The organism is Mangrovimonas sp. ST2L15 (assembly GCF_001280515.1).
GTDB lineage: Bacteria > Bacteroidota > Bacteroidia > Flavobacteriales > Flavobacteriaceae > Mangrovimonas > Mangrovimonas futianensis.
The window spans coordinates 979253-1036923 of the sequence record NZ_LBIQ01000030.1; the positions used below are offsets into that span (position 1 = coordinate 979253).

Sequence of the window (57671 nt, forward strand, 5' to 3'; positions counted from 1 at the left end):
CTTAATATTGACCTTGCCTAAAGTTGTATTGGCAATGGGCGTGGTGATGAAAGTTCCCCATTGGTTAATGCTTGTTCTGTTTTTAACAATGATTTTTACATTTCTATAGAGTCCGGCACCTGGGTACCATCTTGAGGAAAGTCCTTTGTTGTTTAACTTAACGGCAAGCGTATTGTTTTCAGAAGAGACATATTCGGAAATATCAAAATAGAAATAAGCGTATCCATATTTCCATTCGCCTACCTTCTTGCCATTAATATATACTTCAGGTTCACTCATGGCTCCTTCAAATAGGATGAGTACTTTTTTATTTGGGTCATAATTTGGGATCTTAAAGTGATTTCGATACCAAGCTTCACCAATATAAGGTAAGGCACCGGTTCGACCTGTTTTTTCAGTAGCCACTTGTTCGCCGTTTTGCTCTATCGCTACATTCTGTTTGTCTATTTCCTTGTCAAAAGGACCATAAATAGCCCAATCATGAGGAACGGTTACATGTTCCCATTTTCGATCATCAAAATCTGGATTTACTGCTTGCGGATGATGTCCTTTTTGAAACGTCCATCCTTGTTTTAAAGTGAGAATTTCTCGAGTTTGGGATTGTATGGACAATCCATAAAACAAGCATATGATGAATAAGAACTTTATTTTGTTTGAATTTTTCATTAGTTATTTGTTTGTGAGCCGTTATAAAACTGCATGCCTAAATTAGCTTTGTTGTTATGATCAAATAGGGTGGCGTTATCCCAATGGGAGCCTTGTCCCCAGAGCGTGGAACAATCGGTAGAAACCCAAGCGGGTTCCCAATAAATAATACCTTCTCCACCAGCCTCCTTGACCACGGTTTCAAGTTGTAGGAGATAATTTAATTGTCCTTCCTGGGTCGCTGGGAAGCCATTAATTAAGGCATCTGAACCCAAAATATTGTTAGCTGCATCAGCATTGTCTAATGTAAATGGATAGGCGGTTTCCACAATCATTAATTTTTTATCGTAGGTAGAAATTAAGGAAGAAAGGGCTGAGCCTACATTGTTGAGGTCATATGAAGACCATATTGGGTAATATGACAACCCAATCCAATCATAATCCGTGACTCCGTTTGCTGTTGCTTGTTCAAACCACCATATGCCATTTTCAGGTTGTGCAATATGGAGCATGATTTCAATGTCTATTGAATGTTGTTGAGAGAAATCACGAATAGCTTGGATACCTTTGTTTAGTAAAAAGGAATTGCGATTCCAGTCAATGGGCCAAACCAAATCACCTTGTTGTAAGATCATGCCATTGATTTCGTTTCCAACTTGAACCATGTCCGGATTTAACCCTGAATTATTTAAGTCATTTAGGGTTACTAAAGTATAATCATATAATAAGGAGCCTAAATCTGTTGTGTTGTTAATTTCTGGAATCCAAGCTGCAGGGATTTCTTGGGTTTCAGGGTCTGCCCAAGTATCAGAATAATGGAAATCCAGTAGTACTTTTATCCCCAGATATTTGGCTCTTTGAATGGTTTGTTTGACGTCTTCTATATTGGAGTAATTGGTCCAAGTGGGGTTGTGCCATAAACGAACGCGTACCAAGTTGGTTCCTGCATTTGTAAAAATCTGAAATGGGTCTTGAACCTCGTTGTTTGTGTTTTTATAAGTCGCTCCACAATCTTCCATTTCGTTTACATATGAGAGGTCTGCGCCGTAGTAAAAGAAATCTTCAGAAGGGGTAGGATTATTTGGCTGTTCTTCCAAGTTATCTTCACTGCTAGAGCATCCTATAAGACTAAATACGGTAAACATTATAAATATGGGTGTTTTGAAATATTGTATCATATTCTTATTTAATTATCTCAAATAACAAGGATTTGATAATTTGAACATTGTTTGTTTACAAATTTAAAAATAATTATTAAAAAACCCTACCAGTACCTACCAGTTTTTTGTATCTTTGTGAAATGAATTTAATTTCAATCAAGGACAATATCGGTATTCCTAAATACAAGCAGATTGTAGCTTCAATTGAGGATGCTCTTTTGGCTGGGTTATTGAAAAAGGGAGATAAATTACCGTCTATTAATAAAGTGAGAAATCAATTTGATTTATCGCGAGATACTGTCTTGATGGCTTTTAATGAGCTCAAGATGAGAGGTATTGTGGAGTCTGTATCAGGAAAGGGATATTATATAAAAAGTGAAGACGTTACGGTGAAGCAAAAGGTCTTTCTATTTTTTGATGAGTTAAATGCTTTTAAGGAAGATATTTACAATGCCTTTTTAGAAGAATTGAGTCCTCAATTTCAGGTAGACATCTTTTTTCATCATTTCAGTTATGACGTTTTTAAAAAACAAATTTCAGATAATGTAGGGAGCTACAACTATTATGTGATCATGCCAGCCAATCTTGAGAATGTTGCTGATGTGTTGGCCTTATTGCCTGAAGAGAAAGTCTTTTTATTAGATCAAACCAATGCCTCTTTAATAGATTATTCGGCTATTTATCAAAATTTTGAAAAGGACATGTCAGATAAACTGACTTTGGCAATGTCTCAAATCAGTAAATATGAAAGAATCGTATTGGTTTATTCGCCAGCCAAACAACCTCACGGCATGTTAAAGGGGTTTCAAAATTTTATCAACTCAAATCAGATACAAGGAGAGGTTATTTCCAGTTTGAAAGAACGTCCTTTGGCTAAAGGAGAGGTTTATGTGACTTTAGACGATAGGGATTTGATTGTTTTGATAAAAAAAATGAACGAACAGCAACTGGAATTAGGCTCCGATATTGGGGTTATTTCTTATAATGACACCCTATTGAAAGAGGTTGTCGGTAATGGAATTACTACCATTTCTACAGATTTCAAATTAATGGGAACAACCTTGGCCAATATGATAAAAAATGGAGAACAAGGTCAAGTTGAAAATCCTAGTCAACTAATCATAAGAAAATCTTTATAAAATGAATGCAATTATAAAAGATGACATTGTAAAGAAATTTAAACAACGCTTCCCTAATGACCCCATTGTGGTTAAATCTCCGGGAAGGATTAATTTAATTGGGGAGCATACCGATTATAATGAGGGCTATGTGTTTCCTGCAGCTATAGATAAAGGCATAACAGCAGCTTTTTCAAAATCAAAAAATGCTTTTTGTACCATTGTTTCATTGGATTTTGAAGAGGTTATGGAGCTGCATTTAGATGATGTAAAGGCTATTCCTAAAGGTAATTGGAGAAATTACATCATTGGAGTAGTGGGGGAGATACAGAAAAAAGGAATTCAATTGGAACCTTTTGATATGGTATTTACGGGCGACATTCCTAAAGGTGCTGGGTTGTCATCATCGGCGGCATTAGAAAATGCAGTTGCTTATGGACTTAATGACTTGTTCGATTTGGGCTTGTCCAAGCATGAACTCATTTTTATTTCGCAAAAAGCAGAACATCATTATGTGGGTGTACGGTGTGGAATCATGGATCAGTTTGCGAGCATGTTTGGTGAAGAAGACAGGGCTTTATTGTTGGATTGCAGAAACTTGGAATTCAAAACCTATCCATTGGAATTTGAAGATTATCAGGTGATGCTAATTAATACCAATGTAAGTCACAGTTTGGTAGATGCTGAGTATAATGATAGGAGAGCTGTTTGTGAAAAAGTAGCCAATTTGTTGGATGTGCCTTTTCTTCGTGATGCCAACGAAGCTTCTCTTTATCAAATAAAGGATCAATTGACTGAAGTGGAATATCAAAAAGCACTTTATGTCATTCAGGAAAATGACCGTGTTTTAAGAGCTGGGAAAATGTTGGAAGATGGAGATTTGCAAGGTTTTGGAGAATTGCTTTTTGAAGCGCATGGTGGGATTCAGCATCAATTTAAAGTGAGCTGTCCCGAACTTGATTTTTTGGTTGAAAAAGGTAAAGCGCATCCCGATGTCATTGGATCTAGAATGATGGGAGGAGGCTTTGGAGGCTGCACCATCAATATATTAAAGAAGGATGCAGTCGCATCTTATTCCGAAGAAATTTCAAAACAGTATAAAGATACATTTGGTAAAGATTGTTCCATATATTTTGTGAAGTTATCACAAGGAACACATAAAATTTAATTGTCATGGAAAACGATATTCAAGATTATTCCCATAAAAGATACAACCCATTGACAGGAGAATGGGTGCTAGTTTCACCGCATCGTGCCAAAAGACCTTGGCAAGGGCAACAAGAAGAGCCTTCAAAGGAGGTTAGGCCAAAACATGATTCCAGTTGTTATTTGTGCTCTGGAAACACAAGGGCCAATGGAGAGGTAAATCCTTCTTATGAAGATGTGTTTGTGTTTGTGAACGATTTTTCCGCATTACAAAAGGATTCCAAAAAGTTTTCAGTGAACAACGGACTTATTCGTGCTGAAGCAGAACAGGGTATTTGTAAGGTGATTTGTTTCAGTCCAGATCATTCCAAAAGTCTAGCTGATATGGCTGTTGAAGACATTCAAAAAGTCGTTTTTACTTGGCAAAAGGAGTTTCAAAGCTTACGTGAGAATACCAATATCAATTATGTACAGATTTTTGAAAATAAAGGAGCTGTCATGGGATGTAGCAATCCACACCCACACGGACAGATTTGGAGTCAATCGACCCTTCCTAATGAAGTGGTTAAAAAGGATAACCAACAAAGCGCTTATTTTCAAGAGAATGGGAGAACGCTTTTAGCCGATTATCTAAAGCAAGAACTGGAACTCAGGGAACGCGTTATTTTTGAAAATGAAGCTTTCGTGGTTTTGGTTCCGTTTTGGGCGATTTGGCCTTACGAAGCTATGATTGTTCCTAAAAAGCATCAAAAAGATATTTTGGAAATGAGTCAAGAGGAGACTTTGATGTATGCCGAAGCTATTTCAGTGCTTACCAAAGTTTACGATAGGTTGTTTCAAACCTCATTCCCTTATTCCAGCGGTATTCATCAAGCACCATGTAATGGGCAAGATAATGCACATTGGCATTGGCATATGAGTTTTTATCCGCCTTTATTACGCAGTGCTACCGTTAAGAAATTTATGGTGGGTTATGAAATGTTTGGGATGGCCCAAAGGGATATAACTCCAGAAACGGCAGCGCAAACTTTAAGACAGTTATCAGAAAAAATGTAATCCAAAAAGATGGTTATGCGTTTGTTTAAATTCCTTTTCGCTTTTTTATTTGTGCACTTAACTTTCGGTCAAAACAATGATGTGTTTATTGATCAAAACGGTGTTATGAGATGGGAAATAACTAAGGAAGAGGTTCACGGCTTTGGGGTGAATTATACGGTGCCTTTTGCCCATGCTTATAGGTCGGCAAAAAAAATGGGTGTGAATCCCAAAGAGGCAATTTTAAATGATGTGTACCATTTTAAAAGATTGGGTTTTGATTTGTATCGCGTTCATGTTTGGGATACCCAAATTAGTGATGAAATGGGGAATTTGATAGAAAATGAATACCTAGAAACTTTTGATTTTTTATTGAAGACTTTAAAAGATCACGGAATGAACTACGTGATTACACCCATTGCTTTTTGGGGTGATGGTTGGCCAGAACCAGATTCTAATACGCCAGGGTTTTCAAATAAATATGGGAAAGGTGATTGCTTAACAAATCCGGAAGCCATTAAAGCTCAGGAAACCTATCTCTTTCAATTTTTGAACCATGTGAATCCTTATACAGGTGTAGCTTATAAAGACGAACCCAACTTAATAGCTTTTGAAGTTAGTAACGAACCTCACCACAGGGGTAGTGAACAAGAGGTCACTGCTTTTGTCTCAAAGATGGTTAAAGCTATACGGAATACGGGTACTAAGAAGCCCATATTTTATAATATGAGTCACGCCGTACATTTTATGGATGGCTATTTTGAAGGAGGTGCTCAAGGAGGAACTTTTCAATGGTATCCTACTGGTTTAGGTTATGGCAAGGAATTAGGTGGAAATCTATTACCCAATGTCAATGAATATAACATGCCATTTGATTCTGTTATCAAGAAGCGTCACGGAGCTAAATTAGTTTATGAGTTTGATGCGGCTGACGTGGGACGATCATACATTTACCCAGCGATGGCACGAAGTTTTAGGGAAGCAGGTATACAAATAGCGACTCATTTTTCCTATGACCCCACATTTTTGGCCTATGCCAATACCGAATATAATACGCATTACATGAACCTTAATTATACGCCTCAAAAGGCTTTGGCGCTAAAGATTTGTTCTGAAGTGTTTCACGAGGTCCCAATGTATGCCAATTTCGGAATGTATCCAGGGAATAAGACCTTTAGCGATTTTATGGTGAGTTATGAAATGGATCTCGCGGAATATAATACAAACGAAAAATTCTTTTATACCAATTCAACAAGCTCTCAACCTAAGAAGCTGAAAAAGCTTAAAGAAATTGCAGGTTTTGGAAATTCAGAAGTAGTAAAATATGAGGGATTGGGGGCCTATTTTTTAGATAAATTAGATGATGGAGTTTGGCGATTAGAAGTGCAGCCTGATGCTGTTTGGGTAGCAAATCCTTTTGGAAGAAATAGTTTAGATAAAACTGTGGGCGTTATTCAATGGGAGACAAGAGCCATGTCCTTGTTTTTACCTGATTTGGGCTCTGAGTTTTCGATTGAGGCTATTAATGATGGAAATTCATATTCTGCAAGTGCTGTAGAGCAGTCTTTCAGTATACAACCTGGAACTTATATTGTAAGTAAGAAAGGAGTCGAAGAATCATGGGAGCATTCAACGGATTTTAAATCTTATCCAATCAATCATTTTTATGCACCACAGTCAAACGTCGAGAGGGCTTATTTGAAACATGACCCTTTGGAAGAGGTTTCTGATTCTGGTGATTTAAATTTAAAGGTTCAGTATATAGCTCCTAAGAAACCTAAACAGATCAAATTGATAGGATTTACTCCTAAAGGGCGATTGAATTTGGATTTTAATGAGGTGGTGCCTTATCAGTACGAAGTCGTTATTCCAAAAGGTCAATTGGCACATGGTTATTTAAATTATTACTTAATGGTTGATTCAGGAACGGAAACCATGACTTATCCTGCCGAAAGTAAGAAACAGCCAACCGCTTGGGATTTTTATCAAAGCAAATCCTATAAAACCAAAATAGTTTCTTCATCATTTCCGGTTCATTTGTTTGATGCAAATCGGGATTCTGAAGAACTTGTTATCCCTTGGCGTAAAGGCTTACAGTTAGTTCCAACCGAGAATTTCAATGAAAGTGCCTACCAAATTCGTTTGGAACATATTTTTGTGCCAGATGAAGAAAATAGGAATGCTGCGCCCATCTATGATTACTCTTTTAAACAGGTAGTAATAAAATCGCTTGAAGAAAGAAAAGCCAATTTAGACTGTAAGAAAACCTTGGTTTTTAGAGGGCAATCGCTAGATGGAAAGACGGGAAAATTACAGATTGCATTAGTGATGAAAGATGGTTCGGCGTTTGGAGGGCTTATAGATTTGGAACCAGAGGTAAAGGATTACGAGTTGCCATTGGCCAGTTTGAAACCAGTAAAAACTGTGACTTTACCGCGTCCTTATCCCAGCTTTTTACCCTATTATTTTGAACATCAAAATCAAACTAGTTTTAATATCCATTCAGTTGAAAGTGTTCAATTTTCTATTGGTCCAGGAATGGAAGAAAGCGAGTTGCAGAAGCCTCAAGGTATTTCAGTTATCGGAGTCTTTTTAAAATAGCTAATTCTTTACAAGTTTTCCTTTAGCAATAGCACCTTGTGTATCCATAGCTTCTAAAAACAAAATCATGACGTGCTACATAACTATAATCGTCATCATATTCTTCCCAGGTTTGTGATTGTAGCTCATGAAAAGGGAATATGCATAGGGCAAGCAAGCAAAGGGTGTGGATAGCTGTCTGAGTGAGGGACTTGGTTGACATAACTTGATATTTAGTAAAAAGGTATGATAAATTTGGGCATTTCAGAATTAAAATCGATAAATATTTTTAATATTCGGTTAGTTGTCAAAACATTAAAAAAGGCTTCCAGAATTCTCTGGAAGCCTTGGTGCTTAAAGAAGGAGTTTTCAAATAAATCAGTTCTTTATAAGTTTAGTGGTGAAAAGCTGTCCTGAGTTGTTTGAAACTTTAACAATGTACATTCCTTTCGATAAGCTTGAAATATCGAATTGTTGCCCCTTTGTTAGAGCGCCATTTTGAGTCAATACTATTTTTCCTTGAAGGTCATAGATTTGAATTTCATTAATATCTATAGACAATTGAAAACTCTCACTAGTAGGATTCGGGAATAATTGAACCTGTTGCGTGAAGAATTCATCTGTGCTTAGATTTTCTGTTTGAGTATACAATCTATATTCACCTGCTTCTAAGGTTAAAGATGCCGTTGGATTTGAAACGCTTAAATTGTTTCCGGTGAAAAATTCATACCAAACTCCTGTACTAGGGAAATTAGGATTCACAGTTTGTGTGGTCACATCAAAATTAGCAACTACTACCACGTCTAGGGAGCCTTCTGAGTCATATAGATTTATTCTTTTAACCAATCCTGAGACATCCAAAACGTAATTATCAGTGTTAAATGTAGTAGGGAATTCTTTCTTTAGATTGATCATTTGTGCAGTCACATTATAAAGGTCTAATCGGTTACTTTCCGTATTATATCCTAAAGTCCAAATATCTGGTTTGGGTTCTAATCTACATGAATTGTCAACGGTTCCGTTGCCTGGGCAATAGTTAATGGAATAATCATATCCCATTTCACCAAATTGCCAAACCATTTTTGGTCCTGGTATACTATAAAATATAGCGGTTGCAGCTTCTTGTCTATTTAAGGCAGTGTTTAAATCAGTGACATCATAGCTTCCATTGGAATTTCCATATTCCAAGTTTTTATACATCAAGCGCTCCTCATCATGACTTTCCATGTAAACTACTAGATTTGGATTGTCCCAACCTCGATTTTCATAAGATGCCCAAGAAATATCGGTGTTTCCACTCCAACCCATGGTGTTCTCATTAAAGCTATAATTCATATTTCCCCATAGCATTATTCCATAGTTTGCTAATTCGGTTTCTTCAGAATTGTCAGAAAGATGCTCGAAAATAACATAGGCTTCATTCTCAGGATCATTCGCCCAAACATGATCTGCGTAAGCTTTTAGATTAGCAATTCTACTTGCATCATAGGCACTTGCCCAATTGTCTGCTCCATAGTATAGGGTGTTAGAAAAACCTTTTGTAAAGTCGAATCTGAAACCGTCTACTTGGTATTCGTTCATCCAAAAACTAAGAACATCATTGAAAAAGTTAACCGTAAAGTCAGACTCGTGATCGAAATCATAACCCCAATGCGCACTTGTGTTGTCCACAAGGTTATGGTATTGATTGTAATAAGGGTTGTCGGTTGCTGGAATTCCGTTGGCATTATCCCAATACATTTGAACCAAAGGTGATTGTCCATAAGAATGGTTGAAAACCACATCTACGATGACAGCAATACCTCTTTCGTGGCATTCATCAACAAATTCCTTGAAACTGTTTTTTGTGCCATAGGCTTTGTCTAAAGCCATATAAAAGGAAGGATTGTAGCCCCAGCTTATATTTCCTTCAAACTCATTAATAGGCATTAATTCTACTGCATTAACCCCTAGGTTTTCTAAATAATCTAATTGCGAAATAGCGCCTGAATAGGAAGCAGCGTCTGTAAAGTCTCTAATTAATAATTCATAAATGATTAAATTTTCTTGATCTGGTTTGCTGAAGTTGGTAACCTGCCATGAATAGTCGGGTTCTTGTGAGTTTAGAAGGCTCACAATACCTTCAGCTCCAGATGGGTAACTGGGTAAGTTTGGGTAGATCTCACTTGGAATATAAATGTCATTATTCGGATCTAAAATGGTGGTTGAATAAGGATCTGCAATGGTGACAACTGGAGAAGAATTGGTTGGAACATCAGTATAATCTCCTACCAAATATTGATATGTATAATTTTCTCCCGGCGTTAGTCCTGTTAATTCAATCCAAAATTTAGAAGAAGAATCGTCCTTTTTCATGGCATAAGGATTACTAACCTCCCAATTGTTAAAACTACCTACGACATAAACAAAATCTTTGTTTGGAGCCTCTAATACTAAAATAGCAGAGGTCGCATCTTCTTCGTTATAATTTATACCGTTGCTTAAGTTTTCAGGCAATGCTTCAGTTACAGTGTTATCTACATAAATGGTGAAAAATTTCGAAATACTATTTGATCCTTGAGTGACCACAAGTTCACATTCTTGGTTTTCCTGTAAATTGGTAAATAGATAACCATTGTAAAAAGAAGTGTCGTTTTGGGTATGTACGCTTACGCCATTTGCAAATAACTCGTAGTTGGCATTACCATTGGAATTAGTAGCTAAGATTTGAGTGCTTCCACCGTTTTCCACAGCTAATAAACCATTTGCACTGTTTGGAGGATTAATCATGGTTACTTGAAATGCTCCAACATTCAAAAAGAAATCTCCACAGTCTGTAGCTTTCAATTCTTGACTTCCATCTTCATTTCTGAAAACCATTCCCATTTTTGTAGCCTGTGAAGCTTGGGTTTCAGTTAAGCCAAAATAAATTTCTGGTGTCAATGTGATGCTCCAGGTTCCATCCCCGTTACTGCTCATTTCTCCAACACCATCATCTTGCCCCCAATTACCAATCACATTGAATCCCCAAGGGTTGTTGTCATCACCAATTCCGGCATGCAAATATACTTTAGTCGGGTTGTTGAAACCATTACAATTAGTATCGTTACTATTGGCGTCTATGGTTATGGTTACCTCTTGGTCTACAATTATAGGGCTTGGATCAGTGGTAAGTTGACCAAAACTTATAAAGGTTAGGAAAAAGAGTAATATAAAAAGGGTATTTTTTTTCATAGCAAATCTGATTTTTGAACAAAAAGGCCTACAATAGATAAGTATTTTATTGTAGGCCTTTTTCATTTTAAAAAATATGTTATTGGTATGGATTTAGAGTAATTGTAGGAGGATCAACACTGAAATTAACTGTAATGTTATATGTTCCAGCTTCTACCGCGATATTTGCTCCATTCAATTCCAGAGTTCCATCTGCTCCATCATCACCATAATTTACGGCCCAATTATCGTTTTGTCTAACTTTAATTTCGCCAGCTATTAATTCGGCACCATGGATGTAGAAGAAACCTTCATTAATTCCAAAGTCTGGTAAAAACTTTTGATCTGGTCCGTCCCAACCATTGGGTGTTGCACTTCCAACCAATCCCCAAACATCTGTTTCCTCTAGGGTATAGGTCAAGTTATTAAGGTCTAAGGTTACCAAATAATGACCAGCTGTAACAGGAATGTTATCTCCACCTTCATCTAAAGTTCCGTCTAATCCAGAATCTCCATAATTCAAGCCCCAGTCATTGCTTCTTCTGAATTTAATCTCTCCTTCTATTAGGGTAACAACTGCTTTCCAATTGTTTTGGTATGGATTATATGTAAACTGTGCATCTGGTCCATCCCATCCATTAGGTGCGGCACTACCCACAATTCCCCAGGAATAAGTTTCCATGGTGTAAGTTAGGGTGTTTAAATTCATTAAGATTCTGTAAGAACCAGCAGTAACAGGAATGTTATCTCCTCCATCATCTAACGTACCATCTAATCCAGTATCGCCATAATTTAAGGTCCAGTCATTATTTTCCCTAAACTTGATTTCACCATCTCTTAAAGTTACATAAGCAACTAATACACCTGATTCACTTGTTGTATAGAAAGGTAAATCTGGTATGTCTGGAGTTCCCCATCCTCCTGGAGTTGCACTTCCTACCACGCCCCAAGTAGTAGATAAATCTAAAACTGAGGAGTAAGGAGTTACAGTTAACGTAACAGGATTTGATACGAATATTTGAGAACTACTTAACCTAGTTTCGACACGAATGTCTACAGCATCTTCTACTAGAGGTTCAAGTTCTAATGAAAGGAGTTTACTGTTCAATTCTTGAACTGTAAAGGTTTTTTCCATTTCTACTCCAGCACTTACTGCTTGAGCATCGGTAAAATCACCACCAACATGATCAATTAATACGCGATATGTAGGAGCTGCAGCAAATCCAAATTCCGGCGAGGTCCATGATACAGTCACCGCATCATCTGGAGCTGTTTCTTCAGTCAATACTACTGAGCTGGTAGACAGGCTTACAGTCGTATTGGCATTTTCATTGAGCATCACATGCTCTACATCGTCACATGACGATGCTACCAAGAGGATGCTCAAAAATAAAATAGCTTTATTTATAATTGTTTTCATAATCATTTTTTTAGTAACCATTATTTTGTGATAGGTTAGAATTAACCGTTAAAATACTAGTTGGAATTGGGAAAATATTACGGAAGTCACCTACAGAAGTTCCTTCAGGGTCATTTCCTTTAAAAGGCCAAGTGTAAGCACCTGTTGTAAAGTAGTTATAACGTACTAAATCTGTTCTTCTTTGCCCTTCCCAGTATAATTCTCTTGAACGCTCATCTAAAATAAAATCTAGAGTTAAATCTCCACTAGAAATATTTCCTGACGCATTTCCATAAGCTCTTTCTCTAATTTGATTAACTAGGTTAAGTGCCAAGTTCATATCTCCAGCACCACCTCTTAAAGTAGCTTCGGCATAATTCAAATATATTTCTGCGGTTCTGATAAGAGGTAAATCTGTTGAAGCGAATTCCCCATTAGGATCGTTTCCTTGGTTTCCGTTTGAATCAATGTTCTTGAATTTAGTCACGGCATAACCATCAGTAAAAGTACCTATGTCTTCTATCTCTAAATTTTGACCATTAGTATAGAACATACCTCTTTTGTCACTAGTGAATAAATCCAATGTGTATGTGAAATTATTTAGGTCTAAGGTTACAAAATAGGTCCCAGCAGAAGGAACAGGGATGTTAGCCCCACCAGCTTCTAATGATCCATTATTGTCATTATCTCCATAATTATTTCCCCAATCTTCATTAAATCTAAACTTAAGTTCCCCAGCAGATAAATCGGCATACAAAGCAAATGTGTTTGTTCCTGTTTGGTACATTTCCATGTCGGGTCCATCCCATCCGTTGGTTGTTGCATCACCAACTAATCCCCAGTCAGACAATGAACCTAAAGAATTATTCAGGTCATTGATGTCAACGGCAAATTTGTTAACCAAGTTTTTAGTAGTTCTTAAACCTGCCCATCCACCATTCACGCCATATTCACTGGCAATCATAGAGCCACCTATTGAGGCATGAACCAAGAAAGTGGTCCCTCCATAAGTTTGGGAGTTAATTCCGTCAAAATTGGTAACGAAAATGAATTCGTTTTGAGCTCCATTAGAATTGTTGTCTGCTAAGAATAATTCATCATATGCTGTGCCATTGTTATTAGCATCAGTGGTATTCAAGCTATATGAAGAGTTAATCACATTATTAGAAAACGTAACACAATCAGAATATCTTGGGGTATTAGTCCAAACTTCAGAATTTAAATACAACTTTGATAATAAAGCCCATGCTGCAATTTTGTCAACACGACCATATTCATTAGAATCTGGAAGTAAATTTTGGATATCCAATAATTCAGATTCCACAAAGTTGAATAAGTCTTGTCTATTACTTTGGGTAGGTAGATTAGTTGTTACCGTAGTTTGTAATGGAACATTTGCATAGAAATCAATCAAATTATAATAAGCAAACGCTCTCAAAAATCTTGCTTCGGCAATATAATCGGTTACTACCTCATCCTGTAATAATGAAGCATTTTCAATAAATGAATTACAGAAAGAAACTTCTTGTGCTAATCTAAAGTACATAGCTTCAGAGAAGTCATTACTTCCAGACCAATACATACCGTGTAAATCAGGTAGTCCCGGGTCACCCCATCCAACTACCGCATGGTCTGTGGTAAGTTCGTTTAAATTGAATAGCATTCTGGTATATTGTGAAAATCCTTCGTCAATATCGTTTGGATCTAAATCTGGATCACCTGCAGGACCAGATTGCCCGGTTAAAGCATAACCAGCATATAATTTAGCCAAGGCGCTTTTAGCTTCTTGGGCATTAGCGTATACATCCTCTTCTGTGAAGGCGTCTGGGTCAATTGGAGACTGGTCTAAGTCATCATGACACGACACTAGCCCAAGAGATAAGGTTAATACGCTTACAAATAATTTTAAATAATTTTTCATTTTACAATTTTTTAAAAGTCAACATTTACTCCAAAAACAAATGATCTTGGTCTTGGATAGAAATTATTGTCAATTCCTCCAGCGATTTCTGGATCTAATCCATCATACTCAGTAGCAATTAATAAATTTTGCACTGAACCATACAGCCTAATTGTGGTATCCTTTAAGGCTTTATCAAGAGTGTATCCTAATGTGATGTTGTCAATCTTAAAGAAGGAAGCCTCTTGGATAAAATGATCACTTAAAGCCGTTCTATCAACAAAAGTGGTAAAACCAGAATTGTAATAATCTGCATGGATATTATTTAATAAACCAGCATTGATAGTTGCTCCTGATCTAATTCCTTTACTAGCTGCCACATCATTATACATATAATTACCTATACTGGCTCTCGTTTGAACTGAAAAGTCCCATTTTTTGTAATTAACATTAGCATTAAGACCCATTAAGATATCGGCATATGGACTTTCTTTAATATATCTATCTTCATCATTGATGATTCCATCTCCATTTCTATCAACGAAAACACCTTCAATTGGTTTTCCACTAGCATCATATACCTGTTGATAAACCAAAAAGCTTGAAGCTTCCTCACCTTCACGATGTACCTGAACATTATTACCTACCCCAGTAGAAATACCACCGTGTGGCTGATCTACAGGTAAATTGGTGATTTGGTTATCGTTGAAAGCGATGTTGTAGTTTAGGGAAACTGTTAGGTTGTCATTTCTTACTGCATCTACATCCAAGTTGAATTCAATCCCTTTATTTTCCATATCACCTATATTTTTATCAATACGGTTACTGAAATTGGTAAAAGGATCAATAAGAGCCGTAGCAATCATGTCTTGAGTTTCTCTCATATAGGCATTAACCAAACCAGAAACTCTACCATCCCACAGACTGTAGTCTAAACCAAGGTTAAATGATTTTCCAACCTCCCAACGAAGATCTGGGTTGTAAGGTTCAGGTCTGTATGTTTGATAGAAAGAATTCCCAAATTGATACTGTGCAGAATCATTGGTTCCTTGATATCTAGTTAAAAATTGGTATGGTGCCAAATCACCTACGTTAGCAATTTCTCCATATCCTACTCTCAATTTTAACAAATTGAAGGTAGAGTTTTTCATGAAGTTTTCGTCGCTAATTTTCCATGCTAAAGCAGCCGATGGGAAATATCCCCAACGATCATCAGGGTTAAGTTTTGAAGATGCATCAGCTCTCAAAGAAGCAGTTAATAAATACTTGCCTTTGTAATCATAGTTTAATCTACCGAAGTAAGATAAAAGGACATCCATACTTTTATCTATGAATGTAGCTCTATTTCCTAATTGGTCTGCCTCACTATCATAACTAATATTGTCATACTCAAAAGATTGGTAAGAATACCCAGCCACAACATTTAAATTGTGTTTATCTTGAATTGATTTCGCATAGGTTAAATAGGAATCAAAGAGTTTACTGGTAGTAATATTTGAATATTTGTTATAAGATCCATCCCAGTTTGAACTGGCGTTTGGCATAAACTCAGAAACGATAATTCGGCCATTACTATTAGATTTATCTAAACCAACATTTACAGTAGCGGTTAAATCAGGAAAGAAATGAAGTTTATAGTCTACTTTCGCATTCCCAACAAAACGTCTTACTTCTGCCGTATCACTTCTTAGGTTAAGAAGGGCTAATGGGTTAGTAGGGGCTAAACTATTTTGAGTTCCTTCATTATTCAACCATGCAAAATATCCTGCATAAGGTGAATTGGCATCATAAATAGATTGAGTAGGATCAAACAGTATAGCAGAACCGATGGCACCTCTATCAGCAAAGGCATTTTCTGTATAAACACCTCTAGCATTTAATTCTAATTTTAAATGATCATCAAGCAAAGAAGGTGTAAAGGATACTGATCCTGTTGCTCTGCTTAAGTTATCTCCTTTTAAGATACCATCATGGTCAGAATAACCTACAGAAGCTCTCATTGGTATACCAAAAGCATTTCCTAAAGCACTGAAGTTATGATCAGACCCCACCGCAAAGGTGTAAATTTGATCTTGCCAATCGGTATTAGAATTTCCTAACAATCCAATTTGATCATCAGTACCATAAGTATTGATTAAATCTCTAAATTGATCTGCCTCTAAAACATCCACTGTATTTATTACATTATACATGGTAGTTTGAGTGCTAGCGTTGAATTTGAATCCGGTGTCTTTACCTTTTTTTGTTGTAATCAAAATAACCCCATTAGCTCCTCTTGACCCATAGATAGCAGTTGAAGACGCATCTTTAAGAACTACGAAGCTCTCAATATCATTTGGGTTCAAAAAGTTTAATGGGTTTCTAGCACCACCTACTCCACCAGAAATAGGCACTCCATCAACTACATACATAGGTTCACTTGTTAAGGATAATGATCCCACACCTCTAATTCTAATAGATTGTCCTTCACCTGGCGCTCCACTATTGGAAGTTACACTTACCCCAGCAACTTTACCAGTAATAAGTGATTGTGCCGATACAATCGGGCCTTTGTTGAAATCCTTGGAGGTTACCAAGTCTGTGGTACCCGTCAAATCTTCTTTTTTAACGGTTCCATAACCAACAATTACAACCTCGTCTAACTGGGCTGCATCTTCTTTAAGTAGGACATTTAGAGTTTGTTGTCCTGAATAAATAATTTCTTGAGTCACATAACCCACATAAGAGAAAACGATGGTTTCACCTTCATTGACATCAATTTGATAATTTCCATCAAAATCTGTGGCGGTACCTCGAGTGGTTCCTTGAACAAGGACGTTAACTCCCGGTAGAGGCAATGACGATTCCTCAGTTACTACTCCCGAAACTGTTGTTTGACCTATAAGAAAACTAGGTAAAAGCAGTAACGAAAACAGTAAGCCATTAAAAATTGTTTTCATAAAATAATTTTGAATTAGTCTGATTTTGTACTTGTTAAATTAGTTTATATTTTCACTTCTCGATACTAAACTATTGTAAAATTATTTATTTAAGTGGCTCATAATTATGATAAATATCACTCAAACGTTTTCGTGTTGAAAACTTTCTAAAAATTAAGGATTTTTATTGTCATTGACAAGAATTTGCCATATCTACAAAAAAACATTAGTATTTTTATGGTTTCAAAAACAAATGGATGAAGAGAAAAGTCACTTTAAAGCAAATTGCGAAGGAATTGGATGTGTCCATTTCTACTGTTTCTAAAGCCTTGAGAAACAGTAAGGAAATTGGTGAGGATACCCGTGAAAAAGTGCAGGCTTTTGCTAAATTATATAACTACAAACCCAATAATATTGCGTTAAGTCTCAAGAATAAGAAAACTAAGACTATTGGTATAATCATTCCTGAAATAGTTCATCATTTCTTTTCTATGGTCATACGTGGGATTGAGGTGGTTGCCAATCAAAGGGGGTACAACGTAATTGTAGGGCTTTCAAATGAATCTTTCGATAAGGAGGTGATAAATATGGAAATGCTGGCCAATGGGAGCATAGATGGTTTTATACTATCGATTTCCAAAGAGACTCAGTTGAAACAAGATTTTCATCATTTTCATGAAACCATTAATCAAGGAATGCCCATCGTGATGTTTGATAGAGTTGTTAATGATGTCAAATGTGATAAGGTTATTGTAGATGATTTTAAAGGATCAAAGAAGGCTGTGAGTAAGCTGTTGGAAAACGGTTGTAAGAATGTTGGTTTGATTACTACAATGGATTATGTGAGCGTTGGGAAGTTGAGAACGCAAGGATATCTGGAATCTTTGGAAGATAGAGGTATTCAACCAAAATCTGAACTTATATTAAAGGTGGTTGAAGAATTGGATTCTGAAGACCATTTGGAAGATTTGGAGGCTGAGGTAGAGCAACTTTTCATCAACAATCCTGAAATAGATGGTGTCTTTGCTGTAAACGAACTCTATGCATTGACAGCTATGAAAGTGGCCAAGAAAATGGGGAAATCCATTCCAGAGGAGCTTCAGGTTATCGGGTTTACAGATGGAGTGCTTTCCAAACATGCAACTCCTAGTTTATCTACAATCAAACAACATGCTGAAGAGATGGGAGCTAAATCAGCAGAGTTATTGATCGATAGATTAGAACTTGAAAAAGAAGATGATCGCTATGAAACCGTTGTATTAGAGACAGAGCTTATCTTAAGGGAATCAACAAAATAGACATTTTTACAAAAGCATAACAAAACTTTTGTATCTTTGAGCCCTATTCAAAACTTATATTTTCACTTCTCACCATAAGTTTTGATAAGTTTTCGCTTGTCAAAATAGTATTAATCAAAACATACTATAATGAAAAAGCGTTCCTTAAGTTTCTGGGAAATCTGGAACATGAGTTTCGGTTTCTTGGGGATACAAATGGGATTTGCCCTACAAAATGCTAATGCCAGCAGAATTTTACAAATTTTTGGAGCAGATGTTCATCATCTGTCTTGGTTTTGGATTGTAGCACCACTTACTGGTTTGATTGTTCAGCCAATAATTGGTCATTACAGTGATAAAACATGGACCAAATTGGGAAGAAGACGTCCTTATTTCCTTACTGGAGCTCTTTTGGCTTCCATAGGACTGGTCTTAATGCCAAATGCTGATATGTTCACTGCATTTATGCCCGCCATTTGGGTAGGTGCAGGGATGCTGATGATCATGGATGCCTCCTTTAATGTCGCTATGGAACCATTTCGGGCGTTGGTGGCAGATAACCTTAGAACTGATCAAAGGACTTTAGGCTTTAGTATTCAGACCGTACTTATAGGTTTGGGTGCTGTTGTAGGGTCTTGGTTGCCTTATGTTTTGACAAACTTTTTTGGAGTTTCCAATTCTGGAACAGATGGAAGTGTTCCTTTTAATTTGTTGTTGTCATTCATTATTGGTGCTGTTGTTTTGGTTGTAAGTGTTTTAGTAACCGTAGTCAAAACCAAAGAGTATACCCCAGAGGAAATGGAACAGATGGCAGACCCTGATGACATTCCTGAGGATGAAAAATCCAGTTTAATGGATATTTTTTCAGATTTCGCAAAAATGCCACAAACCATGAGGCAATTGGCTTGGGTGCAATTCTTTTCTTGGTTTGGACTTTTTGGAATGTGGGTGTTCTCAACACCTGCTATAGCTCATCACATTTATGGATTACCAGTGTCAGATACACATAGTGAAACCTATCAGAATGCTGGGGATTGGGTAGGCGTATTATTTGGTGTTTATAACTTAATATCTGCCATTTTTGCCTTCTTTTTGCCAGTAATCGCTGCTAGAATAGGTAGAAAATTAACGCATGTTATTTCGTTGGTTATTGGAGGGCTGGGATTAATTTCCATGTATTTTGCTCCTAATCAATACTGGTTAATTTTATCTATGGTTGCTATAGGTATTTCCTGGGCAAGCATTTTGGCAATGCCATATGCGATTCTCGCGGGATCTATACCTGCTCGAAAAATGGGAGTTTATATGGGGATCTTTAACTTCTTTATTGTGATTCCCCAAATTATCAATGCCTTCATAGGAGGGCCAATTGTGAAATATTTTTACAACGAAAATGCCATGTTAGCTCTTGTTACAAGTGGTGTTAGCTTTTTAATAGCAGCACTTTTAGTGAGAAGAGTGAAAGATGTGGACGAAATAATAGAAACAAAAAATGCATAAAAAAGGATTCATATTTGACTTAGATGGAGTCATAGTAGATACGGCCAAATACCACTTTTTGGCATGGAAGAATTTGGCTAATAATATGGGTGTTGATTTTACCGAAATCCAAAATGAACAGCTGAAAGGTGTTAGTAGAGTCAAATCCTTGGAAAAGATTTTGAATTGGGGGAACAAGAGTGTTTCTGAAGAAGAATTCATGGAATTGATGGCTATTAAGAACGAGGAATATCTAGGCTATATCAACAAAATGACAGAAGAAGAAATTTTGCCAGATGTTCCTAAAATACTGAGTTTTCTTCAAGAGGAGAATCAAGGAATTGCTTTGGGTTCTGCCAGTAAAAATGCAAGGACTATTTTAAATAAGGTTAAGCTATTTTCTGTATTTGAAACTATTGTAGATGGGAATGATGTATCTAAAGCCAAACCCAATCCAGAGGTATTCTTGATAGGAGCACAAAAGCTAGGGTTAGACCAGCATGATTGTATTGTGTTTGAAGACTCAGTTGCAGGTATCAAGGCAGCCAACAATGCAGGGATGATTTCTATAGGAATTGGAGATAAGAATATTCTCCATGAAGCAGATTATGTGTTTAAAGATTTTACCGAAATCTCAACAGATTTCATTAAAGAATTAATTGAAAAATGAATCAAGATTATATAAAGCCAGATAGTTGGTCGATTATTGAGGAAGGATTTGAGCCGGCAAGAGTGAAGTCCTCTGAAAGTTTATTTAGCATTGGAAACGGTGCCATGGGTCAACGAGCTAATTTTGAAGAACAATATACCGGACCAACCTTTCAAGGGAGCTATATTGCTGGGGTGTACTATCCTGATAAAACCCGAGTAGGTTGGTGGAAAAATGGTTATCCAGAATACTTTGCTAAGGTGTTGAATGCTCCCAATTTTATTGGAATCAATGTTTTTGTGAATGGTGAAGCCTTGGATTTAAATACATGTAAAAATGTATCCAACTTTAGAAGGGAACTAAACATGAAAGAGGGTTGGTTATCCCGAAGTTTTGAGGCGATTTTACCTAATGATTTGGAGGTAAAAGTAGAAGCCTTACGCTTTTTAAGTTTGGATTTGGATGAGGTGGGAGCTATTAGATTTTCTGTGACCCCTTTGAATTCCGATGCAGAGGTGACTTTTGAGCCTTATTTGGATTCAGGTATTCACAATGAAGACTCCAATTGGGATGATCAATTCTGGAACACAACTAATGTGGCATCTGATGGCGAACGTGGCTTCATTGAAGCACATACCATGAAAACGCATTTCCATACCTGTACATTCATGCAATCCATGTGTTTTAAGGATGGTAGTAAATTGGATGTAACTCCTACAAAAGAAATTTCAGAAACTCGAATAGGTTTCACTTATAATATATCTGCCAAACAAAATGAAACTGTAAGTATTGAGAAGTTTGCAGGGTACACGGTAGACCGATATCATGATAAAAGTGAGTTAATTACAGCTGCTGGAAATGCATTGCAAAAGGCCATAGAACTTGGATTTGAAGGCATGCTAAAAGCTCAAAAGGAAGCATGGGCCAAGATTTGGGAAATGGCAGATATTACCATTGAAGGGGATGTTAAAGCACAGCAAGGAATCCGTTTCAATATTTTACAATTAAACCACACCTATTTAGGGAAAGATGCTCGTTTGAATATAGGTCCAAAGGGATTTACTGGCGAAAAATATGGAGGAAGTACCTATTGGGATACCGAAGCTTACTGTTTGCCTTTTTACATGGCGACCAAAGATCAACAGGTAGCCAGAAGTTTGTTGGAATATCGCTACCATCATTTAGAGAAAGCCATTGAGAATGCTGAAAAACTTGGTTTCAAAAATGGAGCGGCTCTTTATCCTATGGTGACTATGAATGGCGAGGAATGTCATAATGAATGGGAGATTACTTTTGAAGAAATCCATAGAAATGGAGCCATTTCTTTTGCTATTTTTAATTACCACCGTTTTACGGGAGACTACAGTTATATTCCAGAAAAAGGATTGGAAGTGTTGATAGGAATTGCCCGTTTTTGGCACCAACGTGCTAATTTTTCAGGAAATCATAATAAATATGTGATTTTAGGGGTGACCGGGCCCAATGAATATGAAAACAATGTAAATAATAACTTCTACACCAACTATATTGCTCAATGGTGTATCCAATATGCCTTGGAAAATATTGACATTGTTAAAAGTGAATATTCCGCAGATTATGATAGAATTATGGATAAATTAAAGCTATCAGATCCTGAATTGGCTGATTGGAAAAAGGTTGCCGATAACATGTATTTCCCCTATTCTGAAGAGCACCAAGTGTATTTGCAACAAGATGGCTTTTTGGATAAAGAGCTTATTACTGTTTCTCATTTGGATAAAAGTCAAAGACCAATTAATCAACATTGGTCATGGGATCGCATTTTAAGGTCTCCATATATTAAACAAGCTGATACGCTTCAAGGGTTTTACTTCTTTGAAGATCAATTCAGTGATGAAGAATTAGAAAGACACTTTGATTTTTATGAGCCTTTTACGGTACATGAAAGTTCCTTGTCCCCTTGTGTTCACAGCATTCAGGCAGCCAAATTAGATAGAATGGAGCAAGCCTATACGTTTTATTTAAGAACCTCACGCTTAGATTTGGATGACTACAATAAAGAAGTTCATGAAGGTCTTCATATTACTTCTATGGCTGGTACATGGATGAGTATTGTTGAAGGATTTGGAGGAATGAGAGTCAAGAATGATACCTTGTCTTTTGAACCTAAAATTCCAGAACAATGGACAGGTTATTCATTTAAGATCAATTTTAGAAATCAAATTTTAAAGATAACAGTAGACCAATCTGGAGCTCACTTTGAGCTGGAAGGCGACAAGGATCTCGAGATTTTGGTGTCTGGGAAACCAGTGATGGTATCTCCAAAATAGAAACTAAGACAGATGATTATGAAAAAGATTTTTGTTGTTTTCTTCCTAGTTATTGGTATTCAAGGCTATGCTCAAATTGACAGAGTAGAGCCTCCCAATTGGTGGGTTGGATTTCAGGATACATCACTTCAACTTTTGGTTAAGGATTCCAATATTGGAGATTATGTACCAAAAATCAATTATCCTGGTATAACTATCACCAAAGTTCACCAGGCCAAAAGCCCCAATTATCTTTTTATAGATCTTGAAATTGATAAATCAACCAAGCCTGGAACTTTTCAAATTGAATTGACCTCAAAGAAACACAAAACGAAAAAGGTTTCTTATGAACTGAAATCAAGAGAAAAGGCTGCTGCAGATTTTACCGGTTTTAATAATTCTGATGCTATCTATTTAATAACACCAGATCGATTTGCAAACGGAGATAGCACAAATGATATCAATAAGGATTTAAAAGAGAAGACTATTGATAGAGGGAATGACTATGGAAGGCATGGAGGCGATCTAAGAGGTATTATTAATCATTTGGACTACATACATGATATGGGATTTACTGCCATTTGGCCTACTCCCATGTTAACCAATGACATGCCAAGATCTTCATATCATGGGTATGCAATCACCGATTTTTATGAGGTAGATCCGCGCTTTGGGACACTGGAAGAATACAAAGAACTATCCCAGGAAATGAGTGAGCGCGGACTTAAATTGATTATGGATATGGTTGCCAACCACTGTGGTTCTGAGCATTGGTGGATGAAAGATCTGCCGTTTTCTGATTGGGTAAACCAACAACAAGCTTTTGAAAACCATGAACCACTAAATAATTCAAACCATTTTCGCACCACGAATCAGGATTTGTATGCTTCAGAGAGCGACAAGAAGGGAATGTCTGAAGGTTGGTTTGTTTCTTCCATGCCAGATTTAAATCAACGTAATCCATTCATGGCCAAATATATCATGCAAAACAATATTTGGTGGATAGAAACTTTGCAGTTAAACGGAATTCGACAAGACACATATCCTTATCCCGATAAGGCTTTTATGAGTGATTGGGCTGGTGCCATTATGAAGGAATACCCAAACTTTAAAATTGTAGGTGAAGAGTGGAGTGTCAATCCATTGTTGGTAAGGTTTTGGCAACAGGGCACACCGAACAAACAGGGATATGAATCTCATTTAACTTCGTCAATGGATTTCCCCATGCAGGAAACTTTGGTGAAAGCGTTGAATCAGGAGGAATCTTGGGGAACTGGCTTAAAAATCCTATATGAAGGTCTAGCCAATGATTTTGCCTATACCAAGCCAGAGGATATTATGATTTTTCCCGATAATCATGATATGGATCGCATTTTTACACAACTTAAAGAAGATGTTCCCAATACCAAAATGGCTCTAGCCTATTTGTTAACTATTCCCAGGATTGTACAAGTGTATTACGGAACGGAAGTATTAATTCAGAATACAGCCAAACCTCATGATCATGGTTTAATTCGAACTGATTTTCCAGGAGGTTGGGATGGTGATTCTAGAAATGGGTTTACTGGTGAAGGTATGACGACCAGTCAAAAAGAAATGCAGGGATTCCTGAAAAAAGTGTTGAATTATAGAAAAACTAGTGACGCTATTCAAAAAGGAAAAACCATTCATTTTGGGCCATTTAATGGTACCTATTTTTTGTTCAGGCAGCATGGCGATGAAACGGTAGTTTGTATCCTCAATAAAAATGAAGCTCCAATGGCTATTGACTTAAAGCGTTATAGTGAAATGGGGTTAACTGATAAAGAACTCACCAATATAGTAACAGGTGAAACAATTAAATGGTCAGATTCTATCCAATTGAATCAGAGAGGGGTAGTATTGCTTACCACCAAAATGTAATGAGAAAAATCACCATTTTCATAATCGCTTTTTTAACTGGGCTAGCCAACTTTGCCCAAGTAACAATTTTGGTGAATGAAATTCCTGATAATACTCCAGATGAAGCTTCCCTGTATATTTCAGGAGATTTTGAAGGTTGGTCTGGGGGTCAGGAGTCTTTTAAATTACAACAAAAAGAAAACGGCTATTACATCACTTTCCCAAAACAAGAGGGAGCTATTAATTTTAAGTTTACCCTTGGCTCATGGGAGACAGTTGAATGTAATGGAAAAGGGAAGGCTTTAGATAATAGATCCTACCTTTTTACAAAGGAAGCAGACACGCTTCAAGTTACCATTGAGGGTTGGATACATCTTTTTGAAAGCAAGCCAGAAAGTACCGCTTTAGAAAATGTGAGTGTTTTATCAGAAGCATTTCATATGCCCCAACTTGATAGAGACAGGAGGGTTTGGGTGTATCTGCCCCCAGATTATGAGGAATCCACAGAGTCCTATCCTGTAGTCTATATGCACGATGGTCAAAATTTGTTTGACAAGTTGACTTCCTATTCTGGGGAATGGGAGATTGATGAAACGATGAACCAACTTTTTGAAGAACGCGGTTTGAAACTGATTGTCATCGGGGTTGATAATGGGGGAAGTAAGCGATTGGATGAATATTCCCCTTGGACAAACAAGGCATATGGTGGCGGTGAAGGGGATGCTTATCTCGATTTTGTAGTTAACACCTTAAAACCATATGTAGATAATCACTTTAGAACACTTTCAGATAAATCGAATACGGCCATCATTGGTAGTTCCATGGGCGGTTTAATTTCACATTATGCAGCTCTTAAATATCCACAAACTTTCGGGAAAGTGGGAGTCTTTTCGCCGGCCTTTTGGTTTGCTCCTGAAATTTTGGACTATACCAAAAAGCACGTATCCATCCAAAATACCAAAATGTATTTTTTGGCAGGAGGCAAGGAAGGTGAGAATGTGGCTTTTGAAGAAATAAATGAAACGGTTCAAGGAGTGGAAACAGTGGTGTCCTTATTAAAGGAGCATGGATTCCCTTCTAAAAATATCCTTGCTAAAGTTGAGCCAGAAGGTAAGCATAACGAGCAACTATGGAGAAATAATTTTGAAGAAACCATCTGTTGGTTGTTCTCAGAGAAAATTCCACAACGTGAGTTTGTTGGTGCTTCTATGGAAGGAAATAAATTAAATATAACAGTTACAGACGGGACCTATCTCATTGAATTTTATGATTCAAAGGTGGTTGAAACCAGTTTTATACCTGAAGGGGAGGTTTACAATCCCCAATCTCATGCTGTTGTTCTACGGCCCCTGCCAAGTAAGGCACAATTGGTTGAGGGGACAAATGGGTTTGCTTTTTCCAACCAGGATTTTCAAGTCAAAATTCAAAAAGAACCCTTTAGGATTTCCTATTGGTATCAAGGTCAGGAAGTTATTTCTGAAAGAAACGGATATCAAAGAAACAAGACCTACGAAACCATTCAATTTGGTATTTCTCAAGACGAGGTGCTTTATGGTGGTGGAGCAAGAGTCCTGGGGATGAACCGTCGCGGTCATCGTTTGGAACTCTACAATAAAGCACATTACGGTTACGAGACACATAGTGAGTTAATGAATTTTACGTTGCCCATTGTCTTGTCATCTAAACAGTATTTATTGCATTTTGATAATGCACCCATTGGGTTTTTGGATTTAGATAGCAAAGAAAGAAATACGCTTACATACGAAACCATTTCAGGAAGAAAAACGTACCAAATAGTGGTAGGCGATTCTTGGAAGGAACTTTTATCCGAATACACAAATTTAACTGGTAGGCAACCCATGTTGCCGAGATGGGCATTGGGAAATTTCTCCAGTAGATTTGGGTACCATTCGCAAAAAGAAGTTTTGGAAACTATTGATGCCTTCCGGGAAGAAAACATACCAGTTGACGCCATAATTTTAGATCTGTATTGGTTTGGTAAAGAAGTGACTGGAACCATGGGTAATCTGGCTTTTGATACCGATTCATTTCCTAATCCGAAGCAGATGATAAAAACACTTAGGGATCAAAAGGTTGAAACAGTTTTAATAACAGAACCTTTTGTTTTGACTACTTCAAATAGATGGAATGAAGCTGTTAAGGCTGATGCGTTGGCGAAAGATTCTTTGGGGAATCCTTATACCTATGATTTTTTCTTCGGAAACACGGGCTTGATAGATGTGTATTCATCATCTGGTTTTAACTGGTTTAAGAACATATACAAGGAATTATTAGGTTTGGGGGTGACTGGTATTTGGGGTGATTTGGGAGAACCAGAATTACATCCGTCCGGTCTTATTCACGCAACGGGAACAGCAGATGAAGTTCATAATACCTATGGACATGATTGGGCTCGTCTGGTGCAGAAGGCATTTAATGAAATTAACCCAAAGCAGCGCCAATTTATTCTCATGCGTGCTGGGTATTCAGGTTCTCAACGTTATGGCATGGTGCCGTGGTCTGGGGACGTAAATCGTACGTGGGGCGGATTACAAAGTCAGCCAGAAATTGCACTGCAAATGGGAATGCAGGGATTGGCCTATATGCATTCGGATTTAGGAGGGTTTGCAAATCCATTTCTAGATGATGAGCTTTATGCTAGGTGGTTGCAATATGGTGTTTTTCAACCTGTTTTTAGACCACACGCTCAGGAGGAAGTGGCAAGCGAACCAATTTTCAGAAGTGATAAGGCAAAAAAACTGGCTAAGGAAGCCATTGAGTTACGATATCAGTTATTGCCTTATAATTATAATTTGGTCCATCAAAATCATTCTCAAGGTTTACCACTTATGCGTGCTTTATTTTTTGAAGAACCAGAAAATGAAACCCTGCGAGCTTATTCGGTAGCCTATTTATGGGGGGATGATATATTAGTGTCTCCAGTTTTAGAAGCAAATAAAAAGGAACAGGAAGTTTATTTTCCTAAAACGTCCAATTGGTTTGATTTCTATACAGGGAAGAAATATTTGGGAGGGACCACCGAAACAGTTCCTTTAAAAGAAAATGGTATTCCCACTTTTGTTAGAGGTGGTAGTTTTATCACGATGGCAAAACCGATGACATCAACAAAAGGGTATGATGGATCTGAATGGGTCGTACACTTTTATTATGATGATTCTGTGGATGATAGTCACGCCGAAATCTATAATGATGATGGTAAAACATTACATGCTTTTGAAAAGGAGCTATATGAACTCTTAGTGTTTAATTCAAAACTTCAGAATAAACAATTAGTCCTTTCTTTTGAAACCAAACATAGAAGCCAAACTTTAAACTCCAAGAAACAAATAGAGTTAGTACTCCACAATATTGAAAAGAAACCAAAACAATTGAGATTGAATGGGGCTAAAACCCAGTTTCAATGGAGTGAGGTAAATCAAAACTTAACTTTACGCATAGATTGGGATACACATACAAACCAAAAAATAGAATTGAATTTAAAATAAAACGTCATGAAAAAACTAATTGTCCTTCTAATACTAATAGGGTTTTTCTTTTCCTGTAAAAATGAAAACAAATCCCCTGAACCAATCACTGAAGAGACCGTTGAGGTCCAATTGGAACCAATTTCAAAATCGGATATGGAAACGGCAGTCATCTATGAGGCTAATATTCGCCAGTACTCATCAGAGGGAACGTTTTCAGAATTCACCAAAGACATACCTCAACTAAAAGAGCTGGGTGTCAAGGTAGTTTGGTTGATGCCAGTTTTTCCTATTTCTGAAACCAAAAGAAAGGCTACGGGTGGCCCTGATAGCAAATTTGCATCAGATTTCCCAGAAGAAGAACAAAGCAAATATTTAGGAAGCTATTATGCAGTAACCGATTATACGAAAATCAACCCAGAATTTGGAACTATTGAAGATTTTAGGGAGTTAGTGAAAACAGCCCATGATAATGGAATCTATGTCATATTGGATTGGGTGCCAAACCATACAGGGTGGGATCATGTTTGGATCAAGGAGCATCCAGATTATTACACTCAAAATGAAAACGGTGAAATTATTCATCCAGAAGGAACCGATTGGACCGATACGGCAGACTTGAATTATGACAATCAAAACATGAGAAATGAAATGATTGAAGATATGCTGTATTGGGTGAAAGAGGAGAACATCGATGGATTTAGATGTGATGTGGCAGGTAGTGTTCCTACAGATTTTTGGGCTGACGCCATTCCCAAAATTAGAGCCGCAAAACCAGTATTCATGTTAGCTGAAGCTCATGAAGCCGAACTTCTTAAAGGGGATCAAATGTTTGATATGTGTTATGGTTGGGATTTTCATCATTTAATGAATGGTATGGCACAAGGCAAGAAGTCTTTAGAGGATTTTGATACTTATTTTGAAGAGCGATTTAAGAATTATGAAGCAGATGATATCTTAATGAATTTTGTAACCAATCACGATGAAAATTCGTGGAATGGGACAATAAAAGAACGTATGGGTGAGGCAGCGCCTTTAATGACTACTTTAAGTTATGTGGTTCCAGGTATGCCACTTATTTATTCAGGTCAAGAATATGGTATGGATCACCGATTAAAGTTTTTTGAAAAAGATTCTATCTCTAAAACCAAGGGAGCCATGTGGGATTTGTTAGTTGATTTGGGAGAAGTTAAAAATTCAAATGCCGCTTTAAATGCACATGCCAATTTTGAAAGAGAACCTCTTTCTAATGCTAATATCCTAAAAATAACTAGAGACCATAACGGACAAAAAATAACATTTATTGGTAATGTTTCAGCAGATACTCAAACACTTCAAAATGGCCTACAAGGAAAGTATTTAAATACCATTACTAATGAAAAAGAGGAATATGAGGAAGGCCAAGAGCTAACCTTTAAACCATGGGAGTTCAAATTATTGATTGATTAAAGTTATGATAAAACGATTTACTGCCATTTTTTTGCTTTGTATCTTTGTGTTGGCCTGTAAAAATGAGCCAAAAAAAGAAAATGTCGAGACTATGGCTAAGGTAGAAACCCCATTTGTATGGGAGGGAGCCAATATTTACTTTTTGTTGACAGATCGCTTTAATAATGGTGATGCTTCCAATGATGTCAATTTTGATAGAACCAAAGAAACGGCAGTGCTTCGTGGTTTCGAAGGGGGAGATATCAAAGGGGTGATTCAAAAAATTAAAGATGGATATTTTACTGATCTGGGTATCAATGCCATTTGGTTAACTCCAATTGTAGAGCAAATTCATGGTGCTACTGATGAAGGAACTGGGGCTACCTATGGTTACCATGGATATTGGACGAAAGATTGGACCTCTTTAGACCCTAATTTTGGAACAGAAGAAGATTTAAAGAAAATGATCCAATTGGCCCATGCCAAAGGAATCAGAGTGTTGCTTGATGCTGTTATTAATCATACCGGACCGGTTACTGATAAAGACCCTGTTTGGCCAGATGAATGGGTTAGAACAGGACCAGCATGTTCCTTTGATTCTTTTGATGGTACAGTGAGCTGTACCTTGGTTGAAAATTTGCCAGATGTTAAAACAGAAAGCAACGAATTGGTAGAGTTGCCTCCGCAATTGGTAGAAAAATGGAAAGCGGAAGGAAGATATGAGCAAGAGGTAGCAGAACTAACAACTTTTTTTGACCAGACAGGATTGCCAAAATCGCCACGGTTTTACATAATGAAATGGTTGGCAGATTATATTACAAAGTACGGAATTGATGGGTATCGAGTAGATACGGTTAAACATACCGAGCCTTATGTGTGGCAAGAATTTAAAAAAGTATGTGATTCAGCTTTTTCTCAATGGAAAACAGAACATCCAGATTTAGTGTTGGATGCCAATGATTTCTATTTGGTTGGTGAAGTGTATAATTACAATATTAGTCATACAACCGCTTTTGATTTTGGCGATAGAAAAGTAAATTATTTTGATAGTGCCTTCAATAGTTTAATCAATTTTGAAATTAAATGGAATGCAGCCCAAATGTCTTATGAGGATATGTTTTCTAAGTACAATCAGATTCTTCAAAATGACTTAAAGGGTTATGGTGTTTTAAATTATTTGACTTCCCATGATGATGGAGCACCCTTTGATAAGGAAAGGAGTAAGCCTTATGAGGCAGCAAATAAGTTATTGTTGTGTCCTGGAACTTCTCAGGTTTATTATGGGGATGAATCAGCACGACCTTTGATTGTAGAAGGCGCCAACGGTGATGCTAATTTACGCTCCAATATGAATTGGGAAGCTATTCAAAACAATCCAGAAACTCAGGCCGTTTTAAAGCATTGGCAAAAATTGGGGACATTTAGGGCAAACCATCCAGCAATAGGAGCTGGGGTTCATCAAATGATTTCTCAAAGCCCTTATGTATTCTCCAGAAATTTTGTTCAAGGCGATTACAAAGATGAAGTACTCATCGGATTAGATCTGCCAACGGGAGAAAAGGTACTGGATGTAGCGCAAGTGTTTGATAATGGAGCCGTTCTTCATGAGGCGTATTCAGATCAAATCGTAGAAGTAAAAGAAGGAAAAGTAACAATAAATTCAGAGGCAACCATCGTGTTGCTTGAAAAACAATAGTATGAAATATTTTTCAATGTTCCTGTTGACAATCCTTTTATCGGCTTGCCAAACAGAAGAAAAACAAGAAGTCTATAAGGTCTCATCTCCAAATAAGGAAATTGAAGTTGGCTTTGGTTTGTCCAAGTCAGGAGAGGCCTATTACTCTGTTGTGTTTAATAAAAAAGTGATTGTGGACACGTCATCATTGGGCTTCGATTTTACAAATACCAAATCGTTCAATGATAGTTTGATGGTTGTCAATACAGAAACCAAATCTTTTAATGAGACGTGGCAAATGCCTTGGGGTGAACAATTGGATGTTGTAAACCATTATAATGAATTGAAAATACAACTGGAGGAAACATCATCTTTAAAGAGAAAAATGAATTTAATTTTTAAAGTCTATGATGATGGTATCGGTTTTAGATATGAATTTCCGGAACAAGAAAATTTCAAGGAAGCCCTGATTTCCGAAGAGAATACAGAATTCAACTTAAATGAAGATTATAAAACCTTCTGGATTCCAGGAGATTGGGATATCTATGAGCATCTTTATAACACGACTAAGTTATCTCAAGTGGATGCCATAAGTAAAAGAAACCATCCCAATTTAGCGCAAACACATATTCCGAATAATGCCGTAAACACTCCTGTTACAATGGTAGGTTCAGATGGAACACATTTAAGTTTTCACGAGGCAGCCTTGGTTGATTTTTCTGGAATGACACTGCAGGTGGATACAGAAAATTTAGATTTAAAAAGTGTTTTGGTAGGAAGTGAGAATACCGAGTATAAGGTAAAAAAAATAGTACCTTTTGAAACGCCATGGAGAACCATTCAAATTACTAAAGATGCTCCTTCTTTAATTGAATCTCGATTGATTGTAAACTTGAATGAACCGAATAAAATAGGTGATGTGTCTTGGTTTACACCTATGAAATATACAGGAGTTTGGTGGGAAATGCATTTGGGAAAATCTTCTTGGGATTATGGTATGACTCAGGATATGAGCACTTGGACCGAAGGAGGTAAATCAAATGGAACTCATGGGGCTACTACCGCAAATGTGAAAAATTATATTGATTTCTCAGCTAAGAATAATATAGGTGGTGTTTTGGTAGAGGGATGGAACACAGGTTGGGAACATTGGATAGGATTTGAAGATAGGGAAGGTGTTTTTGACTTTGTAACGCCCTACCCAGATTATGATATTGAAGAGGTGGTGAGATATGGAAAAGAAAAGGGTGTACAAGTGATCATGCATCATGAAACATCTGCGGCCACTGAAACTTATACCAAGCAACAAGATACTGCCTATGCACTTATGCAAAGTTTAGGGATGCATGCCGTTAAGACGGGATATGTCGGGAAAATTTTACCCAAGGGAGAATATCATCATGGTCAATATATGGTGAATCATTACAACAATGCTGTTATAAAAGCTGCAGGTTATCAAGTGGCCATCAATGCGCATGAACCAATAAAAGCAACTGGTTTGAGAAGAACTTACCCGAACACTATTTCAAGGGAAGGTTTGCGTGGACAGGAATTTAATGCTTGGGCTACTGATGGAGGTAATCCACCAGAACATCTACCTATTGTTGCATTTACTAGGATGTTAGCTGGACCTATTGATTATACACCTGGAATATTTGATATTAAATTTGATGATTATAAAAAGGATAATCAAGTCAATACAACGTTGGGACAGCAATTGGCCTTGTATGTAGTAATCTACAGTCCGGTTCAAATGGCCGCAGATTTAGTGGAACATTATGAGTCTAGACCAGATGCTTTACAATTTATCAAAGATGTAGGTGTGGATTGGGAAGTAACCGATGTCTTGGATGGAGCAGTGGGTGATTTTGTTGTTATTGCTAGAAAAGAGCGACAAACGGGGAACTGGTTTGTTGGAGGTATTACCGATGAAAATTCGAGAACAATCGACTTGGATTTTAGTTTCCTTGAAGAGGGTGTAACATATAAAGCCTCTATTTATAAAGATGGAAAAGATGCTCATTGGGATACAAACCCTACTTCTTTAGAGATTGAACACATGGAGATTACCAAAGATTCTAAAATGACTTTGGATTTGGCTGAGGGTGGCGGATTTGCCATAAGCCTTATGAAATAAATAAAAGCTCCGAAAGGGGCTTTTATCTTTTTAGGGAGAAGTGTCCTCGATATGTTTCTCCACTTATTCTAGTGACCAGAAACCAGTAATCATTAGAAGGCATATTATGACCGTTGTATGTGCCATCCCATCCCCAATCTGAACCTTTGAAAGTAGTAAGTAACTTGCCGTACCTATCAAAAATTATAACCTCCAAGCCAGGTTCAGTCTCGGCACCGTAAATTTGCCAAAAATCATTTTGACCATCGTCGTTGGGGGTGAAAAAACTGGGGTAATTCATAAGATATACTACTTCAGTAACTAGGCCACAACCATTTTTATCTCTGACGTAAACCGTATATTCACCAGGAAGCAGATTTCCAAAGAAATGGGAGTCTTGAAAGTTGAGACCATCAATAGAATATTCATAGTCACCAAATCCGGAGACTGTTATCTCAATAGTATTGTTGTTTACTGTCCAGTCTGTAGTCTCAACGGATTCTATTGTGGCAATGCTTGAAGAGAAAACTGTGAAAGTTTTAGTACTATCACAATAAAAGTCTCCAAAATTATTTGAGACCGTCACGGTATATTCACCTGAATCAGTTACCACGATGCTGGGTGTTGACTGGCCTGTAGACCATAAATAGGCGTCATATCCCTGGTCTGCCTGCAACATGATTGAGCTTCCATCACAAACCATAATATTTTCGGAATCACTCAAAGAAGGTGGATAGCCTACAATAATTTGAAAGGAGGTCGTACCATGACAAATTTCAAGTGTATTATGTACCACACGAACATATATGGTTTGGGGGCTGGTTGTATTCGTAAACGTTGTTGAAATGGGATTATTACCCGTATCTGCATCACTCTGGGATAAATGATAGGTAACCGTGTAATTTTCTGGATTTTGATTCCCTAGAACTTGAAAAGTCTGTTGAGTTAAATCAAACTGGCCTGTTGTAGAACCATTTTCATTGCAAATCACTATATCGTCTGGAGTAAAAACACTAACTACGGGGACCAAATCCTCTAAATTCACGATGGTGTTCTCGATACTCCCACAGGCATCCTCTACTTTAATCTCATAGGTGCCAGGAGGAAGATCGGTAAAAATGTTATCTTCTCCATTATCTATCAGAAAGGGTGAAACAATACTAAAATTATAGGGTGCAATCCCAATAACATCCACAAGGATATCAGAATTTCCAGAAGATCCATCACAGTTTAAATTGAAAACATCTTGAATAATCAAATCCTGTGAAATTTCAAATTCCGCAAAAATATCTAAACAAAAGGCATTTGGATTAGGGTTGTTATACACTTTAAATGCTTTAACAAGTCTAAAAGTCCCGGTCAAAAAGATGTTATAAATCATTTCCTCATTTTGCATTTGAATAGCATTGTCTGTGTTGGGCATATCACCTTCTGTATAGGGTACTCCTGTATCAGGGTGTCCCCAAGTATCAGTTTCTGGGAAATATTTTTGAAACCAATAAGTAATTGAATGGATGGAATTATTGGTCTCAAAAACACCTACATCAAAGGAACCACAGTTTACATTCAAATTATAAATGTTAGGTGTGGTGTAATAGGTGGGTACGAAAATGTTTAAATCATCAATGTTGCCACATTCATCGGTAATTTGTACCACGTAGTCTCCAGCAGCCAATTGATTTGTGTAAAAAATACCAATAGTATTTATTTGAGCGCTAAAGTCATATGGTAAGGCTTCAGAAAATTCTGGTGGAGCTTGAAGTATTAAAATGGATGCAATATCTGCTACAGGACTAAAAATCCTCAAAGTTCCTGTTTCTGTTTCGCAATTTGGCGTGGTATAAATAATCGGTTCCACGACACTAGCTTCTGGAATTGTAAATTCAATTTCATATTCATCACCACATTCGTCAATAACTAAAATTATGTAGTCACCCATCGGTAAATTTTCTACTGTCAAAGAGCTGCCGTCACTTGAAATAAATTCTGAAACATCAAAAGGAAGGGTTTCATCAAAGGCGTCTGGTGCCACAATAATACTGGCAGATACCATTTTCCTAGTTGGAATTTTAATAAGAATACTGCCAGATGAGACGCCACAGCCACTATCCATAGGCACCACAATAGGGTCTATTAAAATTTCCTCCAAAGTGAAGGTGAGACTGGCTGTACGCCCACAACTATCTTCTACTTCAACGGTGTAGGATCCATAGGGTAAGTCAGCATCCATGTCATCAGGATGTACCCCATTTTCGGTAAAAGGACCGGGATGCATACTGTTGTACTCGTTGGGATCAAATCCGTCAGGGTAATCTGTAATCTCCATGGTATAGGGAGGGGTGATTTGCGATGTAATGACCGAAAAACTTCTACCGCATTCACTTCTAAATGGGGCAATAACAATAAGGGGTTCAGGTAAAATGGTGTCATTAAGATTGGCTAGATTACCACATCCATCCTCTACGACAATATCAATTTCAAATTCTTGGTGTTCAAAAATTCCAATAGTTTGGGAAGCAAGGGTTCCTAATCCATCTCCATTGCTTATTGTTTGATTATAGGTGACGCTTGGAGATCCATCGGGTGGGTAAACCGTGTATGTAATTTGAAGGGGATAAGATATTTGGCTTCCCTCATCAGGGTATATTTGATTCAAAATGTCAATTTCATCACAGCTCGCAAATATTGCGGGAAGTGATACATCATCTATATTCAAACTATTGGTGCCTAAAACAACAGTAAATGTTTTTGTAAGTGCATTTCCACAATCGTCATTTACTCTAACTACATAGGTGCCTACTGGAAGATTGTTGAAAATGTTTGAGGATTGTGTAGGAGCTGTGATGGGCCCCGATATGATTTCATAGGTTACTGGGTTCCCAGAAAGTACTATAATTTCAAGGTTAGCGGTTGTACAATTGTTGGAATAAAACTGAGTGATTTCATAATCTAATGCTGTTGTTGCGTTAGCAATAGTGGCATCGTCCTGTTGTGTGCCTTGTTCGTTATTCAACGTTTGTGTGGCAATTACTAGATAATCGCCCGACTCCAAGTTATTGAAGGCGTTGTTAGAAGTTTGGGCTATAGGCGTTCCAACATCAGGATATTCATATAAGGTATATAGAATAGTTGAACCAGCCGTTGTTCCTGACACGGTCATTTGAATGGAGCCATTTCCTGAGCAAGTTTCGTCAGTTGTTGAAACCGAAAAGTTGAAGTCAGATAATTGAGAATGTCCTATTTGGGCAATAAAAAATATGACCCCTAATAAAAACCATTTGTTTTGGGGATAGAAAAATCTTATCTGATGAGGTATTTTCATACGAAAATTGGTTTGACAATTTAAAGAATTTGTTCATAGATTTTTAAGATTCAACCTAGAAATTGTATTTTTTTGGGATATCGTGGGGGATGTAACCATCAAATAAGTGTGATTTGTCAAAATTTAAGTGTTAACTTCATGTTATGAATTCTGTCAAGTACCGACAAACGCTATAATTTGTATCTTTATTCTATGATAGACTTAAACGATAGCATTATATCACCAATGGAATTCAAAGTGAGTTTTAACAAGCTCCTTGAAAAGTACGAGCAGCTTGCAAAATCTGAAGATGCATATCTGGCTTCAAAGGCTAAGCGTATTTTGGAGGTCCAGGAACCTTATCCAGTCTTAAGAGATGGCTTTTGTGATTTAACCCTTTTAGACACTTATCAAGATCAAATAAGGGTATTGCTGCAGGATTCATTTGCTGATGTCTTAACAGATAATGAAATCAAAACAGCTTCATTACCACTACATGATATAATTTTTAATTCGAGTGAAAGATTTAAGACCATCATTTCAGAAGCTGGTGATGATTTCGAAATATCTATTCATAATCTGAATGCCACTGAATCTTATGTGTTGCTTTGCACCGTTGTACTTTATCATTGTTATGATATAAGCTTAAATTTCAAGCGCCCATTTTTTTATGAAATTCCAGATGCCAATGGAATAACCAGACATTATAAGATTCTCTATAATGCCGATTTTATTGAGGTAGAAAGAAAACCTGAAACGCCGAAAATTACCGAAAAGGATTTGGATCAACTGCTGGATAACTTTGATGATTTAGATCTTTGGAAGGAGAAGTTTCCACCTAATGGATACGTGTTAAAAGGATTCGTCATTTCGAACATATTTGATGTGACTAATGATCAAGCTATCTCTAATATTAAATCCAGTTTGATTTCAAGGGGAGACCCATCTAAAAAGGACTTCATAGAGGATTTTGAGAACATTTTTCAGGCATTTTTTGGTTTAAAAGATTTGAAGGTTGGCTTTTCCATATACAATAAAGAGGATGTCACTTTTGAGAGAGCATATGGGCAAACAATGAGTAGTTATTTGCTAGATAATGAGGAGTGTATTAATTGTTCCGATTTTTTGAGTAGGTGGTCTTTCAATAGACTATTGAATGAGAAAAAATTCTTTGCTATTTCTGATGTAGAAGCTACTTATAAGAAAAATAAAACAAAGAAAGCCTTCTTAAAACATTTACTAGAAAAGGGAGTGAAGAGTGCCATTTTTGCTCCCATAGCAAATCAAGACGGCCTGTTGGGAGTTTTGGAATTGGTGTCCTTTACCCCTAAAGAACTGAATAGTATCAATGCGCAAAAGTTAGCAGATGTAATGCCGCACCTTGTTGATGCTGTTGAAAATGCCAAGAATGAATATGAGAACATGGTAGAGGCAGTGATTCAACAGGAATGTACCTCCATTCATCCGAGTGTGCACTGGAAATTTAGACGAGCGGCAGAGAAGTTTATCAAAGAAAATATTATAGAAAACCGAAATACATCATTCAGTAAGATCTCCTTCGATGACGTTTATCCGTTATTTGGACAAATTGATGTGAGTGGTTCCTCCGAAGCTAGAAATCAGGCAACTCAAAAGGATTTAAAGCTTCAGCTCAATTTGGCTCTTAAGATCATTAATGAGGCTAGAAAGGAAAAGGTTATGCCCATTTATGATCACATGGCTTTTCAAGTTCAAGAATATGTAAGTCAAATTGAAGGTGATTTTAAGGTGGATAGCGAAAGACAAATTACCCATTTCTTCAAAAAGGAAATGAGTCCGTTTTTTGAGCTTTTAAGAAAAAGTCATTCTGAGTTAAAAAATGATATCGACGATTATTTCAAGAAAATTGATGAAGATTTAGATGTCATTTATCATTACAGAAAAAATTACGATAAGACAATTCGTCTACTCAATAGAAACATGGCAAACTTGTTGGATAGGCGGCAGTTAGGTGCTCAAGACATGTATCCGCACTTCTTTGAAAGATTTAAAACAGATGGAGTGGAGCACAATATGTATATAGGTGAATCCATAACCAAAGAAACCAGTTTTAATATCATGCACTTATATAATTTGCGTTTGTGGCAAATGCAGGTTATGTGTGAAATGGAAAATGAGTTTTATAACAACCAGCATTTGTATCCTGTAAACTTGGAAGTTGCATCAATGATTCTGGTTTTTAACCAACCATTATCCATTCGATTCAGAATGGATGAAAAACAATTTGATGTTGATGGTTCTTACAATGCCAGATATGAAGTGGTTAAAAAACGGGTGGATAAGGCCTTTATAAAGGGTACAGAACAACGGGTGACCGAAAGTGGAAAGCTTTGCATTGTATACTCTCAAAGTGAAGATGAAGAGGAATATCTAAGTTATATAAAATTCCTACAGTCAAAACATGTTTTGGGGGATGATGTACAAGTGGTTGAACTTCAGGATTTACAAGGCGTAACCGGTTTAAAAGCAATACGGGTTAGTATTCTTTATACTAACAATGAGGAAGATCAAAAAAATGGCAACTCCTTTTACACTTATGAGGATTTGATGGAAACCATTAAATCATAATCTTTTATTTCTTTATGAATGACGGTTTGTTCTTGATGATAACTAATGACATCATCTAGATCCTTTTTTCCATTTTTATGAAAAGAAATCATAAAGGCAATAACTGAAATAATCATTCCCGCCATAAAGAAGGTGTAGGTCATTCTGAGGATTCGGTATTTTCTATCCAATACTTTTCCTAAAAAGTATAAGTCCTTGGTTAAGGATTTATAAACATACTCCTTATCTTGAAGTAGCTCGTCAACGGCCCATTCATATTCATCGAGTTTCATTTTATGAAAATTTCCAAAAAAGGTCAAATTGACTTCTTTGTTTTCCACATCTTCTTTGGTAAACTCACCGCGCGTAATATTAGGTCTGGTGGCGATAATGGAAAGTACCATGGATATGATGCTGGAAACTAAAAATATGGCAGTTGGAATAATTAGATAAGCATTTGATGGACTATCCAGTTTAGACATTAAGTTAGATAACACTAAAGAAATAATAATGGCATTAACCGAAAGCAATATGTTGGCTTTCGTATCGGCAATGTCACTTAATTTAATGTGGTTTCTTAGCGCCACACGGTAGAAGGTTTGAATACCTCTTTCTGGACTGGCATTTTTATATTTGGCCTTCATTTTGGCCTTCATTTCCTCCTTTTTACGCTTTTTCTTTAACTTATTCTTTGTTTTAATAAGTTTGCCTAGGTTTTTTTCTTTTTGCGGTTGCCAATTCTTCAGAGCGTAATCGGTATAAAATTCATGCTTTGTACTAAGCATTTTAATATTCTCGTTCAGCCAGTCACCGCTGGAATGTTGAGCGATACCTTGTATTTCAAGTTCCTTCCTCAAAAACTCACTAGCTTCCTCAAAATACTCTTTGCCAAAATGAGAAGAATCAGCATCTCTAATAATCTTTTCAATTTGGGACTTCGGCTCATCACTCATTTTTGTAGCCAATATGCATTGACTCACTTTTTCAATGATGCTATCATCAGCGTTTTCTTCTTTCAAGAAATTCTTTGCAATTTTGACACTTTCTTCTTCATGATTATTTCTGGTAACTGTGTACCCTGTATCGTGTAAAATAGCTGCTAATTGAAGTGCTTTAGCAGTTTCTTTATCTATGTCTTCATTGCCATCTATTATTTCCCGAAGGCTTCGCAAAACCCTTTCGGTATGGGTGAAATTGTGGTACAAAAAACTTTGATCCAAATTTTCTTTGAAAAGGTTGAAAACAAATTCTTCGGCTTTCTTAACTATTTGCGACATATTTTGAAATTAACTGATATACAAAGTACTAAAATAACTTATTTTAAAATAAAGTGGGATAAAGAAAAAAACTTGATATCATACTTGTTTCAATATTAAAACAAATAGCGGAAAAATCTTGTTAAACCTTTTATAAAACTGTTTTTCACTGACTTCCTTTTTGCTAACTTATCCTCTCATGTTGAAATATTAAAGCGAGAAATACCATGTTACTTTGGAAACATATCATAGATTTTGCAGTTAATGGCAATCCCAATCCTGAACGAAGAGTTGAGAAATCAGATGAAGACTGGAAAGAAATTTTAACCCCAGACCAATTTAGAATAACAAGAAAAAAAGGAACCGAAATGGCTGGCACTGGAGCATTTTGTTCTAGTCATAAACCAGGAAAATATCATTGTGTTTGTTGTAATCAACCCCTTTTTGATTCCACTATAAAGTTTGAATCTGGAACGGGATGGCCCAGTTTTACGCAACCTGTTAAAGAAAACGCCGTGAAATATGAAAAGGATGTGACTATGGGAATGGTGCGGGTGGAAATTCTTTGCAATGTTTGTGATGCCCACTTGGGGCATGTGTTTCCTGATGGTCCTGAACCCAGTGGGTTAAGGTATTGTGTCAATTCTGCTTCTTTGGTTTTGGAAAGTGAATCTGTAGCCAATGAATAATCAAATGGAAACGATTGTTATAGGAGGAGGATGCTTTTGGTGTACTGAGGCAGTTTTCCAAGAGGTTTTGGGAGTCGAAAAAGTAACTTCAGGGTATTCTGGAGGTACGGTTCCTGGAAAACCTACTTATCGTGAGATTTGTTCTGGTCTTACAGGTCATGCAGAGGTAGTGCAGGTTGAATTTGATTCAAAGATTATTTCGTTAGCCGACATCTTGATCATATTTATGACTACCCATGACCCAACGACCTTGAATCGTCAAGGGGCTGATGTGGGAACCCAATATAGGTCTGTAATTTTTTATAAAGATAAAGCGCAAAAGGATGTGGCGGAGAAGGTGGTTTTAGAAGTTCAAAAATATTACGATGCCCCTATAGTAACAGAAATAAGTCCTTTGGTGAATTTTTTTGAAGCTGAAGAAGAGCATCAAAATTATTATAAATTGCATCCTTCTCAAGGATATTGCACCTATGTCATTTCTCCCAAACTTTCTAAGCTGAGAGAATGGTATGCTAATAAACTGAAATAGAGACCATTGATTATAGATAACACATTTAGTAAAGAACTACTTGCAGATCCGATTCTTGAAAACTACAGGAGACAAGTTTTGGGTACGGCATTTTCCTATGTAGAGCCAGTAAAACCATCCCATCCACAATTGGTTCATGTCTCTTCAGAAATGATTGAGAACATTGGGTTGTCAAATGAAGAGGTCAAGAACAAAGAATTTTTGGATTGGGTTTCTGGAAATGATATTTACCCAAATACGAAGCCTTATGCCATGAACTATGGTGGGCACCAATTTGGGAATTGGGCCGGACAGTTGGGAGATGGAAGGGCTATTAACCTTTTTGAAGCTTATCATAAAAACAAGCGTTGGATGCTCCAATTAAAAGGTGCTGGTCCTACCCCATATTCTCGACAAGGAGATGGATTGGCTGTGCTCAGGTCTTCCATACGTGAATATTTGTGCAGTGAAGCCATGTATCATTTGGGAGTGCCAACCACCCGTGCACTTTCTTTAGTGTTAACTGGAGACCAAGTTAAGAGAGATATGATGTATGATGGACACGCGGCATATGAGCCAGGAGCAATCGTTTGTAGAGTGGCCCCAACTTTCATTCGTTTTGGTAATTTTGAAATTTTTGCAGCAAGACAGGATGTGAAAAATTTAAAGGCTCTAGCTGATTATACAATCAAGTATTTTTATCCTGAATTGGGTACACCTTCTAAAGCAGTCTATCTTAATTTTTTTAAGGAAGTAACAAATCGAACTTTGGAAATGATCATTCATTGGCAACGAGTTGGGTTTGTTCACGGTGTGATGAATACTGATAATATGTCCATACTAGGGTTGACCATAGATTATGGGCCTTACGGTTGGTTAGAAGGCTTTGATTTTGGTTGGACGCCAAACACTACCGATGCAGAACATAAAAGATACCGATATGGGAATCAACCTAATGTAGGATTATGGAATTTATTGCAATTGGCTAATGCATTGTATCCGCTTATAGAAGATTCCAAAGCTTTAGAGGACATCTTGAACGGTTATAGGGATACGTATGAAAAGAAATTTTTAGAAATGATGAGTTCTAAAATTGGCATTTCAGAAAGCTTGCCAACCGATAAATTGCTTATACAGACTTTGGAGGATAATCTAATGTTGACCGAAACAGATATGACAATTTTCTTTCGTAACTTGAGTCAATTTCAAAAGAACCATCCGGAAGATGGCTGGGCAATCATTAAAGAAGCATTTTATGAAGATGTGAATAATGAAGAAACTATTAAGAAATGGAATCATTGGTTTCATGATTACGCCACTCGCCTTCAAAAGGAATCCAAATCAGATTCAGATAGAGCAAAACAAATGAATCAAATCAACCCAAAATATGTCTTGAGAAACTACATGGCACAATTGGCAATTGATGATGCCGAAACTGGCAATTATAGTTTATTAGAAGAGCTTTTCAATTTATTGAAACAACCCTATGAAGAACAGCCTGAGAAGGAAAAATGGTTTGCTAAGAGACCTGATTGGGCACGTCATAAAATTGGGTGTTCCATGTTGTCCTGCAGCTCTTAAGATTGTTTATTAAAAACCTAAACCGCTTGAAAAGAAGATACTATAGAATTTTCGTTTTATTCTTTACCGTTTTAATGACATCTTGTGGAACCTATGGGCCACAGTATAAAGATGAAGACGATAAAACCAACACATTTCCTACTAAAGGAGTTGATAAAACCTTTTACTTAATTGGTGATGCAGGAAAGTCTCCGGAAAATGGAATGTCCCTGGGGCTTACCGCGTTGAATGACTACTTAAAGGGAAAGAAAACGAAAGGGGATTTCACCATTTTTCTGGGAGATAATATTTATCCTTCTGGTCTACACTCAGAAAATCATAAAGACCGCAAAGAGGATGAAAACAACTTAAATGCTCAATTTAGAGCCGTAGAAGGCTTTGAAGGCGATGTGTATTTTATACCGGGAAATCACGAATGGTATGCCGATGGTGTAAAGGGTGTGAAAGAACAGGAAAAATTTGTAGAAGCAGCCTTAGGTAAAAATACGTTTAAGCCGGAAAATGGTTGTCCTATAGAAACAATTGAAGTCAATGATAAAATTGAATTGATTATCATTGATACTCAATGGTACTTGGAAGATTGGAATAAGCACCCAACAATTAATGATGAATGTGAAATAAAGACACGTGAGCGATTCCTGATGGAATTAGAAGGGGAGTTGAAAAAAAATCAAGAGAAGACCATTGTTCTTGCGATGCACCACCCTATGTTTACCAATGGTGTTCATGGAGGATATTACTCTTGGAAAAGGCATATTTTTCCAACTGAGAAAAACATTCCGCTACCTATATTAAGTTCGCTGGCAGCTCAAATAAGGGTTCAAGGGGGGATTTCAATTCAAGATAGATACAATGAGCGTTATAACAGTTTGATGCAAAGATTGGAAGTTGTGTCGATGGATTATGGAAAAGTGATTTTTGTGTCAGGTCATGAGCATAATCTTCAATACATCGAGAAGGATGGTGTAAAGCAAATTGTTTCGGGTTCGGGAGCTAAGGAATCTGGAGCAGTGTTGGCAGACAGTGGTGTTTTTGCTACAGGACATCAAGGCTTTGTGGAATTAACTATTTTTAAAGATGGTAGTAGTTGGGTTAAGTATTTTAGTGCGGAAAATGGTCAAAGCCAATTATTGTTTCAGAAAGAGGTGTTTCCTTCCAAACCAAACTATGATGTTTCAGATTTGCCAGATTCATTTCCCAATGAAGTGGAAGTATCAATTTATACGGAGGAAGAAACAGATAAATCACAATTTTTTAAATCATTTTGGGGCGATCATTATCGCGATGTTTATAGTACTAAAATCAATGCCAAAGTTGCTACCTTGGATACGCTAAAAGGTGGACTAGAAATTGTAAGGCCAGGAGGAGGGCATCAAACAAGGTCTTTAAGACTTAAAGATAAAAGCGGTAGGGAATACAACATGAGAGCGCTCAGGAAAAGTGCAACTCAATTGCTGCAATCAACTGTTTTTAAGGATGCCTATGTTAAGGATCAGTTTGAAAAAACCGTGGTAGAGGACCTCATTTTAGATTATTATACGGCAGCTCACCCGTATGCTTTTGCAGTCGTTCCCGATTTGTCTTCAGCCATTGATGTATACCATACAAACCCTGAGATTTATTACATTCCGAAGCATAAATACTTAAAGGATTTCAATAAAGATTATGGGAATGAACTTTACATGATTGTGGAGCGACCAGAAGAAAATTATACCAATGAAAGGACTTTTGGTTATGCGGATGATTTGGAAAGCACCCATGATATTATTGAAAAAATAAGAGAGGATGAAAAGTATAAGATAGATCAAGAAGCCTATGTTCGGGCTCGTTTATTCGATATGTTGATAGGTGATTGGGACAGGCATCAGGATCAATGGCGTTGGGCGCAGTTTGACCAAGAAAATGGGGATAAAATTTATAAGCCTATTCCAAGAGATAGGGATCAGGTATTTTCAAATTTTGACGGCGCTTTTTTAGATGTTCTTAAGTTTATTTCAGAAGCCTCAAAGCAGTTGCAGGTGTATGATGCCGAACTCAAGGATTTAAGATGGATGAACAAGGACGGTATTTTATTAGATCGGGTATTATCCCAACAAGCTGATCGAGACATGTGGCACGAACAAGCCAAATACATTCAAGGTCATATCACGAGTGATGTTATAGAAAAGGCTTTTTCTAGAATACCGGAGGAAGTGCGGGACACCACCATATTGGAAATAAAGAAAAATTTTGAAAGTAGATTATCTATACTTGACAATATTGCTGATAGATACTACAACATCTTGACAGAATTGGTGGTTTTAACGGGTACTGATAAAGATGATTACATTGAAATAATTAGGGAGGCTGATAACAAAACCAGAGTTAAGATATCAAGGATAAAGGATGGTGAAAAAGCAGATGTTCTTGTAGATCGAGTATTAGATAAAGAACAAACCAAGGAAATTTGGGTTTATGCTTTGGATGATAAAGATGTTATCGAGGTAAGTGGGGATGCTAAAGGTTTGATATATACCCGAGTCATTGGCGGTCAAAATAATGATACTTACATTATTAAACGTGGTAAAAAAGTAAGGGTATATGATTATTGGAGTAAAAAGAATACCATTCAAGAAAAGAAAGGCGGTTCTGTAAAATTTACAGATATCTACAATCTGAATTTATTTGATTATAAAAAAACCATAGTTAAACAAAATTTATTCACACCAATGGTTGCCTTTAATCCCGATGATGGATTGCTGCTAGGAGCATCCTTTCAAAGAACAATTAAAGGGTTTCAAGCCAATCCATTCTCTCAACAACATCGGTTTACAGCAGGTTATTATTTTGCTACTAGTGGATTTAAGGCTACATATGATGGGGAGTTTGCCAATGCTATTAGGGATTGGAATTTATTGGTAAGTGGACTTTTGACTACAGAAAACTATAGTGATAATTTCTTTGGATTTGGTAATGAGACCAGGAATTATGATGATGAGTTGGGACTTAATTACAATCGGGTAAGAACAGGAATTTATCGCCTTAAGGCTGGTTTGGTGAAGCGTGGAAACTTTGGTAGTGATTATGGGTTTAATGTTATGGCTGAAGGAATAGAAATAGAACCATCAAGCGATCGGTTTGTTGAAGATTATCAGCCTAATTTAGATTCTGATTTCTTTGATAGACGTTTTTTTGGAACCCTAGAAGCTACTTACCGCTATGAAAGCTACGATAAGAAAGTGGTTCCAACCAGAGGTATGGATTTTCTTTTTAACGTGGGAATCAAAGGTGAATTTGAAGATTTGGATACCAATTATGGCTTTGTCAACACCCATTTAGGGTTCTATAATGCCTTATCAAGTAATAGGAAATTGGTGTTAAAAACCAAGGTAGCCTCCCAATTAAGAATAGGTGACGACTTTTTATTTTATCAAGCAGCTCAAATAGGAGATCAAAATGGCTTGAGAGGATATAGAACCGAGCGGTTTACGGGTAGAAATTCCCTAGTGGGAAGTACCGATCTACGTTATGGGTTCAATACGTTTAAAACCAGTTTTATTCCATTGCAGATAGGCGTATTTGGAGGTTTTGATGTGGGTCGTGTTTGGGTGCAAGATGACCAATCAGATAAATGGCACAATGACTATGGTGGTGGATTTTGGATCGCCACTGCAGAAAGTTTAGCTGGAACGGTAAACCTATTTAAAAGTTCAGAAGGTTGGAGATTTACTTTTGGTTTCGGCTTTGATTTTTAATTTTGGGATTGTTTTAATGTTCATCTTAAAAGTAAAACATGAATACTGTTGATAATTTAATTGATTTATTGTCCCTAGAAGAAACTTCTAAAAATGTGTTTCAGGGGGTTAGTAAAACAGTAGGTAGTCCCAATGTATTTGGCGGTCAAGTTCTGGCACAAGCCTTGAACGCTGCTGCTAGAACTATTAATAATGGGAGAGTGCTTCATTCTATGCACGCCTATTTTTTAGAGGCAGGTCATTTAGAAGTTCCTATAAATTATAATGTGGCAGACGTAAGAGATGGCGGGAGTTTTTCGGTGAGAAGAGTGACAGCCGAACAGGAAGGTAGAACCATTTTTATTCTGTCATCGTCATTTCATAAAAGGGAAGAAGGTCATGAGCACCAAATCGAAATGCCCCCAAATATTAGGAAACCAGAAGAACTATTGAGTTGGACTGAAATGCTGGAGCAGTTTGGAGATGCCATACCGTCTAGAACTAAGACCTTCTTGGAAATAGATAGACCCATAGAATTTAAGCCAGTAGAGGTAGTGAATCCATTCAATAAAGAAGATTTACCGCCAAAAACCAATGTGTGGTTCAAAATTAAAGGAGACATTAAACCTATGAATTTGGCTGTTAAGCAACAAATCCTTACTTATATTTCTGATTATAACATATTGGCAGCCGCCATGAATAGACACGCTAGTAAGGCTCATTGGGGAAATACCCAAACTGCAAGCTTGGATCACTCGATGTGGTATTTTAGGGATTTTGATTTTGATGACTGGATGTTGTATGCCATAGAATCGCCTAATACTTCAAATGCCAGAGGATTTGCCAAAGGAAATATTTTTACTAGAGAGGGAAAACTAGTTGCTTCGGTAGCTCAAGAAGGTCTCATGCGACCTATTAAAAAGTAATGAAGTATTTTGATGTCATTGTAGTTGGAGGCGGTGCGGCAGGTTTTTTTGCTGCTATTAATTTAGCGGAGTTGAATCCTAAACTTTCCGTAGCCATTTTAGAAAAAAATAAAGAAGGCCTTCAAAAGGTTAAAATTTCTGGAGGGGGACGATGCAACGTCACCCATGCTGAATTTATCCCTTCAGAGTTGGTGACGCATTATCCAAGAGGGGAGAAGGAATTATTAGGGCCGTTTCATAGTTTTATGACCGGAGATACGATTGAATGGTTTGAAAAAAGAGGTGTAACCCTTAAAATTGAAGAGGATGGCCGAATGTTTCCAGAATCCGATTCTTCCCAAACCATTATCGATTGTTTTCTTTCGCAGTCCAAAAAAATGGGTGTCGAAATTTTTTACAAGCAATCATTAGTGAAGGTTGAAAAGGAACAGGACCTTTTTACACTTGCCACCCAAGATTCCCATTTTACTTGTGAAAAACTTCTAGTTGCTACGGGGAGTAGTGTTAAAACCTGGAAGTTACTTGAAACATTGGGGCATACAATCATCCCTCCTGTTCCATCTCTTTTTACCTTTAATATCAAAGATGCTCGCATCAATTCCATTCCTGGGGTTGTGGCTAATAACGTTGAGGTACACATTTTGGATTCCAACTTGTTTTCAGAGGGGCCCTTATTGGTTACCCATTGGGGTTTGAGTGCTCCTGCAGTTCTTAAGCTTTCTGCCTTTGGAGCTTTGGAATTGGCTAATAGAGATTACAAATTTAAAATTGAAATCAACTTTATAAGGCAGTCTTTGGAAGAAACAATTGATCATTTAAAGGAATTTAAGTTACAATTAGCTAAAAAATTAGTCCATAAACAATCCTTATTTGATTTACCCAAAAGACTGTGGAAGCAATTGGTATTAGCAGCAGGAATAAATGAGGATGAAAAGTGGGCAGATCTTACCAAAGTTCAAATGGAGAACTTGAGTGAGCAATTAACGCGAGCTCAATTTCAGGTTGATGGCAAAAGCACATTTAAGGAAGAGTTTGTGACTGCGGGAGGGGTAGATTTAAAAGAAATCAATTTTAAAACTTTTGAAAGTAAGATTGTAAAGAATCTCTATCTGGCCGGTGAAGTAATTAATGTGGATGCTATTACAGGAGGGTTTAATTTTCAGAATGCTTGGACAGGAGGTTTTCTGGCAGCTAAAGCCATGTCACAATGAAACAGTATATTGTCTTACTTCGCGGAATTAATGTGGGCGGACAAAAGAAAGTCCCTATGGCCGATTTGCGTCAAATACTTGCCGAAGCTAAGTTTGAAGAGGTTCGCACTTACATCCAAAGTGGGAATGTGATATTGAAAACCAATTTAAACGATTCAAAAAGCGTATCGGCTAAAGTCGCTCACGTCATAAAAAACCATTTCGGATTTGAGGTTGAGGTTCTGAGTAAAACTAGAGAAGAGTTGGAGGAAATTTTTAATAATTGTCCGTTTCCTCAAGAACAAAAGGAAAAGAGTTACTTCATGATGTTGTTTGCAGAAGCCAATAAAGAATTAGTGCTCGAAGTTTCAAAGATTTCATTTCCAAACGAAGCATTTATTATAAAATCAGAATGCATTTACATGTATTCGGGAATTGGTTACGGGAAATCCAAGCTGAACAACAATTTCTTTGAGCGAAAATTGAAGATATCTGCTACTGCTAGAAACTACAATACCATGCAAAAGTTGTTATCTTTGTCAGCAGATTAAAAGAACATGACCGAACAAGAATTCATTCCAGCTTCTTATTTCAAAACAATAGAAAAGGGAGTTGTAACTTGGGAATCGCCCAGTAATATTGCCTTAGTGAAATATTGGGGTAAAAAGCCCAATCAGATTCCTGAAAACCCTTCCATAAGCTTTACACTGAATCATTGTAAAACAATCACCGAATTGACTTATGAGAAAAAGAATAGTGATGGAAGTTTTTCATTTGAGGTTTTATTGGATGGTGTTCAAAAGGATAGTTTCAAGCCGAAAATTGAAGTGTTTTTTGATAGGGTAGAATCATATTTGCCTTTTTTGAAAGATTACCATTTTCAAATCGAAACTAAAAACACCTTTCCTCATAGTTCGGGAATAGCTTCCTCGGCATCTGGAATGAGTGCTTTGGCCTTGTGTTTAATGAGCTTAGAAAAACAACTTCTAGGGGATGCTATCGATGATGCGTATTTTAATGAAAAAGCCTCGTTTTTAGCAAGACTGGGTTCGGGGTCAGCTTGCAGAAGTATTGAAGGTGATTTAGTGGTTTGGGGTGAAACGCCATCAATCGAGGGGAGTTCTGATTTATTTGGAATGAGATACCCTTATGAAGTGCATGCCGTTTTCAAAGAATATCAAGATACTATTTTGTTGATAGATAAAGGGGAAAAGCAGGTAAGTAGTACAGTAGGTCACAATTTAATGCATGGACACCCATATGCTTTAAATAGATTCTCTCAAGCCCATGACCATATGAAATCTTTAAAAACGATTTTGAAGGCTGGAGATTTAGATGGTTTTATTTCACTGGTAGAAAGTGAAGCCTTGACCCTGCATGCGATGATGATGACCAGTATGCCTTATTTTATATTGATGAAACCAAAAACCTTAGAGGTTATCAATAAGATTTGGGAGTTCAGAAAAAATACCGGATTGCCTATCAGTTTTACATTGGACGCTGGTGCTAATGTGCATGTATTATATCCTAAAAGTGAGTCAGTTGAAATTTTAAAATTTATTGAAAACGAGTTAGTTGCATATTGTCAAAACGAACAATATATTTGCGACCAAATAGGATTTGGTGCAAACCAAATTAAATAATTATACGTATCTTTATCTAGTAACGCGCTTTTTACATGAAAGGACCTTTATTTTACTCTAAAATACTACTCTTTGGTGAATATGGAATTATTAAAGATTCCAAAGGGTTATCTATCCCCTACAATTTTTATAACGGGGCGTTAAAAGTGACACAAACTCCTTCAGAAGAATCGGTAAAATCCAATCAAAGTTTAAAACGTTTTGCTGATTATTTGCAGAATGTCAATCCAGAATTGGTGACTTTTGATATTGAAGCTTTAAAAAGAGATGTGGAAGCGGGAATGTATTTTGATTCTTCCATCCCACAAGGTTATGGAGTAGGAAGTAGTGGTGCACTTGTAGCTGCTATTTATGACCAATATGCCAAGGATAAAATCACCGTATTGGAAAATTTAACCAGAGATAAATTATTACGATTAAAGACCATTTTTTCTGAAATGGAATCTTTTTTCCACGGAAAATCTTCTGGATTAGATCCGTTAAATAGTTATTTAAGTATTCCAATTTTAATCAATTCAAAAGATAATATTGAAGCTACAGGTATTCCTAGCCAAAAAGCAGATGGTAAAGGAGCTGTGTTCTTAATTGATAGTGGTGTTGTTGGAGAAACAGCCCCAATGGTAGGCATTTTTATGGAAAACATGAAGCAGGAAGGTTTTCGCAAAATGTTAAAAGACCAGTTTATCAAGCATACAGATGCTTGTGTAGAAGATTTTTTGAATGGAGATGTCAAGTCGCTTTTTAAGAATACCAAGCAACTATCTAAAGTCGTTTTAAGTCATTTTAAACCAATGATTCCAAAGCAATTTCATGATCTGTGGAAGAAAGGATTGGAAACAAACGACTATTATTTGAAACTCTGTGGTTCTGGTGGTGGAGGCTATATTTTGGGATTTGCCGAGGATTTTGAAAAAGCTAAATTAGCTTTAAAAGATTATAGATTGGAAGTCGTTTACAACTTTTAATACTCAGTCACTTTATGGACACATTCATTCATAAATTTTCAATCGGGTTATTCATTTGGCAGGCACTGTTGTTTTTGTTTCTAGCCTTGATGGTTTTTTTATGTTTTAAATTATTTAAACGGATACTCAAAAAAGCATAAGCAATTATGCTTTCTCGCCGACAAAAACATATACTTCTTAAGTTTTTCAGTATGTTCTCCGTAATCAGGGGGTATAATATATTGGCCATTGTTGTGGCTCAATATTTAGCTTCCGTATATATTATGGCGCATGACAAACCATTGAAAGATGTGGTGTTTGATTGGAATTTATTGATGTTGGTCCTCGCTTCAGCATCAGCCATTGCGGGTGGTTATATAATTAATAATTTTTATGACTCTGAAAAAGATCTAATTAATCGACCTCAAAAATCCATGTTGGATCGCCTGGTAAGCCAGAATACCAAATTGTCATTCTATTTTGTGCTTAATTTTTTGACGGTTATTTTAGCGAGTGCCGTATCCTTTAGAGCGGTGGTCTTTTTTTCGGCTTATATTTTTGGAATCTGGTTTTATTCCCATAAGCTTAAAAAAATCCCTTTTGTAGGGAATCTGGTTTCTGCAACCTTGACAATCACCCCATTTTTTGTCGTATTTATTTACTACAAGAATTTTGAACACGTCATTTTTGTCCATGCTATGTTTCTGTTTTTGGTGATTTCCATGAGGGAATTAGTCAAGGATTTGGAAAACCTTAAAGGTGATATAGCCCAAAACTATCGAACCATTCCTGTAGTGTTTGGAGAAAAAACGTCCAAAATTATGCTGGCTATATTGGCAGCCTTAACGTTGATTCCCGCCATGTTGTTGATTTTTAAATATCATGTAGGACGAATGAACTATTATTTTTACTTAAGTATTTTACTTTTGGTAATCTTTCAATTATTGGTTTGGATGTCAAAACGTAAGCTGCATTATTTGGTACTTCATAATATCTTGAAATTTATTATTCTGGCGGGAGTTGCTAGTATTCCTTTGATAGATGTGTCTATCTTGTTAAATAAAATCCCAAGCATTTGATTAAGCGGGTAATTATCCTATATCTTTGCATAAAATTTTAACCATGAGCAGAAAGCAAGGAACAAGCGGAAAAGGAAAACCATCAGGTAGAGGTCAAAGACATGGCGGTGGGAATAATAGGTCAGGTAGAGGTGGTAGTGCTTCAGGAGGAAAGAGTTTTGCTCGCGGGAATGCCCCTATAAAAAAACAAAACAACACCAAACCTTCTGGGAACCCGGATGAAGTACGGTTGAATAAATATATTTCAAATTCAGGAATCTGTTCAAGAAGGGAAGCAGATGAGCATATAGCTCTTGGGTTGGTTACGGTAAATGGCAAGGTGATTACCGAAATGGGGTATAAGGTGAAGTTGGAGGACGAAGTAAAATATGATGGAGCCCGTATTTATCCTGAGAAAAAAGCCTATGTTCTTTTGAACAAACCAAAAGGATTTGCTACTACTACAAGTGACCAAAAAGATAAAACTGTAATGGACCTAGTTGCAAATGCTACCAATGCTAAAATTAAGCCTATAGGAAGGTTAGGAAGAAATTCTACTGGTCTGCTTTTGTTTACAAATGATGATTCCATAACCAAAAAATTCACTAGTTCCAAAACAGGTGTTCCAAGATTATTTCAAATAGAACTTGATAAAAATTTGAAGTATGAAGACTTCAAAAAAATTGAAGAAGGTTTAACTATTGATGGAAAGGATGTCACTGTTGAGGAAATTAGTTTTATTGACGGTCAGGCTCACAATCAAATTGGATTAAAAATTAAGAATATTGGTAACTCCATTATCAGGAATATTTTTGATCATTTGGGTTACAACATTATCAAAGTAGATTGTGTAGCTATTGCACACCTAACTAAAAAAGATATTCCTAGAGGATATTGGAAACATTTGACTGAACAGGAAGTCAACTTGTTGAAAATGTTATAGTTAATAGTTTTTATTTTTTTTTAAAAAATCCTTTTAAATTTAATTTTTTATAGTTCATTTGCAGAAGTTTTTTAGCTGAACAATTTGAAATCTGTTTGTACGTTCGGGCTTTTGAAAAATAGGGAGTCATATTCAAAAGTAACTCAAAGATTGGGAAACCGAATTTTAAAGCTAACTTCCGTAAATATGAACCTTTCTAGTCGAAACCTCTTTGGGTTTGTTGCAACGACTATTGTACCTCTTTTGGTTTAATATTCTTTATTTATTGTTAATTTCATGGTGAGTTAATATATAATTCACAATTTTAAATTTTTCAAAAAATAAGTAATGAATACCAAATACGTAGATTTAATAGATCAGACTTTTTATTTCCCCCAAGAAGAATTTACCTTAGATGGTAATTACTTGAGATTCCATGATATTGATTTGAAAAAATTAGTTGAGGAATATGGGGCTCCTTTAAAATTCACTTATTTGCCTCAGATATCAAATAATATCAATAGAGCCAAAGGGTGGTTTGCTAAATCCATTAAAAACCATAATTATAAAGGGAAGTATAATTATTGCTATTGTACTAAGAGTTCCCATTTTAAGTATGTTTTGGATGAAGCTCTAAAAAATGATATCCATATTGAAACATCTTCGGCCTTTGATATTGATATCGTAGAGAATTTGAAACGAGAGGGGAAAATCACAGATAAAACCTTTGTGATTTGCAATGGCTTTAAACGGGCTCAATATGTTAGCAATATTGCTAGATTGATTAACGAAGGCCACAAGAATTGCGTCCCCATTATCGATAACTATGAAGAAATTGACTTGCTTTCAGATGAAATCAATGGCAAGTTTAAGGTAGGAATAAGAATAGCTTCTGAGGAAGAACCTAAATTTGAATTTTATACATCAAGATTAGGAATCGGATATAAGAACATTGTTCCATTTTATAAGAATCAAATCCAAGAGAATAAGAAAGTCGAACTGAAAATGCTCCACTTTTTTATTAATACAGGAATTCGTGACAATGCTTACTATTGGAACGAACTTAACAAATGTTTACGGGTTTATGTCAACTTGAAAAAAATCTGTCCGACGTTGGATAGCTTGAACATAGGTGGTGGATTCCCAATTAAAAACTCTTTGGCGTTTGATTTTGATTACGCCTATATGGTTGATGAAATTATCAACCAAATCAAGATAGCTTGTGATGAAGCAGAGGTAGATGTGCCCAATATATTTACAGAATTTGGAAGCTTCACTGTAGGTGAAAGTGGAGGTGCTATTTATGAGGTGCTATATCAAAAACAGCAAAATGATCGGGAGAAATGGAATATGATCAATTCTTCTTTCATTACAACCTTGCCAGACACATGGGCGATTAATAAGAGGTTTGTCATGTTGCCCATAAATAGGTGGAACGAAAGCTATGAAAGGGTTTTATTGGGAGGGTTGACTTGTGATAGTGATGACTATTATAACAGTGAACAACATGTAAATGCCATTTATTTACCCAAGTATAACAAGGATAAGCCTTTATATATTGGCTTTTTCAATACAGGAGCTTATCAGGAAACTATTGGAGGTTTTGGAGGGTTACAGCACTGTTTAATACCATCTCCAAAGCATCTTTTAATAGATAAGGACGAGGATGGTAACATTACAACCCAATTGTTTAGTGAACAGCAAAAAAGTGAAGACCTATTAAAAATATTGGGTTATGATGGGAAATAATTTGCTTCAATTTGGAAGCTTTTAGCCAAAAGCTTTTGCAGATTAATAAGTTTCGTTTTAAATTTCATGAAACGTTAAAGTAAGTTTAGATTATACTAATTAAGTAAAACATAAGAAAATGAATAATAAAGGTGCTATTTCAAATTTTATAGAAAAATATTATTTGCACTTTAATGCGGCCGCTTTGGTTGATGCAGCCAAGGCTTATGAGGATCAATTAAACAACGGTGCTAAAATGCTTGTTTCATTGGCAGGAGCTATGAGTACCGCAGAGTTAGGTAAAATATTTGCTGAGATGATTCGTCAAGATAAAGTACAAATCATTTCATGTACAGGTGCTAATCTTGAAGAAGATATTATGAATTTGGTGGCTCACTCGCATTATGAAAGAGTGCCAAATTACCGTGATTTAACACCAAAGGAAGAATGGGATTTATTGGAGAAAGGACTGAATCGAGTTACTGATACTTGTATCCCAGAAGAAGAGGCTTTTAGGAGACTTCAAAAACACATTCATAAAATCTGGAAAGATGCAGAGGATAATGGGGAGCGCTATTTTCCTCATGAATTTATGTATAAAATGTTGTTGTCTGGTGTCTTAGAAGAATATTATGAAATCGATTTAAAAGACTCTTGGATGTATGCAGCAGCCGAGAAAAATTTACCAATTGTTGTTCCAGGGTGGGAAGACAGTACCATGGGGAATATCTTTGCTAGCTATGTTCTTAAAGGAGAATTAAAGGCTAGTACCATGAAATCAGGAATAGAATACATGGCTTTCTTGGCAGATTGGTACACTGATAATTCTGAGAATGGAATTGGATTTTTCCAAATAGGAGGTGGAATCGCAGGTGATTTCCCAATTTGTGTAGTCCCTATGCTTTATCAGGATATGGAAAGAACAGATACGCCATTTTGGAGTTATTTCTGTCAAATAAGTGATTCAACAACGAGTTATGGTTCTTATTCTGGAGCTGTTCCAAATGAAAAAATCACTTGGGGTAAATTAGATATTGATACACCAAAATTTATTATAGAAAGTGATGCAACCATAGTTGCTCCGTTGATCTTTGCTTATTTATTAGACATGTAACCAAATAAAAAAATGATTAGAAAAATTGTTGATTACCAAAAATTAAACGGTGAAATTTTGGACCTTTTAGTTGAAAAATTTCCTGATGGTTATGATGATGATGATATCATATCATTCAGAAATGCCAAAAATGAAATTGTAGAGGCCGTGGAAGTAAGAACTGATGATACCATTTATTTAGTAAAAGTGGGCGTGCGTTTGGTTCAAGCCATGGAAAACTATTCTGAAGATGACGACGATGATAACGACGATTCTACAGAAGAAAAGGACTCTCTTGACATCGAGATGGAAGATGCCGAGATGGAAGAAGACGAAGATTAGTACAATTAATATTCTTATTTTTTAAATGAAAACAGCTGTTTTTAAATCCTACAAAAAAGGATATTATACTTTTACTTTTGAAAGCGGTGAAGACATGGTGTTTGAAGAAATTCATCCGCGTGTTCTGAAACAATTTGACCTTAAAAATGACAAAAGTTTGATTGATAAAGAGTTTAAATTAACTTTTGTTGAAATTTTTGAGGATGATGACCAAGATTTCGTAATTTACAGAGTGGAAAGTCTTAAGCCACTTTAAAATTTCATATTATGGAGACGTCATTTCACATGTCGTTGCCTTGTTTGAGTGTAAGGGAAACAAAAAGCTTTTATACCAATAACATAGGCGCAACCCTAGGTAGAGAGACCCAAACATGGGTAGATGTCAATTTGTTTGGACATCAACTTACCTTTATTAAAGCAGGCAAGTTTGATTTTAATAATCCAAATTATGTGTTTGAAGGTAAAATTTTGCCTTCTTTCCATTTTGGGATTATTGTAGGTCAAAAGGTTTGGAATGATATATATGGAAAACTTAAAAATTTGAAACTTCAATTGGTGACCCAAGCCACTTTTTTGGAAGATCAAGCTGGTGAGCATAATTCCTTTTTTATAAAGGACCCTAATGGTTATATGCTAGAATTTAAAACCTTTAAAAACGAGGGAGAAACCTTTAAGATTTAATGTATCAAGTTGTTGCCTATCATGTGGCAAGTACCATCAATATAAAAATATGTAGACAAGAGCTGCAGCACGAACTGCAGCTCTTGTTTCATGACAGCGACGAACTTTTCTATAAAACTTCAGAAGATAAGTTTGTGTA

40 protein-coding genes (2 of these 40 running past the window's edge) are annotated in these 57671 nt (G+C 36.6%); 31 read left to right on the plus strand and 9 right to left on the minus strand.

Translation table 11 applies throughout. From position 1 onward, the window contains the following. On the minus strand, positions 1-666 hold the 5' end (the start) of the coding sequence (locus ZA07_RS08245; RefSeq protein ID WP_082316548.1) for a DUF4982 domain-containing protein. Its footprint begins 1770 nt before the window's first position; 666 of the gene's 2436 nt are visible here — the first part of the coding sequence; the start codon lies at positions 664-666; its stop codon lies off the left edge, out of view. Further along, the gene (locus ZA07_RS08250; protein WP_053971225.1) at positions 666-1823 is read right to left on the minus strand and encodes a glycosyl hydrolase 53 family protein; all 1158 of its coding nucleotides are present in this window, start codon (positions 1821-1823) and stop codon (positions 666-668) included. Before ZA07_RS08250 ends, ZA07_RS08245 begins: the two co-directional genes overlap by 1 nt. 122 nt (positions 1824-1945) lie before the next feature. On the opposite strand from ZA07_RS08250, the gene ZA07_RS08255 reads away from it, so the two are divergent. The 4 genes from ZA07_RS08255 to ZA07_RS08270 are packed head-to-tail and all read left to right on the plus strand — an operon-like array spanning position 1946 to position 7705. After that, the gene (locus tag ZA07_RS08255) at positions 1946-2944 is read left to right on the plus strand and encodes a winged helix-turn-helix domain-containing protein (protein ID WP_053971226.1); all 999 of its coding nucleotides are present in this window, start codon (positions 1946-1948) and stop codon (positions 2942-2944) included. Position 2945: 1 nt separating this feature from the next. Then, a complete protein-coding gene (galK, locus tag ZA07_RS08260; RefSeq protein WP_053971227.1) occupies positions 2946-4091 on the plus strand; it encodes a galactokinase in 1146 nt (381 codons plus the stop codon). A gap of 5 nt (positions 4092-4096) precedes the next feature. Next, positions 4097-5125, plus strand: a complete 1029-nt coding sequence (locus tag ZA07_RS08265; RefSeq protein WP_053971228.1) for a UDP-glucose--hexose-1-phosphate uridylyltransferase — start codon at positions 4097-4099, stop codon at positions 5123-5125. 15 nt (positions 5126-5140) lie between these two features. Next, entirely contained in the window at positions 5141-7705 is a 2565-nt protein-coding gene (locus ZA07_RS08270) for a cellulase family glycosylhydrolase (protein WP_197276713.1), read from the plus strand. Between the two features lie 22 nt (positions 7706-7727). On the opposite strand, the gene ZA07_RS16015 is transcribed toward ZA07_RS08270, so the two are convergent. The 5 genes from ZA07_RS16015 to ZA07_RS08290 form a co-directional block, all read right to left on the minus strand. After that, positions 7728-7907: a hypothetical protein gene (locus tag ZA07_RS16015; RefSeq protein ID WP_157492100.1), complete on the minus strand. Its 180-nt coding sequence runs from the start codon at positions 7905-7907 to the stop codon at positions 7728-7730. 155 nt (positions 7908-8062) lie between these two features. Further along, positions 8063-10897 (minus strand): alpha-amylase family glycosyl hydrolase, encoded by a 2835-nt coding sequence (locus ZA07_RS08275; RefSeq protein WP_197276714.1) that lies wholly within the window; start codon positions 10895-10897, stop codon positions 8063-8065. Positions 10898-10976: 79 nt separating this feature from the next. Further along, a complete protein-coding gene (locus ZA07_RS08280; RefSeq protein WP_197276715.1) occupies positions 10977-12296 on the minus strand; it encodes a SusE domain-containing protein in 1320 nt (439 codons plus the stop codon). Positions 12297-12306: 10 nt separating this feature from the next. Continuing rightward, a complete protein-coding gene (locus ZA07_RS08285; protein ID WP_053971232.1) occupies positions 12307-14196 on the minus strand; it encodes a RagB/SusD family nutrient uptake outer membrane protein in 1890 nt (629 codons plus the stop codon). Between the two features lie 11 nt (positions 14197-14207). Next, positions 14208-17114: a TonB-dependent receptor gene (locus ZA07_RS08290; protein ID WP_053971233.1), complete on the minus strand. Its 2907-nt coding sequence runs from the start codon at positions 17112-17114 to the stop codon at positions 14208-14210. Positions 17115-17350: 236 nt separating this feature from the next. On the opposite strand from ZA07_RS08290, the gene ZA07_RS08295 reads away from it, so the two are divergent. From ZA07_RS08295 to ZA07_RS08335, 9 genes are all read left to right on the plus strand, one after another. Further along, entirely contained in the window at positions 17351-18391 is a 1041-nt protein-coding gene (locus ZA07_RS08295) for a LacI family DNA-binding transcriptional regulator (protein WP_053971234.1), read from the plus strand. 129 nt (positions 18392-18520) lie between these two features. Next, entirely contained in the window at positions 18521-19870 is a 1350-nt protein-coding gene (locus ZA07_RS08300) for an MFS transporter (RefSeq protein WP_053971235.1), read from the plus strand. Further along, on the plus strand, positions 19863-20519 hold the full coding sequence (pgmB, locus tag ZA07_RS08305; protein ID WP_053971236.1) for a beta-phosphoglucomutase: 657 nt from the start codon (positions 19863-19865) through the stop codon (positions 20517-20519). Before ZA07_RS08300 ends, pgmB begins: the two co-directional genes overlap by 8 nt. After that, complete coding sequence (locus tag ZA07_RS08310) at positions 20516-22807, plus strand: glycoside hydrolase family 65 protein (protein WP_053971237.1); 2292 nt, start codon at positions 20516-20518, stop codon at positions 22805-22807. Before pgmB ends, ZA07_RS08310 begins: the two co-directional genes overlap by 4 nt. Before the next feature lie 18 nt (positions 22808-22825). Then, the gene (locus ZA07_RS08315; RefSeq protein ID WP_053971238.1) at positions 22826-24688 is read left to right on the plus strand and encodes a glycoside hydrolase family 13 protein; all 1863 of its coding nucleotides are present in this window, start codon (positions 22826-22828) and stop codon (positions 24686-24688) included. Then, a complete protein-coding gene (locus ZA07_RS08320; protein WP_053971239.1) occupies positions 24688-28173 on the plus strand; it encodes a TIM-barrel domain-containing protein in 3486 nt (1161 codons plus the stop codon). Before ZA07_RS08315 ends, ZA07_RS08320 begins: the two co-directional genes overlap by 1 nt. Positions 28174-28179: 6 nt before the next feature. Beyond that, positions 28180-29601 carry an alpha-amylase family glycosyl hydrolase gene (locus ZA07_RS08325; protein ID WP_053971240.1) on the plus strand — a complete coding sequence of 474 codons (1422 nt, stop codon included), beginning with the start codon at positions 28180-28182 and terminating at the stop codon, positions 29599-29601. Positions 29602-29608: 7 nt separating this feature from the next. Continuing rightward, complete coding sequence (locus ZA07_RS08330) at positions 29609-31276, plus strand: alpha-amylase family glycosyl hydrolase (RefSeq protein WP_053972097.1); 1668 nt, start codon at positions 29609-29611, stop codon at positions 31274-31276. Position 31277: 1 nt separating this feature from the next. Then, positions 31278-33392: a glycoside hydrolase family 97 protein gene (locus tag ZA07_RS08335; RefSeq protein WP_053971241.1), complete on the plus strand. Its 2115-nt coding sequence runs from the start codon at positions 31278-31280 to the stop codon at positions 33390-33392. 22 nt (positions 33393-33414) lie between these two features. On the opposite strand, the gene ZA07_RS08340 is transcribed toward ZA07_RS08335, so the two are convergent. Next, the gene (locus ZA07_RS08340) at positions 33415-36693 is read right to left on the minus strand and encodes a T9SS type B sorting domain-containing protein (protein WP_053971242.1); all 3279 of its coding nucleotides are present in this window, start codon (positions 36691-36693) and stop codon (positions 33415-33417) included. A gap of 192 nt (positions 36694-36885) precedes the next feature. Between ZA07_RS08340 and ZA07_RS08345 the strand changes: the two genes are divergently transcribed. Then, the gene (locus ZA07_RS08345) at positions 36886-39279 is read left to right on the plus strand and encodes a hypothetical protein (RefSeq protein ID WP_053971243.1); all 2394 of its coding nucleotides are present in this window, start codon (positions 36886-36888) and stop codon (positions 39277-39279) included. Here the strand turns inward: ZA07_RS08345 and ZA07_RS08350 are convergent. Further along, on the minus strand, positions 39246-40535 hold the full coding sequence (locus ZA07_RS08350) for a Pycsar system effector family protein (protein ID WP_053971244.1): 1290 nt from the start codon (positions 40533-40535) through the stop codon (positions 39246-39248). The genes ZA07_RS08345 and ZA07_RS08350 overlap by 34 nt on opposite strands. Before the next feature lie 206 nt (positions 40536-40741). Here ZA07_RS08350 and msrB point away from each other — a divergent pair, with 206 nt between their 5' ends. From msrB to ZA07_RS08435, 17 genes are all read left to right on the plus strand, one after another. Further along, on the plus strand, positions 40742-41203 hold the full coding sequence (gene msrB, locus ZA07_RS08355) for a peptide-methionine (R)-S-oxide reductase MsrB (protein ID WP_053971245.1): 462 nt from the start codon (positions 40742-40744) through the stop codon (positions 41201-41203). After that, entirely contained in the window at positions 41196-41732 is a 537-nt protein-coding gene (gene msrA, locus ZA07_RS08360; RefSeq protein WP_053971246.1) for a peptide-methionine (S)-S-oxide reductase MsrA, read from the plus strand. The genes msrB and msrA overlap by 8 nt, the downstream gene beginning before the upstream one ends. 6 nt (positions 41733-41738) lie before the next feature. After that, positions 41739-43292, plus strand: coding sequence for a YdiU family protein (locus ZA07_RS08365; RefSeq protein WP_053971247.1), 1554 nt, complete (start codon positions 41739-41741; stop codon positions 43290-43292). 26 nt (positions 43293-43318) lie between these two features. Continuing rightward, positions 43319-47026, plus strand: a complete 3708-nt coding sequence (locus ZA07_RS08370; RefSeq protein WP_369793502.1) for a metallophosphoesterase — start codon at positions 43319-43321, stop codon at positions 47024-47026. A gap of 38 nt (positions 47027-47064) precedes the next feature. Continuing rightward, positions 47065-47931 (plus strand): acyl-CoA thioesterase II, encoded by an 867-nt coding sequence (locus ZA07_RS08375; protein WP_053971249.1) that lies wholly within the window; start codon positions 47065-47067, stop codon positions 47929-47931. After that, positions 47931-49142: an NAD(P)/FAD-dependent oxidoreductase gene (locus ZA07_RS08380; protein WP_053971250.1), complete on the plus strand. Its 1212-nt coding sequence runs from the start codon at positions 47931-47933 to the stop codon at positions 49140-49142. The genes ZA07_RS08375 and ZA07_RS08380 overlap by 1 nt, the downstream gene beginning before the upstream one ends. After that, positions 49139-49672 (plus strand): DUF1697 domain-containing protein, encoded by a 534-nt coding sequence (locus tag ZA07_RS08385; RefSeq protein WP_053971251.1) that lies wholly within the window; start codon positions 49139-49141, stop codon positions 49670-49672. Before ZA07_RS08380 ends, ZA07_RS08385 begins: the two co-directional genes overlap by 4 nt. Before the next feature lie 6 nt (positions 49673-49678). Next, a complete protein-coding gene (locus ZA07_RS08390) occupies positions 49679-50764 on the plus strand; it encodes a diphosphomevalonate/mevalonate 3,5-bisphosphate decarboxylase family protein (protein ID WP_053971252.1) in 1086 nt (361 codons plus the stop codon). 35 nt (positions 50765-50799) lie between these two features. Further along, positions 50800-51729 carry a mevalonate kinase gene (locus tag ZA07_RS08395; RefSeq protein ID WP_053971253.1) on the plus strand — a complete coding sequence of 310 codons (930 nt, stop codon included), beginning with the start codon at positions 50800-50802 and terminating at the stop codon, positions 51727-51729. A 146-nt stretch (positions 51730-51875) separates the two neighbouring features. After that, complete coding sequence (locus tag ZA07_RS08400; protein WP_053971254.1) at positions 51876-52787, plus strand: geranylgeranylglycerol-phosphate geranylgeranyltransferase; 912 nt, start codon at positions 51876-51878, stop codon at positions 52785-52787. A gap of 43 nt (positions 52788-52830) precedes the next feature. Continuing rightward, positions 52831-53709, plus strand: a complete 879-nt coding sequence (locus ZA07_RS08405) for a pseudouridine synthase (protein WP_053971255.1) — start codon at positions 52831-52833, stop codon at positions 53707-53709. Positions 53710-54036: 327 nt separating this feature from the next. Then, the gene (locus tag ZA07_RS08410; RefSeq protein WP_053971256.1) at positions 54037-55437 is read left to right on the plus strand and encodes an arginine decarboxylase; all 1401 of its coding nucleotides are present in this window, start codon (positions 54037-54039) and stop codon (positions 55435-55437) included. A 118-nt stretch (positions 55438-55555) separates the two neighbouring features. Then, positions 55556-56530, plus strand: coding sequence for a deoxyhypusine synthase family protein (locus ZA07_RS08415; protein ID WP_053971257.1), 975 nt, complete (start codon positions 55556-55558; stop codon positions 56528-56530). 12 nt (positions 56531-56542) lie between these two features. Then, entirely contained in the window at positions 56543-56851 is a 309-nt protein-coding gene (locus ZA07_RS08420) for a hypothetical protein (protein WP_053971258.1), read from the plus strand. A gap of 25 nt (positions 56852-56876) precedes the next feature. Further along, positions 56877-57107 carry a hypothetical protein gene (locus ZA07_RS08425; RefSeq protein ID WP_053971259.1) on the plus strand — a complete coding sequence of 77 codons (231 nt, stop codon included), beginning with the start codon at positions 56877-56879 and terminating at the stop codon, positions 57105-57107. 11 nt (positions 57108-57118) lie between these two features. After that, positions 57119-57532, plus strand: coding sequence for a VOC family protein (locus ZA07_RS08430; protein WP_053971260.1), 414 nt, complete (start codon positions 57119-57121; stop codon positions 57530-57532). Next, positions 57532-57671, plus strand: partial view of an RMD1 family protein gene (locus ZA07_RS08435; RefSeq protein WP_053971261.1) — the beginning only. 646 nt of this gene lie beyond the right edge of the window; the window shows 140 of its 786 coding nt (coding positions 1-140); the start codon lies at positions 57532-57534; its stop codon lies beyond the right edge, outside the window. Before ZA07_RS08430 ends, ZA07_RS08435 begins: the two co-directional genes overlap by 1 nt.

Coding starts and splice junctions, on each gene's coding strand:
- ZA07_RS08290 (WP_053971233.1), bottom strand. CDS start 17,114: ATGAAAACAATTTTTAATGGCTTACTGTTTTCGTTACTGCTTTTACCT.
- ZA07_RS08280 (WP_197276715.1), bottom strand. CDS start 12,296: ATGAAAACAATTATAAATAAAGCTATTTTATTTTTGAGCATCCTCTTG.
- ZA07_RS08390 (WP_053971252.1), top strand. CDS start 49,679: ATGACCGAACAAGAATTCATTCCAGCTTCTTATTTCAAAACAATAGAA.
- ZA07_RS08310 (WP_053971237.1), top strand. CDS start 20,516: ATGAATCAAGATTATATAAAGCCAGATAGTTGGTCGATTATTGAGGAA.
- ZA07_RS08275 (WP_197276714.1), bottom strand. CDS start 10,897: ATGAAAAAAAATACCCTTTTTATATTACTCTTTTTCCTAACCTTTATA.
- galK (WP_053971227.1), top strand. CDS start 2,946: ATGAATGCAATTATAAAAGATGACATTGTAAAGAAATTTAAACAACGC.
- ZA07_RS08265 (WP_053971228.1), top strand. CDS start 4,097: ATGGAAAACGATATTCAAGATTATTCCCATAAAAGATACAACCCATTG.
- ZA07_RS08320 (WP_053971239.1), top strand. CDS start 24,688: ATGAGAAAAATCACCATTTTCATAATCGCTTTTTTAACTGGGCTAGCC.
- ZA07_RS08345 (WP_053971243.1), top strand. CDS start 36,886: ATGATAGACTTAAACGATAGCATTATATCACCAATGGAATTCAAAGTG.
- ZA07_RS08395 (WP_053971253.1), top strand. CDS start 50,800: ATGAAAGGACCTTTATTTTACTCTAAAATACTACTCTTTGGTGAATAT.
- ZA07_RS08270 (WP_197276713.1), top strand. CDS start 5,141: ATGCGTTTGTTTAAATTCCTTTTCGCTTTTTTATTTGTGCACTTAACT.
- msrA (WP_053971246.1), top strand. CDS start 41,196: ATGAATAATCAAATGGAAACGATTGTTATAGGAGGAGGATGCTTTTGG.
- msrB (WP_053971245.1), top strand. CDS start 40,742: ATGTTACTTTGGAAACATATCATAGATTTTGCAGTTAATGGCAATCCC.
- ZA07_RS08410 (WP_053971256.1), top strand. CDS start 54,037: ATGAATACCAAATACGTAGATTTAATAGATCAGACTTTTTATTTCCCC.
- ZA07_RS08250 (WP_053971225.1), bottom strand. CDS start 1,823: ATGATACAATATTTCAAAACACCCATATTTATAATGTTTACCGTATTT.
- ZA07_RS08400 (WP_053971254.1), top strand. CDS start 51,876: ATGCTTTCTCGCCGACAAAAACATATACTTCTTAAGTTTTTCAGTATG.
- ZA07_RS08255 (WP_053971226.1), top strand. CDS start 1,946: ATGAATTTAATTTCAATCAAGGACAATATCGGTATTCCTAAATACAAG.
- pgmB (WP_053971236.1), top strand. CDS start 19,863: ATGCATAAAAAAGGATTCATATTTGACTTAGATGGAGTCATAGTAGAT.
- ZA07_RS08315 (WP_053971238.1), top strand. CDS start 22,826: ATGAAAAAGATTTTTGTTGTTTTCTTCCTAGTTATTGGTATTCAAGGC.
- ZA07_RS16015 (WP_157492100.1), bottom strand. CDS start 7,907: ATGTCAACCAAGTCCCTCACTCAGACAGCTATCCACACCCTTTGCTTG.
- ZA07_RS08420 (WP_053971258.1), top strand. CDS start 56,543: ATGATTAGAAAAATTGTTGATTACCAAAAATTAAACGGTGAAATTTTG.
- ZA07_RS08285 (WP_053971232.1), bottom strand. CDS start 14,196: ATGAAAAATTATTTAAAATTATTTGTAAGCGTATTAACCTTATCTCTT.
- ZA07_RS08335 (WP_053971241.1), top strand. CDS start 31,278: ATGAAATATTTTTCAATGTTCCTGTTGACAATCCTTTTATCGGCTTGC.
- ZA07_RS08425 (WP_053971259.1), top strand. CDS start 56,877: ATGAAAACAGCTGTTTTTAAATCCTACAAAAAAGGATATTATACTTTT.
- ZA07_RS08405 (WP_053971255.1), top strand. CDS start 52,831: ATGAGCAGAAAGCAAGGAACAAGCGGAAAAGGAAAACCATCAGGTAGA.
- ZA07_RS08350 (WP_053971244.1), bottom strand. CDS start 40,535: ATGTCGCAAATAGTTAAGAAAGCCGAAGAATTTGTTTTCAACCTTTTC.
- ZA07_RS08340 (WP_053971242.1), bottom strand. CDS start 36,693: ATGAAAATACCTCATCAGATAAGATTTTTCTATCCCCAAAACAAATGG.
- ZA07_RS08385 (WP_053971251.1), top strand. CDS start 49,139: ATGAAACAGTATATTGTCTTACTTCGCGGAATTAATGTGGGCGGACAA.
- ZA07_RS08380 (WP_053971250.1), top strand. CDS start 47,931: ATGAAGTATTTTGATGTCATTGTAGTTGGAGGCGGTGCGGCAGGTTTT.
- ZA07_RS08295 (WP_053971234.1), top strand. CDS start 17,351: ATGAAGAGAAAAGTCACTTTAAAGCAAATTGCGAAGGAATTGGATGTG.
- ZA07_RS08430 (WP_053971260.1), top strand. CDS start 57,119: ATGGAGACGTCATTTCACATGTCGTTGCCTTGTTTGAGTGTAAGGGAA.
- ZA07_RS08415 (WP_053971257.1), top strand. CDS start 55,556: ATGAATAATAAAGGTGCTATTTCAAATTTTATAGAAAAATATTATTTG.
- ZA07_RS08325 (WP_053971240.1), top strand. CDS start 28,180: ATGAAAAAACTAATTGTCCTTCTAATACTAATAGGGTTTTTCTTTTCC.
- ZA07_RS08375 (WP_053971249.1), top strand. CDS start 47,065: ATGAATACTGTTGATAATTTAATTGATTTATTGTCCCTAGAAGAAACT.
- ZA07_RS08300 (WP_053971235.1), top strand. CDS start 18,521: ATGAAAAAGCGTTCCTTAAGTTTCTGGGAAATCTGGAACATGAGTTTC.